The sequence below is a fragment of the Halomonas alkalicola genome (genome assembly GCF_030704205.1).
In the GTDB taxonomy this organism is placed as follows: domain Bacteria; phylum Pseudomonadota; class Gammaproteobacteria; order Pseudomonadales; family Halomonadaceae; genus Halomonas; species Halomonas alkalicola.
In genome coordinates this window covers 3,223,792-3,279,956 of sequence record NZ_CP131913.1, presented here as the reverse complement: position 1 = coordinate 3,279,956, position 56,165 = coordinate 3,223,792, and the positions used below count along the sequence as shown (strand labels likewise).

Genomic DNA, 56,165 nt, shown 5'->3' with positions numbered 1-56,165 from the left:
CGCTGGACGGCAGCGCCCTGCACCAGGCGCTGGAGCAGGGTACTTATCACCAGGCGGTGATGGACGACCAACGCACCGCCCGCGACCTCGGCATCCAGGGCGTGCCGGCGCTGCGCTTCAGCCTGGACGGCGAACACGCCGGCGTGCTCGAGGGCGCCCAGCCCCGCCGCCAGCTGTTCCTGGCCACGCAGCGGCTGCTCGACGCCCTGGGGTAGCCCGGAGAGGCCCCCGGAGGATCACTTCACCTCGATCTTGCGCCGGCTGGCCCGTTTCAGCTTCGGAAGGGTCAGCTCGAGGATGCCGTTCTTGAAGCTCGCCTCGCCCCCCTCCGTGTCGATATCGCCGGGTAGCGTCACGGTGCGCGAGAAGGAGCCGCTGGAGATCTCGGAGCGGAAGTATTCCCCCTCCTCCTCCTTGTGCTCCTGGCGGTGCTCGCCCTTGATGGTCACGCTATGGTCGCTGACCGATACCTCGAGATCCTCGCGCTCGAAGCCGGGGACCTCTGCACGCACCAGCACCTCGGCGTCGCGTTCGATGACATCGACCCTGGGCATCCCCTTCTCGAAGGCGGCAAAACGCTCCCACAGCGGGTGATCGCGGCGCAGCATCGGCATCCAGCCCCGATCGAAGACACTGTCGAAGAAACGATCAAACTCGTGGAAGGGACTGACTCCCCGAGATTCCGACTGGACGGCGGGGGAGACTTCCTTCGGCTTCTTGGCCATGGTGGCGCTCTCCTGGTTCCTGGAAAGACATGCTGAGACAAGGCCGGGCCCGACGCCCAAGCCGGTAATGCCCGAGCGGCGTATGCCGCACCAGATAGCGTAGACCAGCGCCGACGCTTCGCCTTGATACAGCTCAATAGCCGACGATGCCCGCCTGGCACGCCGCGTCCGCGTCACACCCCGATGCCGAACAGCGCCTGGGCGAGATGTCCGGTGAGGAAGGCCAGCCCCGCCGCCGCACCGCCCATCATCAGGGTACGCAGTCCGGAGGCGAACACCGGCTGGTGATAGATCAGGCTCTTGCCCATGCCGATCAGGAAGAACATCAACGCCGCCAGCCCCAGGCTCGCCAGGAACTGCCGGGTGATGGACAGCCCCGGCAGGGCGTAGGGCAGCAGCGGCACGGCACCGATCACCAGGAAGGCCGTGAAGGTCACCAGGGCCGAGCGCAGCGGGCTCAGCCCCTCGGTCTGCAGGCCATGCTCCTCGTGCAGCATGGTCTCCACCCAGACCTCCCGGTCAGCGCAGATAGTGTCCACCACCCGCTCCAGGGTCTCGCCCTCGAAGCCCTTGCGCCGGAAGATCTGACGGATCTCCTCGCGCTCGCCCTCGGGCACCACCTCGATATGGCGGTGCTCGTCATCGCGCACCCCATCGACATGTTCCCGTTGGGCCTTGATCGCCTCGTAGTTGCTGATGGCCATGCTGAAGCCATCCGCCAGCAGGTTGGCCAATCCCAGCACCAGGGCCACCGTGGCCGAGAAGCCCGCGCCGAAGGCACCCGACACCACCGCGAAGGTAGTCACGCAACCATCGATGCCACCGAGGATCGCATCGGGCAGGTTCCGGCCCCGGGTCGGCTGGCGCAGCCGGCGTCGGATCGCCTCAGGCCGGTGCGACGCCTCGAGGGACTGGCGGTCCTGACGCTGCATGCTCACCTCCTGGCAGTCTGGGCAACTCGGGTTCGGCGCCTGGCGGACTACTCCCAGCGCCAGCCCTGTCGCTGCCACCAGGCCCGGGCCAGGGCGAGATTCTCGGCGTTGTGGCGCGGGTCCAGCACGCTGCCAAGTTCGAGGGTATCGCCGCCGGTGGCGGCCATCAGCGACGGGTCCTGGGAAGCCAGCATCAGCGCATAGAGCGCCAGCATCAGCTCGTACTCGTCCGAGGACTCGAGCCGCGCGGCCAGCAGGGGAATGGCCGGCTCGCCGATCTGCCCCAGCCGCTCCGCCGCGATATACCAGGGCCGCGGATGCTCCTCCCCGCCGTAGGTGGCAACGAAACGGCGGTCCGGCAGGCGGCTGATATAGTAGTGGGCCTCATCCTCCACCCCGCTGAAGAGTGGCGGGAGCCAGTCGCGCTCCTCGACACCGACACCGGGCACTGCCGCCACCGGGGGCGGCGCCGGCTCAACCGTGGGGCGCTCGGCGGGTGCCGGCGGCGCGCCGGCGCAGCCTGCCAGCAGCAGGGCGGCCAGTCCGAGGGGTAACAGCGGCGACATCCTTGACGACATCTCTGGCTCTCCTTCTCATGCATAAGCGGTTGAGGACAATGCGCAGCATAATAGCCCGACCGATGGCAGGCGTGACAGCCCTTCAGGCGTGGACAGACCGCCGCCGCATCGGGGTGGTAAGCTCCGGGACGATGATCTCACCCCGAAGAGAGAGAACACGATGAGCGATACCCCCTGGACAGAGCCCATGCCCGAGCCACAGTTCGAGCTGATGCGACGCCTCCTCGCGGCGCCAAGCCCCGTGGGCCTGGAGGCCGCCATGACCTACGGCGTGCTCAAGCCCCACTTCGAAAGCTTCGCTCCGGCGAGTTGGCAGCTGCACCAGTTCAAGGGCCATGCCGGCGTGGTGCTGGACACCCACCCGGGCCGCGACGACCTGTTCAAGGTGATGGTGATCGGGCACGCCGACAAGATCCGCATGCAGGTGCGCTCCATCGGCGAGGACGGCAAGATCTGGATCAACACCGACGCCTTCCTGCCCAACGTGCTGATCGGCCACGAGGTCACGCTATTCAGCGAGGATCCCCAGGCCCCCGGTCGCTACCGGCGCATCGAGGGCGGTACCGTGGAGGCGCTGGGCGCCATCCACTTCTCCGACCCGGCCCAGCGCGACGGCAGCAAGGGCATCAAGAAGGAGCAGATCTACCTGGACCTGCAGATCCACGGAGAGAACAAGAAGCAGCAGGTGGTGAACCTGGGCGTGCGTCCCGGCGACTCGATCCTCTTCAACCGCCCCATTCGCCACGGCTTCAGTCCGGACACCTTCTACGGCGCCTACCTGGACAACGGCCTGGGCTGCTTCGTCACCGCCGAGGTGGCACGACTGGTCGCCGAGGCGGGAGGCACCGAGCAGGTGCGGGTGATGTTCGCCATCGCCAGCTACGAGGAGATCGGCCGCTTCGGCAGCCGCGTACTGGCCGGCGAGCTCCGTCCCGACGCCATCATCGCCGTGGACGTGAACCATGACTACGTGGCGGCCCCGGGCATCGGCGACCGTCGCATGCAGCCGCTGGAGATGGGCAAGGGGTTCACGCTGTCGGTGGGCGCCATCGCCAGCGAGCAGCTCAACCGGATCATCGAGACCACCGCCCGGGAGCACGGCATCCCCATGCAGCGGGACATCGTCGGCGCCGATACCGGCACCGACGGCATGGCCGGCGTGCTGGCCGCCGTGGACTGCGTGGCCACCTCCATCGGCTTCCCGATCCGCAACATGCACACCATCTCCGAGACGGGCAACACCCGCGATGTGATGGCGGCGATCCACGCCATCACCTTGAGCCTCCAGGCGCTGGACGCCCTGCCCGACCCCCATCGGGAGTTCCTCGACAACCACCCACGCCTGGACCAGGCCGGTGCGCTGGGCCACCAGGGGGCCGACAAGCCCGAGTCCGACGCAGAGAAGGCGGGCGCCGGCACCCGATAGCCGGCAGGCGCAGGACGCGCCAGGGCCCCGGGGCATGCGCTGCACGGCACGGCGCCGGGGCCACTTCGTTATCGGCATTCCTCATGCCGGCCAGGAATGATGTCGTGGGCGCATGGGCCGTGACACAACGGAATCCGGATTCGCTTACGAGGCCTGCGGCGAATGGCTACCATGCCCGCATATCCACACACCAGCCCATGTGAGCGCCATGAAATCCTTCCTCGTCGACGTCTTCGCCATCCACTCTCGCGGCCAGGAGATGCACCTTGGCGGCGGCCTCTTCCATGCCGCCAGCGCCATCGAGGCCGAGGCCATGGCCACCGAGGAGTTCTGGGCCGCCGATCTCGCCGACCGCGGCTTCGAGATCGGCTTTCGCACCGACACGCCGGAGCGTGGCCAGCAGGTGATGTCCCTGGAGCGCCTTCGGGCCGCTACCGCCGGCGCCCTCTACGCCTGACGGCAGCCGAGCCACTCCCCCGCCCGGGTGACCGGACGAGCATACGCAGCGGGGCACGAGAGAGACTCTCGTGCCCCGCTGGCGTTGTAGCGCCCTCGTTATCGCTGTCGCCCGGCTACGGCCGCGAGCCCAGCACCCCGGCCAGCGCCTCGGCCAGCACCGGCGCCATGGCGATGGCGTTGCTGTCATGGGTAATGCAGTCGGTGCTCCACACCTCCCCCACGCCCGCCTCGCGGATCACCGCCAGGGCATCGCCGGCGAACAGCGCATGGGTCAGCGCCACGTCCACCGAGGCCGCTCCGGCGGCCTTGAGCGCCTCGGCGGCTCGGGCCACGGTATGCCCGGAGCTCGCCACGTCATCCATCAGCACCACCGCCCGCCCCGCCACCGGGGTGTCGGGCAGGTGGATCTCAACGTCGCGGTCGCCGCGGCGCACCTTGCGGCAGGTGGCATGGTCGAGGCCGGTCAGCCCCGCGGCCTGGGCCACCCACTGCAGTGCCTCCTCGTCGGGCCCCAGCAGCAGCGCCCCGGGGCGCTTCTCGGCGATCAGCTCGGCCAGCCGCGGCGCCCCGGAGAGCGCTATGGCATGCGCGATGGGGATCGCCTGGTCGAGCCGCTCGATGCGGTGCAGGTGCGGATCCACGGTGATCACCGCGTCGACGAGCTCCGCCAGAAAGCCGCCGACGATGGTCTGGCTGACGATCTCGCCGGGGTGGAAGGCGATGTCCTGACGCATGTAGGCCAGGTAGGGCGCCACCAGGACCAGGCGGGTCACCCCCTGACGGCGGGCGTGGCGCGCCAGCAGCAGCAGCTCGACCAGCTTGTCGTTGGGCCGGTCCAGGCTGCGGTAGAGCACCAGGGTCTCGGGAAACGCCTGCGCCTCGGCGAAGGGCAACGTGAGCCGCAGCTCCGCGTCAGGGAAACAGTGGCGCTCCACCTCGCGAGCCGCCAGGCCGCAGGCCTCGGCCAGGCGTCGCGCCGGGGCGGCCTCATCGGTGAAATGCAGCAGGGCAGCGTCCATGTCACATCTCCACGTTGAGGCGGGTCAGCTGGTCGCGATGGCCCAGGGTAAAGCCACTGTCGCGCTCGCTGGAGCGGTGGGCCAGCGCCAGCTCGTTGCGGAAGGCGGCATAGACGGTATAGAGCCGCTGCCCCGCCCTGACCTCGTCGCCGATGCGTACCGCCAGGTCGACCCCCGCACCGGTCGCCTTGGGCGCACCGGCCAGCCGCGCGATGCGCGCCAGCTTGAGGTTGTCGATGGCGATCACCACGCCGTCCTCGGGGGCCACCACCTCGAAGGCGTGGGGCGCCAGGGGCGGGCTGTCCGGATCGAAGGGCCTGGCGCCCTGGGCCGCGATGATCGCCTGCATCCGCTCCAGCGCACGGCCGGAGTCGAGGATGTCCCGGGCGATGCCGAAACCGTCGCCACCGCGCACGTCGGGGTCGAATTCGAGCATGCGCCCGGCCAGGCGCAGCGCCTTCTGGCGCAGGTCCATGGGGGCCTCCGGGTGGTTGCTAAGCACCCGCATCACGTCGCGGGCCTCCAGCACCGGGCCGATGCCGGCGCCGATGGGCTGGCTGCCATCGGTGATCACCACGTCCAGGGGCAGCCCCATGCGCGCCGCGACGAATTCGAAGAGCTTGCGCAGGCGCCGCGCCTCGGGCATCGAGCGCACCTTGGCGTGGGGGCCTACCGGGATATCGAGCAGCAGGTGGGTGGAGCCGGCGGCCACCTTCTTGGAGAGGATCGAGGCGACCATCTGGCCGGGGGAGTCGATGGAGAGCGGCCGCTCCACGGAGATCAGCACGTCGTCGGCCGGGGAGAGCTGGCTGGTACCGCCCCAGGCCAGGCAGCCGCGGTGGGTGCGCACGATCTTCTCGAGCTCATCGAAGGGCAGGTCGACGTTGGCCAGCACCTCCATGGTGTCGGCGGTCCCCGCCGGCGAGGTGATGGCCCGGGACGAGGTCTTCGGACAGAGCAGGCCGTGGGCAGCGACGATGGGCACCACCAGCATGGAGGTACGGTTGCCGGGGATGCCGCCGATGCAGTGCTTGTCCACCACCGGGTGCTCGTGCCAGTCGAGGCGACGCCCCACCCGGCACATGGCGTCGCTCAGGTAGTAGATCTCCTCGCGGTCCATCTCCCCCAGGTCGCAGGCCACCACGAAGGCGGTCAGCTCGATCTTGGAGTAGCGCAGCTCGGCGATGTCCTGGACGATGGCCCGGAAGTCCTCGCGGGTCAGCCGCTCGCCGTTGATCTTGCGGTGCAGCGCCGGGATCGAGGCCGGCGGCTCGGCCTGGGAGACGCTCACCGGCTGCCCCTCCTTCACGTTCAGGGCGGCGAAGGCGTCCTCCGAGAGGCCGAGCTGCTGACAGTCGACGATGGCCGGGTCATCCACCACGTTGAGGCTGGCCAGGATGCGCTGGCCGTTGGCGCGCACCTCCACCTTGGAGAGCGCCTGGAAGCCCTCGGCGCGATAGAGATCGCAGTCGCGATGCAGGTAGGCGACGTTCTCGCGGTAGGTGTCGATGCCCACGCGCTTGAGCGTGAGGGGGGAGAGGACATCATCGAGGACGGCCTGGGTCTTGGATCGTGTCATGGGCTCTTCCATGCGGCGTGGCCGACCGGCGCCTGGGCCTCCTGCCACGCGGACTCGAGATGGCCCCATCCTAGCAGCCGCCCCGGGGAGCGTCACCGGCGCAAGGCCAAGGTCGCGATGTGAGACCCGCGATTCGGGTGTAGGCTGTCAGTCGGTCCAGGCAATCACGAGGGAGAGACAATGCGATTGGCGATCATGGGCAGCGGCGGCGTGGGCGGCTACTTCGGTGCACGCCTGGCCGAGGCCGGACACGACGTGACCTTCATCGCTCGGGGCGAGCACCTTGCCGAGATGCAACGCCATGGCCTGCGGGTCGAAAGCATCGAGGGCGACCTGCACCTGGCCCAGGTGAAGGTCAGCGACGCCCCGAGCCGAGTGGGCGCCGTCGATGCGGTCCTCGTGGCCGTGAAGTCCTGGCAGGTGGCCGAGGCGGCGCGGGCGATCCGGCCGATGATCGGCCCGGACACCTTCGTGGTGCCGCTGGAGAACGGCGTGGAGGCCGCCGACACCCTCGCCGGCATCCTCGGCCAGGCCCATGTGCTGGACGGCCTCTGCGGCATCCTCGCCTGGCGCGAGGCCCCCGGGCATATCCGCCACGCCGGCGTCTCACCCTTCGTGCGCTTCGGCGAACGCGACAACCGCCGCAGCAAGCGCGCCCTGCGCCTCAAGGCCGCCTTCGACCAGGCCCGGGGCGTCACCGCCGAGATCCCCGATGACATCCAGGTGGCAGTGTGGAGCAAGTTCCTGTTCATCTGCGCCATGAGCGGTATCGGCAGCGTGACCCGGGCCCCCATCGGGGTGACCCGTACGTTGCCCGAGACCCGCACGATGATCGAGCAGCTGCTGGCCGAGATCGAGGCGGTGGCCCGCGCCAGGGACGTGGCGCTGCCGGCGGATGCCGCGGCCCCCGCCCTGCACTTCATCGACGCCCTGCCCGAGGCGAGCACCGCCTCCATGCAGCGCGACATCATGGCCGGCCTCCCTTCGGAGCTTGAATCCCAGAACGGCGCCGTGGTGCGCCTCGGGCGCGAGGCCGGCGTGGCCACACCGGTCAACGCCATGGTCCACGCCGCCCTGCTCCCCCAGGAAAGAGCTGCCCGGCACATCACCGGGTGATCGACCAGCGGCTCAGGGCAGGCGCCCCTCCCGGGTCAGCCGCCGCCGCACCCAGCCATCGTAGAGCTTGCGCAGCATCGGCTTGAGCCCGGGCAGGCCGATCAGCCAGGCCAGGGGCTTGAGCCGCGGCACCCTGCGCATCAGCAAGATGTAGGCGTCGATGCCCTCCCGAAGGGTCCCGTCGGCCTCCTCCACATGCAGCGAGAGCAGCGCCGCCTGGGGGTCAACGCCCTTGTCGCGCAGCGTCTGCTGGTGTTCGGTCACATCGCACCAGCGCACGCTCTCCCCCAGCTCGCCGGCCCAGCGCTCGTAGCGGGCGCGATCGCGCCGGCAGCCGGGGCAGAGCCCGTCGTAGTAGACCCGAAGCGGGGCCAGCGGGGGCACCCTCGCCTCAGCCGCGTTGATAGATGCCCACCAGGCGGTTCATGCCCAGCAGGTGGGGCTCAACCTTGACCAGCAGATCGTGGATCTTGAGCCCCTCGGGCAGGTCGTCGGTGGGCTTGTCCAGGGCCAGCAGCCAGAAGTAGTAGCGGTGCGCCCCATGCCCCTCCGGCGGCATGGGGCCGCCGTAGCCGAGCTTGCCGAAGTCGTTCTTGCCCCGAGTGCCGACGCGGGTCGCCTCCTCCAGGCTGGTGACGGAGGCCGGGATGTTGTAGAGCACCCAGTGCACGAAGCCATAGGTGCCGTTCTGCACCAGCGGCGCGTCCGGGTCGTGGCAGATCAGCGCAAAACCCCTGGTGCCTTCGGGCGCCCCCTGCCAGACCAGCGCCGGTGAGATGTCGTCTCCCTCGCCGGTGTGCCTGGCGGGAATGGCGCCGCCGTCTTCGAAGACGGGGCTGGTGAGTCGCAGGGTCGACAGGGCAAAGGCCATCGGTGATCCTCCTTGGATAAACCGGGTAAGTGCCGGTTCAGCGTGGGAAACAACGAAGGAGCTGTCAACATGCCCAGGCGCCTGCTGATCGTCACACATGCCCCCTCTCCCAACACCCGGGCCCTGGCGGAGGCGGCCGAGCGCGGCGCCCGCCACCCCGAGATCGAGGGCGTCGAGGTGGTGGTCAAGGCACCGCTCGACACAGGCCCGGACGACGTCCGCGCCTGCGACGCCATCCTGCTCGGCACCACCGAGAACCTCGGCTATATGGCGGGGCTGACCAAGGACTTCTTCGACCGCTGCTACTACCCGGTGCTGGAGGATAAGCAGGGACTGCCCTGTGCGCTCTATGTGCGCGCAGGGCACGACGGCACCGGCACCCGCCGCGCCGTGGAGGGCATCGTCACCGGGCTGCGCTGGCGCTGGGCACAGGAACCGCTGATCCTGCGCGGCGAGTGGCAGGCGGGCTTCGCCGACCAGGTGGAGGAGCTCGCCATGGCCATGGCCGCGGGGCTCGAGGCGGGCATCCTGTAGCCTGTCACCCCACGTGGCCCACAACGACAGCGGCAGCGCCCGAGGGCGCCGCCGCTGTCTGTCGGATGGCCGTAAGCGCCTACTTCAGGCGCTCGAACACCGTGGCCACGCCCTGGCCCATGCCGATGCACATGGTGGCAAGCCCCAGGGTGGTGTCGCGCTGCTGCATCACGTTGAGCAGGGTGGTGCAGATCCGTGAGCCCGAGCAGCCCAGCGGGTGGCCGAGTGCGATGGCCCCGCCGTTGAGATTGACCTTGTCCTCCATGGCGTCGAGCAGGCCAAGGTCCTTGAGCACCGGCAGGCCCTGGGCAGCGAAGGCCTCGTTGAGTTCCACGGTCTGGATGTCATCGGTGGTGAGGCCGGCGGCCTTGAGCGCCTTCTTCGAGGCCGGCACCGGGCCGTAGCCCATGATGGAGGCGTCACAGCCCGCCACGCCGGTGGAGAGCACCCGGGCGATGGGCTCGAGGCCCAGGGCCTGGGCCCGCTCATAGCTCATCACCGCCATGGCGGAGGCGCCTACGGAGAGCGCCGAGGAGGTGCCGGCGGTGACGGTACCGCCTCTCGGGTCGAAGACCGGCTTGAGCTCGGCCATCTTCTCGAGGCTGGCATCGGCGCGAATCACCTCGTCGCGCTTGAACAGGATCCTGAAGCCGCGCTCGTCGTGGCCCTCGACGCCGATGATCTCGTTGTCGAAGTAGCCCTTCTCCATGGCGGCCTGGGCGCGCTGGTGGGAGCGCACGCCGAACTTGTCCTGGTCTTCCCGGGAGATGCCGTGCATCTTGCCCAGGAGCTCTGCGGTCAGGCCCATCATCATCGCCGCCTTGGCGGCATGCTTGCTGGCCGCGGGGTTGACGTCGACGCCATGAGCCATCGGCACGTGCTCCATATGCTCCACGCCGCCGATGACGTAGAAGTCACCCATGCCCGCCTTGATGTTGGCGGCGGCGATATGCAGCGCGGTCATGGAGGAGCCGCACAGGCGGTTGACGGTCTGGGCCGGCACGCTGCGCGGAATCCCGGTCATGATCGCCGCGTTGCGAGCGATATTCATGGACTGCTCGAGGGTCTGGTTGACGCAGCCCCAGATCACGTCGTCGACTTCGCTGGGGTCGAGGCCGGCGTTGCGGGTAAACAGCGCCTGCATCACCGCGGCGGAGAGGTTCTCGGCGCGCACGTGGCGGAAGGCGCCGTTCTTGGCCTTGGCCATGGCGGTGCGTACGCCGTCGACCACCACGATATCTCTCGGGTTCAAGCTCATCGTTCTGTTACTCCTGTTCGTGGTGGTGGGCTCAGGCCTGGGCCGGGGCGGCATAGAAGGTCTCGCCGGCAGCGGCCATCTCGCGCAGCTTCTCGGTGGGGGCGTAGAGCGGCCCCAGCTCCTCGGCGAGGCCATCGGCCAGCTTGACGAAGGCCGCCACGCCCATGGCGTCGACATAGCGCAGCGCACCGCCACGGAACGGAGGGAAGCCGATACCGTAGATCAGCGCCATGTCCGCCTCGGCGGGCGTGCCGACGATGCCGTCCTCCAGGCAGCGCACGGTCTCCAGGCAGAGCGGCACCATCATGCGACTGATGATCTCCTCGTCGGAGAACTCGCGGCTCTCCTTCGCCACGCTCTTGACCAGGGCGATGGCGGCCTCGTCGCTGACCTTCTTCGGCTTGCCCTTGCGGTCCTCCTCGTAGGCGTAGAAGCCCCTGTCGTTCTTCTGGCCCAGACGGTCGTTCTCGAACATCGCCTGGATGGCGCTCTTCTCGCCATTGCCGCCCAGGCTGCCCATCCGCTCCGGGAAGCCCTCGGCCATCACCTCGCCGGCGTGCACGGCGGTGTCCATGCCCACCACGTCGAGCAGGTAGGCGGGACCCATGGGCCAGCCGAACTTCTCCATGACCTTGTCGACCCGCTGGAAGTCGGCGCCCTGCGCCATCAGCTGGCTGAAGCCGCCGAAGTAGGGGAAGAGCACGCGGTTGACCAGAAAGCCCGGGCAGTCGTTGACCACGATGGGGGTCTTGCCCATGGCGCGGGCGTAGGCCACGGTGGCCGCCACGGCAGCGTCAGAGGTCTTCTCGCCGCGGATCACCTCCACCAGCGGCATGCGGTGCACCGGGTTGAAGAAGTGCATGCCGCAGAAGTTTTCGGGACGCTTGAGGCTCGAAGCCAGGCGGGTGATGGAGATGGTGGAGGTGTTGGAGGCCAGGATGGTCTCCTCGCCCACCAGTCCCTCGACCTCGGTCAGCACCGCCCCCTTGACCTTGGGGTTCTCGACCACCGCCTCGACCACCAGGTCGACGCTGCCGAAGTCACCATAGGTCAGCGTCGGGCGGATGTTGGCCAGCTTCTCCGCCATCTGCTCGGGGGTCAGCTTCTTGCGCTCCACCTGCTTGGTGAAGAGCTTGCGTGCCTCCTTGAGCCCCAGCTGGATCGCCTCCTCCTTGATGTCCTTCATCAGGATCGGGGTGCCCTTGGAGGCGCTCTGGTAGGCGATGCCGCCGCCCATGATGCCGGCGCCGAGCACGGCGGCCTGCTTGACCGGGCGCGCCTGCTTCTCGAACTGGCCGCCCTTCTTCTTGACCACCTGGTCGCTCATGAAGAGGCCGACCAGGTTGAAGGCCACCTCGGTCATGGCCAGCTTGGCGAAGGCCTTGGCCTCGATGGCCTGGGCCCGAGCGCGCTCCTCCCCGGCCCCCTTCTGGATCACCTTGATCGCTTCGACGGGCGCCGGGTAGTGGGGGCCCGCCTTGCCGGCCACGTAGCCCTTGGCGGTCTCGAAGGCCATCATCTGCTCGATGGGCCCGAGCCTGAGCGGCTGCATCTTCTCCTCGCGGCGCGCGCGGTAGTCCAGCTCGCCGGCGTTGGCCCGGGCGAGAATGTCCAGCGCGGCAGCCTCGAGCTGCTCACCCGGCACCACGGCATCCACGGCCCCCACCTTGAGAGCGGCATCGGCCCGGTTCTGGGTGCCACCGGCGATCCACTCGATGGCGTTGTCGGCGCCGATCAGGCGCGGCAGGCGCACGCAGCCGCCCCACCCGGGCAGGATGCCGAGCTTGGTCTCGGGCAGGCCGATCTGGGCCTTGTCGCCCATCACCCGGAAGTCGGTGGTCAGGAGCACTTCGCAGCCGCCGCCCAGGGCCAGACCGTTGATGGCGGTAACGGTGGGAAAGGGGAGGTCCTCGATGGCATTGAAGATGCCGTGAACCCGGTGCAGCATCGACTCGAGGAACTCGCCGCCCTTGCCGAACATGGCCTGGAACTCGGTGATGTCGGCACCGACGATGAAGGCTTCCTTGGCGCTGGCCAGCACCAGTCCGGCCAGGCCGCTCTCGGCCTGAATGGCCTTGACCGCCTGCTCCAGCTCGGCGATCACCGCGCTGGAGAGCTTGTTGACCGACTCGCCCTGCAGGTCGAAGGTGAGCGTGGCGATATCGTCGCCGCCGCGCGTCACCGTGATGGCATTGCCCTGATAGATCATCCGCGAATCTCCCGATTTCATACGGCCGTTTGAATGCGCACAGCTTGGGTCACGAAAGCCGGCGCGTCAACCCCCCCGTCGCCGATGCCTCGACGCCCCTCTCATCACCCCCGGGTGCTAGGCTTCACGATGACACCCCACAGGGTAGCCGCGCGCCATGCCCCCATCCTCCCCCCCGCCTGACCAGCGACCGGAGGCACCCCGAGTGAGCCAGCTGCAGGCGCGCATCGAGGCGCTGGCCGGAAGCGGGCTCTACGCCTATACGGCGATCCGCGCGCCGCGCGGGCTCAGGGAGGAGGTGTTCCATGTCTGGCGGCAGGAGGGGCAGGAGGTCGATCGCATCGCGCTGACCATCGAGGGCGGCCGGGAGGCGGGCTATCGGGCCTGGAGCCGCAAGCAGAACTTCCCGGACGACCCCGCGGGTCGCTGGCGGATCGACGTGATGACCGACAGCGGTCAGCGCATCGGGGTCATACGCTTCCGGGTGACCGATGACGGGGAGGCCAGCCTGGCCGACGGGCGGGAGCTGCTGAGCGGCGTGCAGGGGCTGGGCCTGCGTCGCCTGGTGCCGGGGCGGCATGACGACGGCCCGGCGGCGGAGCCGACGGCAGACCAGGGCGACACCCCCGCCGGGGCGAATGGCGGCGCCAGGGAAGAGTGACGGGAGGCGTGAAATGATAAGCCCGCTTGCATTCCACGCGTCGAGTTCACAAAATCCAGCGAACGCCCATGGAATGCCCAGACTCATGCATGAAAATATCGGTTTCCAGCTCGGCCGCCTGCCACGTCTGTGGCGCGCCATCATCGACGAGCGCCTGGCGCCCCTGGGCCTGACCCAGACGCGCTGGGTGACGCTCTACCACCTGTGGCGACTCGGCGACGGCCAGCCCCAGTGCGACCTGGCTCGCGCCATCGGCGTGGAGGCCCCCTCCCTGGTGCGCACCCTCGACCAGCTCTCCCGCCAGGGACTGGTGGAGCGGCGCCCCTGCGACCAGGACCGCCGCACCAAGCGAGTCTTTCTCACCCCCGAGGCCACCCCGCTGCTCGAGCGGATCGACGCCGTGGTACGCGAGGCCCGCAGCGAGATGTTCGCGGGCATGAGCGACCAGGACCTGGCGACACTGGCCGAACTGCTCTCCCGCATCGAGGACAACGGCCTGACCATCCAAGCCCGCGACGCCGAGGAGAAGGCCCGGGGCTAGACTCGGGGCTAAGCCCGGGGCTAAGCCCGGGGCTGCCCTAGGGGCACCGAGACGGCGCCGTCGTCCGGTCGCCCGGCCAGGGCATCACGCAGCGCCACGAAGTCCTCCAGGTAGGTGGAGAAGCGCGGGAAGTCCTGAGACTCCCACCACCACAGCGTCAGCGCATGCCGGTGGGACTCCACCACGATGGCATCCTGAGGCAGCCGCTCCAGCAGCGCCTTGAGGCGGACCTCCAGCGCCTCGGGCAGCGGGCGCAGCGGCTCCCGCCGCCAGCGCCAGCCGTGCGCGAAGGCCTTCAGCGCCGCGCTGGCGTGGTCGTCTCGTACCAGCACGAAATCGGGACCGGGGCGCTCCTGGGGATAGCGCCAGCGATAGGCGGGCATGGTCGTCTCGATGCCGTGCAGCGGCGGTTTCTCCAGCTTGACGGTGAGCCCGGTCTTGATCGCCGCCGTGCGCAGCGCCGAGATGCGCCGCTGCCGCGGACTGGGCTTGAGCCACATCACCGGCGAGACCACCAGCAGCAGGGCAAAGAGGATGAAGAACCAGGTCATCGCCATCTCCAGATCGGGTTGATGCGTGAGTCTTGATACAAGTCGTTGTCTTGCCGTGTCAGGCGGCCTAGAGTGAAGGCATCCTGCTTCATCTCGATATCCACTAGGAGCCCTGCCATGAGCAACGAATACCGCCACGTCCTGGTCGCCGTGGACCTGACCAAGGACTCCCACAAGGTCCTGGAGCGCGCGGCCCAGATCGCCGAGCGCAACCAGAATGCAAAGCTCTCCATCATGCACACCCTGGAGCCGCTGGGCTTCGCCTACGGTGGCGACATCCCCATGGATCTCACCAGCATCCAGGACCAGCTCGACGAGCATGCCAAGCAGCGCCTGGCCGAGATCGCCGACCCGCACGTGGCCAAGGAGAACCAGCACGTGCTGGTGGGCATGCCGGACACCGAGATCCATCGCTTCGCCGAGGAGAATGGCGTGGACCTGATCGTGGTCGGCTCCCACGGCCGTCACGGCTTCGCCCTGCTGCTGGGCTCCACCTCCACCGGCGTGCTGCACGGCGCCCAGTGCGATGTCCTCGCCGTTCGGGTGGGCAAAAAGGGCGAGAGCGCCGAGTAACGGAAGCGCTGCTTGTCTGCTGCGCTCGATATCCTGGCCGCCGGCGGTGCTCGCTCTCCTCATGTAGCGAGCTACACTCCGGGAGCTGCGCTCCGGCGGCGACCAGCCTATCTTCGCTCGCGACGCCAATCAGCGCATCCTTATCTTTAATAAGGCTTTGCCTTGATTACTCCCCGGCGGCGAGGGCCTCCAACTCCATCCACCGCTCCATGGCGGCGTCCAGCTCGGCCTGCAGGGCCCCCAGCGCCTCCAGGGTGGCCGTGACCGTCGCCGCGTCCTGCTGGTAGAAGGCCGGATCGCCCACCTTCGCCTCGAACGCGGCGACCTCTCCTTCCATCCGCTCGATCTCGGCCGGCAGGGCATCGAGCTCGCGCTGCAGCTTGTAGGAGAGCTTGGCCGGCTTTTTCCCTCCTCCCGCTGAGGGCTCCTGCGCCGCTGCCGCCTTCGAGGTCGGCGGCGACTGCTCGGCCATCTCCTCGGTGGTCCGGGACGGCTCGACCCGCTGGCGGGCGGCTCCCTCCCAGGGCGCCGGGGGCAGCTTGCCGCCCTGGCGCACCCAGTCCGTATAGCCGCCCACGTACTCGCGCACCCGTCCCTCCCCCTCGAAGGCCAGTACGCTGGTCACCACGTTGTCCATGAAGGCGCGGTCGTGGGAGACCAGCAGCAGGGTGCCGTCGAAATCGAGCAGCAGCTCCTCGAGCAGCTCCAGGGTCTCCACGTCGAGGTCGTTGGTGGGCTCGTCGAGCACCAGCACGTTGGCCGGCTGGGTGAACAGCTTGGCCAGCAGCAGGCGGTTGGACTCTCCCCCCGAGAGCGCCTTGACCGGCTGGCGGACCCGCTCCGGGGTGAACAGGAAGTCCTGCAGGTAGCTCATTACATGGCGGTCGCGACCGCCCACCGTGACCCGATCGCTGCCCTGGGCCACGTTGTCGTAGACGCTCTTCTCGGGCTCGAGCCCCCCGCGCAGCTGGTCGAAGTAGGCTACCTGCAGCTTGGTGCCGAGCTGCACCTTGCCCTCGCTGGGCGCAAGCTCGCCGAGCAGGATCTTGAGCAGGGTGGTCTTGCCGGCGCCGTTGCGGCCGATGAAGCCGATGCGGTCTCCGCGCTGGATCTCCAGGGAGAGGTCGCGGATCACCGCCTCGTCGCCGAAGCGCTGGGTGACGTGCTCCAGCGCCACCACCCGCTTGCCGCTGCGCTCGCCGCTGTCCACGCTGAGGCTGGCCTTGCCCTGGCGCTCGCGGCGCTCACCGCGCTCGCGGCGCAGCTGCTCCAGGGCCCGCACCCGCCCCTCGTTGCGGGTGCGCCGCGCCTTGATGCCCTGGCGGATCCACGCCTCCTCCTGGGCGAGCTTCTTGTCGAACTCGGCATTCTCGCGAGCCTCCACTTCCAGCTCGTGGGCCTTCTGGGTCTGGTATTTCGCGTAGTCCCCCGGGTAGCGCCCGAGGCGCCCGCGGTCGAGCTCGAGGATGGCCGTGGCCAGCTTCGACAGGAAGGCGCGGTCGTGGGTGATGAAGAGCACCGCGCCGTTGAAGGCAGCCAGCTGCTCCTCGAGCCAGGCGATGGTGTCGAGATCCAGGTGGTTGGTGGGCTCGTCGAGCAGCAGCAGGTCGGGCTCCGCGACCAGCGCCCGGGCCAGCGCCACGCGCCGGCGCCAGCCGCCGGAGAGCGCGGCCATCTCGGCGTCCTCGGGCAGCCCCAGGCGGGTCAGCACCACGTCGATGCGCTGGTGGAAGGACCAGCCGTCGATCGCCTCGAGGCGCGTCTGCAGCTCGGCCATGCGGCGCATGTCGGGCTCGTCCTCGTGGATCAGGTGATGGTACTCGGAGAGCAGCTCGCCGGCCTCGGGCAGGCCGCCGGCCACCACGTCGAAGATGGTCTGGCCAGAGGCCTCGGGCAGGTCCTGGGCGAGCACGCCGATCTTGAGCCCCGGGGCGCGCCAGATATTGCCGCCGTCGGGCAGGATCTCGCCGGACACCAGCTTGAGCAGCGTCGACTTGCCGGTGCCGTTGCGCCCCACCAGGGCCAGCCGTTCCCCCCTCTCCAGCACCAGGTCGGCGCCGTCGAGCAGGACATGGGTACCGTAGGCCAGTTGCAGCTGTTCCAGACGTAGCAGGGTCACGCGCACACCTCATCGAATCGCGAAGGCGGCTAGTGTAGCGCAACTCCGGCCCGACGTGGCCGTGCCGCCATGGTGAGCGCTCGCGATCCCGAGTACACTGCGCCGCGCCGCGACATCCCGGACATCACGACCACAGGAGCTACCCCTTGGCTGACCCGACCGCCCCCTTCGATGACTTCCTGCCGGAGGCCCTGCGCCTGCGCGCGGCGGCGCCGCTGGTGGACATCGGCGCCAACCTGACCCACGAAAGCTTCGCCCGTGACCTCCCCGCGGTGCTCGGCCGCGCCAGGGCGGCCAACGTCACCGCCCTGATCCTCACCGGCACCGACCGCGAGCATGCCGAACAGGCGGTGGCGATGGCCCGCCGGTGCAGCGAACCGGGCCTGGCCCTGTATGCCACCGCCGGGGTGCACCCCCACGACGCCAGCCGCTGGGATGCCGGCCTCGCCGCTGCCATGGCCGACCTCCACCGCCAGCCCGAGGTGGTGGCGGTGGGCGAGTGCGGGCTCGACTTCAACCGCAACTTCTCCACCCCCGCCGAGCAGGAGCGCGCCTTCGAGGCCCAGCTGGGCCTGGCGGTGGAGTGCGGCAAGCCGCTGTTCCTGCACGAGCGCGACGCGGGCCGGCGCATGCGCGAGATGCTCCACGCCTTCCGCGACGATATCGGCGACGCCGTGGTCCACTGCTTCACCGCGGACCGCGACACCCTCTTCGGCTACCTGGATCTCGACCTGCACATCGGCCTGACCGGCTGGCTGTGTGACGAGCGCCGTGGCCACCACCTGCGTGAGCTGGTCGGCGAGATTCCCCTGAACCGCCTGATGGTGGAAACCGACTGCCCCTACCTGCTGCCGCGCAATTTACCTGCCAAACTCAAGGGCAGACGCCATGAGCCGGCGCTGCTGCCGTGGATCGTGCGCGAGATCGCCCACTGGCGCGGCATCGATGAGGAAGCACTGGCCAGGGCCACCAGCGACACCGCCCGCGCCTTCTTCCGCCTGCCGGCCGCCCGGCCCTGACCCCGACACACCAGGAGACCTGAACATGCCCGACCTGCCCGGCTTTATCGCCGTGGAGACCGGCGAGGATGGCGGCCTGCCACTGGCCATCGCCTGGACGCTGCCCGACGGGCGCGTCAAGCACACCCTGATACAGCCCGAGGACGACTGGCTCGACGCCGAGATGATCTCCCTGGGGGAGTACAGCCTCGAGGAGCTCAACAGCATGGGCGTGAGCCCGCTGGATGTGATCCGCGAGCTGGAGAACGACCACTTCAGCGACACCCTCTACACCGCCGGGGTCAGCGACGACGAGGCCGCCCTGTCGCGGCTGTTCGACACCTACGGCCTCGACCCCTTCGTGGAGCTGGCGCCCGCCGAGAGCCTCTACAACGGCATTCCCCCCGGCGAATGGTCCCGGGCCCGCGGCGAGATGTTCGGCGAGCTGGGCCTGGAGCCGCTGCGCCCGGAGCACGAGGTGGAAGTGATGCTGCACCTCCACCAGCGCATGAGCGGCGCCGACCTCGATGGCACCATCGACAACGACTTCGACATCGACGACAGCCAGGCCGGCGACGACGAGGCCTGAGCCGGCGTCAGGCCCCGGCCAGCAGCTCCCGGGCGCGCTCGATGATCCTCGCCCGGGAGGGCAGCGTCACGGTGGCCGCCGGCCCCAGCGGGATGAAGCTGTCCTCCGCGGTCAGCCGCGCCAGACGCTCGCTCGCCATGCCCCGCTCCACCAGGCCGGTGATCAGCTCCTCGCTGGGCGAGCCCGAGCGGCGGCACTCGTCGACGACCAGCACCCGCCGGCAGCCGGCGACCGCCCGGTGCACGGCGTCGTGGTCGATGGGGGTCAACCAGCGCAGGTCAACGATGCGCAGCCGCTGACCCGCCGGGTCGATCTCCGCGGCCGCCTGGCGGGCCAGGTAGACGCCGTTGCCATAGGTGATGATGGCCAGGTCGACGCCCTCGCCCCACTGGCCGAGTTCACCCACCGGCAGGCAGTGCGTCGGCCCCGGATCGGGGAAGCACCAGCCATCGTCTCCCTCCTCCAGCAGGTCGCGCGTATGGTAGAGCGCGATCGGCTCGATGATGACCACCACCCGCTGCGCCTCGTCGGCCAGACGCACCGCCTCCTGCAGCAGCCCCACGGCGTCGGCGGCATTCGACGGGCAGGCCACCAGCAGGCCCGGGATATCGCGCAGCACGGCGATGGCGTTGTCGTTGTGAAAGTGCCCGCCGAAGCCCTTCTGGTAGCCGAGCCCGGCGATGCGCACCACCAGGGGATTGGTGAACTGGCCATTCGAGAAGAAGCTCAGCGTTGCCGCCTCCCCGCGCAGCTGGTCCTCGGCGTTGTGCAGGTAGGCCAGGAACTGGATCTCCAGCAGCGGCACCAGGCCGTTGTGGGCCAGGCCGATGCCGAGCCCCAGGATGCTCTGCTCGTCGAGCAGGGTATCGATCACGCGATGTGGGCCGAAGCGGGCCTGCAGCCGCTGGGTCACCCCGTAGACGCCCCCCTTGCGGCCGATATCCTCGCCGGCCATCACCAGGTGGGGGTAGCTGGCCATCAGCCGCTGCAGGGCCTGGTTGAGCAGCTTCGCCATGGTGCCCGGGAGGGGCGCCGACTCGACCTCGACCGGGTCCGTCAGCCGTCGCCCGGGACGCGAGGGTGGCACGATGCTGGCCATCACCTCGGCGGCCGAGACCAGCTTCGGGCGGCGAATCGCCTCCTCGGCGAACCGTGCCACCTCCTCGCCGATGCGCCGGTAGCGGCTGGCGATCTCGTCCCGGGAGAGCACCCCGTGACGACGCAGCAGGCCGGCGCCGTAGAGCAGCGGGTCGCGGGCCTCGTCGGCGGCGATGCGTGACGGCGAGAGGTAGGCCTGCTGGGCATCGGAGCCGGCGTGACCGAACAGCCGCACGCAGCGCATATGCAGAAACACCGGCTGCTTGCGGTGGCGCGCGATGTGCGCGGCCTCCCGGGCGGTGCGCCAGGTGTCGATCAGGTCTAGACCATCGCAGGCCAGGTAGTGGAAGCCGGGACGGGTGCCCATGCTCGCCTCGATCCAGCCGGAGGGCGTGGGCGTGGAGATGCCGATGCCGTTGTCCTCGCAGACCATCACCAGCGGCAGCGGGGCGCCCTGATAGGCCGCCCAGCCGGCGGCATTGAGCGCCCCCTGGGCGGTGGAATGGTTGAAGGAGGCGTCGCCGAAACTGCACAGCACCAGGCTGTCGGCCGGCCACTCGCCGCCGCCGCCCAGGCGACGCCACAGCCCCAGGCTGTGGGCCGCGCCCACCGCCTTGGGCAGATGGGAGGCGATGGTGCTGGTCTGGGGCGGCACGTTGAGCCCCCGGGAGCCCAGCACCTTGTGGCGCCCCCCGGAGATCGGGTCGTCCCGCGATGCCGCAAAGCTGAGCAGCAGGTCCCGAAGCGGTGCCTGGCCGGGCCGCTGGCGGCTGCGCTCGATCAGGAAGGCGGCGTCACGATAGTGCAGGAAGGCGGGGTCGGTGGGTCGCAGGGCCCGGGCAATCGCCGCATTCCCCTCATGGCCGGCGCTGCCGATGGTATAGAAGCCTTCGCCTCGGGCCTGCATGCGACGGGCCTGGAGGTCCAGATGGCGACTCATCAGCTGGGACTCGAACAGCTCGACCAGCGCCTCGGGGGTCAGGGCCGCCTCGTCGAGGTCCCCGCCATGCCCGGTCGCGGGCCAGCGGTCCTGGTCGAGGGCGTCGAGAAAGCGCTGCTCCTGGGGCAGCGGGTCGGGAGAAGGCAAGGAAGGTGTGGCCACGGCGGACTCCGGCTGCCAGGGGGAACGCCTTCAGCCTAGCCGACTTCGCCCGCCACGGACGGCCGCTGTCACACCACCACTTCCCCCTCGGGCGCCAGGAGGCGACCTCCCGCGGCGATGGCGGTCGCAAGGCCTACGCCCTCCCGGTAGTAGCCCTGCAGGGCGCAGCGGAAGGCCGCGGCGCGGCGCGGCAGTCCCTCCCGCTCGTAGCGTTCGGCCCTGGCCTCGACCCGCGCGCGGAAGGCCTCGCGATCCACCTCGACGTCGCCGCCCAGGTTGTCGACGCTGATATGGAAGCGCAGACCACAGGCCCGCGAGAAGAGCAGCTCCAGCGCCTGGGGCGCTACCTCCACCGCCTCGAAATCGCGCTGTTCCCGGGCATCGCGGCCGTCCGGCAGGTACCAGTAGCCGTAGTCTTCCCGCTGCCGGCGCGCCTCGCCGGCGATGCACCAGTGGCTGATCTCGTGCAGGGCGCTGGCATAGAAGCCCCGGGCAAAGATCACCCGGTGGAAGGGCGTGTCGGCATCGGCGGGCAGGTAGAGCGGCTCATCGCCACCGCGAACCAGGCGGGTACGGAAGGTCTCCTGGAACAGGCCATCGAACAGGGCGATGACATCCTCGAGTCGGTGAGTCACGCAGGCTCCACGGGCATGGGGGGACCGCCATTATAGGCGGCTGGCGCCGCGGGCCAAAACCCCTGGGCATTGCTATAGTGAGCGGTTTCCCCGCCCGGCCTGACCCCTGATCGCATGGAGCGCCCGACCTTGTTCACCCCCCTCGCCCGCCTGCTCACTACCGGCCGCCGGGAAACGCGCCCGCTGCTGGCCCTGGCGCTGCCGATCTGCGGCGCCCAGCTGGCCCAGGCTGGCATGAGCGTGGCCGATGTGATGATGACCGGCCGGCTGAGCGCCACCGACCTGGCCGCCGTCTCGGTGGGCTCGAGCCTGTGGCTGCCGCTGATGCTGTTCATGACCGGCACCCTGATGGGGCTGACGCCCATCGTGGCGCAGCTGCTGGGGGGGCGGCGCCTCACCGAGATTCGTCCCAATGTGCATCAGGCCCTGTGGGTGGCGCTGGTGCTGGGCATCGCGGCGGCAGCGCTGCTGTGGTTCGCCGTCCAGCCGATCTTCGTGCTGATGGCGGTGCCCGAGGAGGTGGCCAGCCGCTCGGCGGCCTATCTGGCGGCCGTGGCCTTCGGCATGCCCGGGGCGGCGCTGTTCCAGGCGCTGCGCGCCTTCTCCGACGGCATGAACCATACCCGCCCCTCGCTGTGGATCAGCCTGATCGGCCTGGCCGTCAACATCCCCAGCAACTATGTGCTGATCCACGGTGGCGACGGCCTCACCGCCCTGTTCGGCGACGGGCTGCCGGCCTGGGTTCAGGCGCTCCCGGCACTGGGCGCCCTGGGCTGCGGCATCGCCACGGCGCTGTCGCTGTGGACCATGTGCCTCGCCATGGCCCTCTATACCCGTCGCGCCTCGGCCTATCGGGAGGTCTCGCTGTGGCACTCGCCCACCCCGCCGCGTCTGAAGATGATCGGTGAACTGCTCCATGTGGGCGTGCCCATCGGCGTGGCGATCTTCGTCGAGGTGACCCTGTTCACCGTGATCGCGCTGCTCATCGCCAGCCTCGGCGAGATCACCGTGGCGGCCCACCAGGTAGCGCTCAACTACACCTCGATCCTCTTCATGCTGCCGCTCTCGCTGAGCATGGCGCTGACGGTACGGGTCGGCAATACCCTGGGGCAGGGGCGGCCGGCCCTTGCCCGCCAGGTGGCCACCTTCGGTATAGCCGCCAGCGTGATGGTCGCGCTGCTCAACAGCGCCCTGCTGTGGTTCACCGCGCAACCGGTCATCGCCCTCTATACCCACGACGCGGCCGTGCAACGACTGGCCCTTTCGCTGGTCCTACTGGCCATGATCTTCCAGCTTTCGGACTCCCTGCAGGTGAACCTGGCCGGCGCCCTGCGCGGCTACCGGGACACCCGCATCATCATGCTGATCACCCTGGCCTCCTACTGGCTGGTCGGGCTGGCCGGGGGCCACTGGCTGGGCACCCGCGGCCTGCTCGGGGTGATCGAGCCGATGGGCGTGCACGGCTACTGGGTCGGCCTGATCGGCGGCCTCACCGTGGCGGCCCTCCTGCTCGGCGAGCGCCTCAGGCGGATCAGCGCGGCAGCGGCGGAGGGCAGCTACGATGCGCTGGGCGTTCGTTAACGGCGGCCCTGCCCGGCTGCTGGTCGCGGGGCTGGGTGGCCTGCTGGCCGCCTGCAGCGGCGGCGGCGACAGCAACGACCGGCTCGTCGACTATCAGCGCGAGCTGGCTCGGCGCCTCGACCTGGCGCCCCCCACCCCGGCCGCCCCCGACAAAATCGGCGCCTTTCCCGGCCCGCGTGAGCGTCTGGTGGTGATCCCCGAGACGCGGGAGGGGCTGCTCAACGTCTTTGCGCTGCGCGAATGCCATATCACCACCCTCGTCGCGGAGCGCAACAGCACCCTCGGGCGGGTGGCGCCGGCAAGCCAGGTGTGGCGCTACGAATTGACGCTGTGGCAGCGCCTGAGCGACTGCCTGGAGAGCAAGGTCCCCGAGCGGCTGGCCGATGCGGATCGCGAACGGCTCGAGCGCCTGACCAGGACCAAGACGGAGCAGCTGCCCCGGGCGGCCTGGAATGGGCTGTTCGGCTCCGAGGAGTGGGCCGGCAGCTTCTCGCGGGTGAGCGCGCCGCTGCCGGCGGACGCCCTGGCGCCCCCGGAGGCGCAGCTGGCAGCGCTTGCCTATCTGCAGGCGCTGACCGACCTGCCAGCGCAGACCGATAGCGCAGCGAACGACGTCCCCCCACCCGACCCGGAGGCCCTGGAGGGACATCTGCGCGCCCTCAACGAGCGGCCCTACACCGCCGAACTGCTGCGCACCCTGGTGCTCGCCACCCAGCGCCTGGAGGAGGCCTCGGCGCTGGCCGAGCGTGCCCTGGCGCGCCATGACGGCTGCCTCACGCCGGCCCTGGAGGAGGCCGAGCACGACGAGTGGCTAGCGCAGTGGCTGGAGGCGCTCAGCGGCGCTGCACAGGCCTGGCTGGCCGGGCTCGAGCCCCTCTTCGGCTCGCTGGACTCCCCTCCCGACGCGGTCAGCGCCTACCACCGGGAATGGCTCTCTCGGGAGTCTGCAGCGGCCCCCCTGCCCGCCTTCGAAGCCGCCCGCGATCACCATCAGGCCCTGCGCAGCACCCTGGCAGAGCGCTGCCGGTGAGGCAGCGGATGTGCGACAGGGCTTAACCTCCCCCACCGTCTGTGCTATTGGTGGAAGCCAGAGTGACGCAGTGCGCTTCCGAGCGGCCGTGGAGCCTGGCTCCCCGCGCCGATGCCGTGATCACGCAGCATCTGGAGAGACGTCATGGGAATCCCGCTGTCACACCGCCCCGCCCGGGTCATCGACCTGGAAACGATGCGCCAGCGCCTGCAAGCCAGGCGGCGGCTGATTCGCCTGGCGCCTGAGCTTGACGGCCTCGAGATGGTCTATCGCCTGGCCTCGAGCCCCGACACCCTCTACGGCATGCCGCTGCTGGCCTGGGGCCTGCGCGAGGATGGAGAGGTGGTCGGCATGGTGCCCTGGATGGAGGCTCTGACCCCTTGCCATCGCCTGGATGATCCGGAGCACGGCAGCTTCGTCGGCTATCGTGACCCCGAGACCGAGGAGCTGTTCGAGCAGGCGCCCGAGCACAAGGTGTTCGAGCTCGAGCACGCGGCCGCCTACTTCGACTACGAGGAGACCGAGCAGGTCACCCTCATCCAGCAGATCCCCGAGACCCAGGGCACCCACGCCCTGTGCATGGACGAAGGCGATGCTCCCTGGCAGCTCAAGCAGGTGTTCGGCTGGCGGCTCTACAGCGACGGTGGCGTCGAGGCGCTGCTGGCCGATGAGCGCCTGGTGGAGTCAACCCCGATCCTGCCCGGCGATCCCTGCCTCTACCCCGGCCATAGCCGCCACCGCGTGGTCTACTTCTTCCAGCGCCAGATCGCCAACCGCATTCGTCGCGAGGATCCTGCCACGCTCGAGGCACTGGCGCTGATGGTGATGCCGGAGCCCGGCGACACGCCGCCGGGCTGAGCCGCGGGACAGAATTAGCCCAAGCGGATAAAGTAGCGGTAGCTGCCCTCGAGCTCCTCCTGGCGAACCAGCTCATGGCCCAGAAACTGGCAGAACTTCGGCACATCCCGCGTAGTGGCGGGATCGCTGGCAATGACCTTGAGCACCTCGCCGGAGCGCATGTCACGCACCTTGTTGTGCATCAGCATGATCGGTTCGGGGCAGTAGAGCCCGGTGGTGTCGAGCTCGACCTGAAAGTCGGGCGCCGCCTCGGGCTGGACGTCACGGGAATCAACCATCGATGGCCTCGTCGTTGGGAATAACTCTGTTGGGAGCAAGCTAGATGATCAAGATCATTATCGAACGCCGGATCATGCCGGGGCTCGAGGAGGAGTACGAGGAAGCCGCCCGGGAAGCGATGCGGGAATCCCTCGGCGCGCGCGGCTTCGTGGGCGGCGAGAGCCTCGTCGAACTCGGCCACAGCGAGCGGCGCCTGATGATCACCAAGTGGCGCGACCTGCGCGCCTGGAAGGAATGGTACACCAGCGAGGAGCGCTCCCGGGTGATGCAGCGCCTGCTGCCGCTGCTCACCGAAGAGGAGCGCATCCGCATCTACGAGCCGACCACCCACTGACGCTGGCGGCCAGGGTCGCCCCGGCTGTCGCTCAACGGGCAGCCGGGGGGCTAGTCACGCAGCCGCACGTGCACCGTCACCTCTTCCCGGTCATGGTAGAGGTGACGACAGCTCACCTCCGCGGCAACCCCTGCACTGGCCAGCGCCTGCTCCAGCCGCCCCAGGCAGGCCACCACCTCGGGCCAGCGACGCTTCATCGGCAGCTTGAGATTGAACACCGCCTCGCGGCACCAGCGCCGCACCAGCCAGCGCTCCATCATGGCCTCGACCCGGGCCGGCTTGTCGACGATATCGCATACCAGCCAGTCGAGCCGGTAGGGCGGCTCCCACACGAACCCGTCCTCGCGCAGGTGCTCCACCTGACCGGTCGCCATCAGGGCCTTGTCCATGGGACCGTTGTCGATGGCATAGACATGCATGCCGCGATGAACGAGCTGCCAGGTCCAGCCGCCGGGCGCCGCCCCCAGGTCGGCGGCCTGCATCCCCTCGGCCAGGCGCTCGTCCCACTCTGCGCGCGGCACGAATTCATGCCAGGCCTCCTCGAGCTTGAGCGTTGAGCGACTCGGGGCCGACCTGGGAAAGCGCAGGCGACGGATCCCGCCTGGCTCCTCGCTGCGATTGCCGGGAAAGCTCATGCCCAGTTGGACGCAATCACCGGCGCTCCACAGCAGGTGCAGCCGTCGCCCCCCGGCCTTGCGACGCAGCGCCCCGCGCTTCTTAAGCAGCGACTCCAGCGGCCGCGACAGCGCCTTGGCCAGCCCGGCCAGCGCCTTGCCATCGTTGGTATCCGGCGTCTCGTGCCAGATGCTCTCGAAGCTCCAGCCGGACTCGACCACCTGCTCGGTGATCGGCGAGAGGCGATCCTCCCTGTCCAGCGCCAGCGGCGGTAGCGCCACAAGGCTCTGGCGAGCAAACACCAGCGTGGTGAGCGGCAGGGCACGATGCAGCCCATTGGCCGGCTCTCCATTCGCCACGCAGAAACGAACGAAGCCCCCGCCCACCCCCTGCACGGCCTCACCTGCCCAGCCCGCCGCGGCGACCTTGTCGACCAGCTCCTCGGCCAGGTCGCGCTCGAACCCGGGACGGCAGTAGAGCAGCAGCTCGGATGGCACCCTGCTCATGCGTCACCTCCCCGGCGCCCGGTGCGGGGATTTCCCGCGCTCAACAGATCCTCGATGTCCTGAAGCTGCACGTTCAGGGCATTGGTGGAGATCTGGATTTCCCAGAGCGAGTAGATCAGCGATACCGACAGCGTCACCAGGCTGACCCCGAACAGCACCATGCCGGTGAGCTGGAGCGACAGGAAGAGGGCGAACATTGACAGGGTGCAGAGCAGAAAACTAAGCACCCCGGCCAGCTGCATGCGCTTGGTCAGGGAGATCCGCCGGCGCAGCAGCAGGATCTGCCGCGTGTTGGTCTCCTGGTGCTGGTTGCGCTCCTCGTCGGCCAGCTTGCGGATCAGCTGGGCAAGCACCAGGAAGCGGTTGGTGTAGGCCAGCAGCAGCAGCGAGATGGCCGGAAACAGCAGCGCCGGCGTGGTCAGGGTCAAGGGGAGGCACTCCACAGCGAATGATGGCCCCATGATACCAGCGGGGCGGCCAGCGGCACGAGATACCGCTAGCGTTTAATCACCATTTTTGAAAAGATTCTAATGTATTTATTTGGTGCGAAAGAAAGCGGCAGTTTCAAGCTAATTCGGCTCATATCAATGTCTAACCAACGCATAGCCTATACAGTTGCTGCATAATGGTGCATTGCTTTATATTGTGAATCCCGTGGAAACCACTTCCAGGCTGTCTGCCCGATTGGCGGACACGAAGTCACCTTGCAACACAGGAACACGCCGATGCCCTACGTTCACGACACCCTCGAACGCCTTCGCAAGAGCAGCCCCGCGCAGACGGAGTTCTATCAGGCCGCCGAAGAGGTTCTGGAGTGCCTTCGCCCGCTGTTTCAGCGCAGTCCGCATTACCTGGACCACAGCATCATCGAGCGCATCGTCGAACCCGAGCGCCAGATCATGTTCCGCGTCTGCTGGACCGATGATGATGGCAAGGTACAGGTCAACAAGGGCTACCGCGTGCAGTTCAACTCCGCACTGGGCCCCTACAAGGGCGGGCTGCGCTTCCATCCCAGCGTGACCTCGGGAACCATCAAGTTCCTGGGCTTCGAGCAGATCTTCAAGAATGCCCTGACCGGCCTCGCCATCGGCGGCGGCAAGGGCGGCTCCGACTTCAACCCCAAGGGCAAGTCGGATGGCGAGATCATGCGCTTCTGCCAGTCCTTCATGAACGAGCTCTACCGCCACATCGGCCCGACCACCGACGTGCCGGCCGGTGACATCGGCGTGGGCGCCCGCGAGATCGGCTACCTGTACGGCCAGTACAAGCGCCTCACCGGCCGCTACGAAGGCGTGCTCACCGGCAAGGGGCTGAACTGGGGCGGCTCCATCGGCCGCAAGGAAGCCACCGGCTACGGTGCGGTCTACTTTGCCCAAAACATGCTCGAGGCCCGCGGCGAGAGCATCGAAGGCAAGACCTGCCTGGTCTCCGGCGCCGGCAACGTCGCCATCTACACCATCGAGAAGCTCTACGAGCTGGGTGCCAAGCCGGTCACCTGCTCCGACTCCCGCGGCACCGTCCATGACGCCCGCGGCATCGACCTGGAGCTGCTCAAGGAGCTCAAGGAAGTCAGGCGCGCTTCCCTGGAGGAGTACCTGGCCACGCACCCCGAGGCGGAGTACATCCCGGCCAACCGCTATCCCGAGGATGGCCATGCCGTCTGGCGCTTCAAGGCCGACGCCGCCTTCCCCAGCGCCACCCAGAACGAGCTGACCATCGCCGATGCCCGCGCCCTGCTGGATAACGGCGTCACCTGCATCAGCGAGGGCGCCAACATGCCCTCCACCGCCGAGGCCGTCGACCTCTTCCTCGAGGCCAAGATCGCCTACGGCCCGGGCAAGGCGGCCAATGCCGGCGGCGTGGCCACCAGCCAGCTCGAGATGGCCCAGAACAGCAGCATGGAGCAGTGGCCGCTGGAAAAGGTGGACGCCAAGCTCAAGGAGATCATGGCCAACATCCACAAGCAGTGTGCCGACACCGCCCAGGAGTTCGGTGAGCCGACCAACCTGGTGCTGGGCGCCAATATCGCCGGCTTCCGCAAGGTCGCCGACGCCATGATCGATCAGGGCGTGGTGTAAGCCTTCTCCCGCCAGTCGACAGAAAGAAAAAAGCCCGGGCTGTGAAGCCCGGGCTTTTTTCATGATTCTCCTTCCCCCCTGTGAGAGATGCACAGGAGGGAGAGGCACCGATCAGACGTACGGAAGGTACTCACGGCCGGCCTGGGCCCGGCACTGAGCCTCGGCCATCTTCATCATTGCACGCCACACGCCGCGCAGCAGGGGCATGATGACGGGACGCTGGTCGCTGGCCAGATCCCAGATGGTCGGATAGATCGCCTTGGCATTGCTCATGGGAAAGGACCTCAGGACATGTTCACATTGTCGAGCATTATACCTTAGTCTTTATACCAAAGTCTAATCCCCTGCCCTCTTCCCTCAATGGCGAACCCCCGGCTCGATACGCTGCCGCCATGCGAAAAACCCCGACCATCTCACGATGATCGGGGCTTTTCTCTATAAGTGCCTGACGATGACCTACTCTCACATGGGGAGACCCCACACTACCATCGGCGCTGAGCGGTTTCACTGCTGAGTTCGGCATGGGATCAGGTGGTTCACGCACGCTATGGTCGTCAGGCGAAAAACGGTGAATCATGCTGACGTCGAGACGTCTCGTGCGTATCCGCTGTCATCTGTCATCGACAGACCACTTGGGTGTTATATGGTCAAGCCTCACGGGCAATTAGTATCGGTTAGCTCAACGCCTTGCAGCGCTTCCACACCCGACCTATCAACCAGCTGGTCTCGCTGGGGGCCCTTCAGGAGGCTCAAGGCCTCAGGGAAGTCTCATCTTGAAGGGGGCTTCCCGCTTAGATGCTTTCAGCGGTTATCCTGTCCGCACATAGCTACCCGGCAATGCCACTGGCGTGACAACCGGAACACCAGAGGTGCGTCCACTCCGGTCCTCTCGTACTAGGAGCAGCTCTTCTCAAACTTCCAACGCCCACGGCAGATAGGGACCGAACTGTCTCACGACGTTCTAAACCCAGCTCGCGTACCACTTTAAATGGCGAACAGCCATACCCTTGGGACCGACTTCAGCCCCAGGATGTGATGAGCCGACATCGAGGTGCCAAACACCGCCGTCGATGTGAACTCTTGGGCGGTATCAGCCTGTTATCCCCGGAGTACCTTTTATCCGTTGAGCGATGGCCCTTCCATACAGAACCACCGGATCACTAGAACCTACTTTCGTACCTGCTCGACGTGTCTGTCTCGCAGTCAAGCACCCTTATGCTCTTGCACTCAATGCACGATTTCCAACCGTGCTGAGGGTACCTTCGTGCTCCTCCGTTACGCTTTGGGAGGAGACCGCCCCAGTCAAACTACCCACCACACACGGTCCTCGATCCGGATAACGGACCTGAGTTAGAACGCCAATGATGCCAGGCTGGTATTTCAAGGTTGGCTCCACCCGAACTGGCGTCCGGGTTTCAAAGCCTCCCAGCTATCCTACACAAGCAACATCAGCGTCCAGTGTGAAGCTATAGTAAAGGTTCACGGGGTCTTTCCGTCTAGCCGCGGGTACACAGCATCTTCACTGCGATTTCAATTTCACTGAGTCTCGGGTGGAGACAGCGTGGCCATCATTACGCCATTCGTGCAGGTCGGAACTTACCCGACAAGGAATTTCGCTACCTTAGGACCGTTATAGTTACGGCCGCCGTTTACCGGGGCTTCGATCAGGAGCTTCGCTTGCGCTAACACCATCAATTAACCTTCCGGCACCGGGCAGGCGTCACACCCTATACGTCCGCTTGCGCGTTTGCAGAGTGCTGTGTTTTTAATAAAAACAGTTGCAGCCACCTGGTATCTTCGACCGCCTCGTGCTCCGGGAGCAAGTCCCTTCACACTAACGCGGCGTGCCTTCTCCCGAAGTTACGGCACCATTTTGCCTAGTTCCTTCACCCGAGTTCTCTCAAGCGCCTTGGTATTCTCTACCTGACCACCTGTGTCGGTTTGGGGTACGGTCCCACTGTATCTGAAGCTTAGAGGCTTTTCCTGGAAGCGTGGCATCGATGACTTCCTGACCGTGGTCAGTTCGTCTCGCCTCTCGGCCTTAGGATCCCGGATTTGCCTGAGATCCCAGCCTACTGGCTTTCACCAGGACAACCAACGCCTGGCTCACCTAGCCTTCTTCGTCCCCCCCCATCGCAATACAGTGAGGTACGGGAATATTGACCCGTTTCCCATCGACTACGCCTTTCGGCCTCGCCTTAGGGGCCGACTCACTCTGCTCCGATTAGCGTCGAACAGAAACCTTGGTCTTCCGGCGGGGGGGAGTTTTTCACTCCCCTTGTCGTTACTCATGTCAGCATTCGCACTCGTGATACCTCCAGCAGACTTCTCAATCCACCTTCATCGGCTTACACGACGCTCCTCTACCGCTCATCCAGAGGATGAACCCGTAGCTTCGGCACCTGGTTTGAGCCCCGTTACATCTTCCGCGCAGGCCGACTCGACTAGTGAGCTATTACGCTTTCTTTAAAGGATGGCTGCTTCTAAGCCAACCTCCTAGCTGTCTGAGCCTTCCCACCTCGTTTCCCACTTAACCAGGATTTCGGGGCCTTAGCTGACGGTCTGGGTTGTTTTCCCTTTTCACAACGGACGTTAGCACCCGCTGTGTGTCTCCCACGCTGCACTCACCGGTATTCGGAGTTTGCCTCGGGTTGGTAAGTCGGGATGACCCCCTAGCCGAAACAGTGCTCTACCCCCGGCGGTGATACGTGAGGCGCTACCTAAATAGCTTTTTCGAGGAGAGACCCAGCTATCTCCGGGCTTGATTAGCCTTTCACTCCGATCCACAAGTCATCCAAATCTTTTTCAACAGATCCTGGTTCGGTCCTCCAGTTGATGTTACTCAACCTTCAACCTGCTCATGGATAGATCGCCCGGTTTCGGGTCTATTCCCAGCGACTGGTCGCCCAGTTAAGACTCGGTTTCCCTACGCCTCCCCTATACGGTTAAGCTCGCCACTGAAAATAAGTCGCTGACCCATTATACAAAAGGTACGCGGTCACAGAACAAGTCTGCTCCCACTGCTTGTACGCACACGGTTTCAGGATCTATTTCACTCCCCTCTCCGGGGTTCTTTTCGCCTTTCCCTCACGGTACTGGTTCACTATCGGTCAGCCAGGAGTATTTAGCCTTGGAGGATGGTCCCCCCATATTCAGTCAAGGTTTCACGTGCCCCGACCTACTCGATTTCACATGATCAGATTTTCGACTACGGGGCTATCACCCACTATGGCCGCGCTTCCCAGCGCGTTCGTCTAATCAGTCACATGCTTAAGGGCTGGTCCCCGTTCGCTCGCCGCTACTGGGGGAATCTCGGTTGATTTCTTTTCCTCGGGGTACTTAGATGTTTCAGTTCCCCCGGTTCGCCTCCCAACACCTATGTATTCAGTGTGGGATACCCTGCTTATGCAGGGTGGGTTTCCCCATTCAGAAATGCCCGGGTCACAGGTCGTTTGCCACCTCGCCGAGCCTTATCGCAGGCTACCACGTCTTTCATCGCCTCTGGCTGCCTAGGCATCCACCGTGTGCGCTTCATCGCTTGACCATATAACCCCAAGGGGTCTGATCTGCGATGACAGTTTGACAATTGCCGGATACGCTTGAGACGTATCTCATGTTCTTCCTGAATCTCTCCAGGAAGGAACGTTTGTCAGCATGATTCACATTGTTAAAGAGCAGACTGTCAATCGACAGTCATAAACCGGTCATTGCGAAGTGCAAGGATGGCTTATGACTGCGGATCCGATCAGGTAATGACTGTTGTGGGGGAGGATGGTGGAGCCAAGCGGGATCGAACCGCTGACCTCCTGCGTGCAAGGCAGGCGCTCTCCCAGCTGAGCTATGGCCCCACTGATTACCCAACACTGGGCAATTTTATTCAGACCAAGGCATTTTGTGGCGACGCATAGCCTGCTATGCGAGTCACAAAATAACGCAGGACTGGATAAAATTTGGTGGGTCTGGGCAGATTTGAAACAAACCCCGCGACCTCACCCTTCTCTTCACAGAACTTCCGGGGGTGCGCTCTAACCAACTGAGCTGCCCGGTCGTTCAGAGAATGGTGGGTCTGGGCAGATTTGAACTGCCGACCTCACCCTTATCAGGGGTGCGCTCTAACCAACTGAGCTACAGACCCATTGGTCACGCTGGGCCTATACCCAAACAGTCTTTGCTCTGGTCGATCAGGTAATTCATTGTGAGCACTTGCCGCGTGTCGGGACGTCGTCGATAAGGAGGTGATCCAGCCGCAGGTTCCCCTACGGCTACCTTGTTACGACTTCACCCCAGTCATGAACCACACCGTGGTGATCGCCCTCCGAAGTTAGGCTAACCACTTCTGGTGCAGTCCACTCCCATGGTGTGACGGGCGGTGTGTACAAGGCCCGGGAACGTATTCACCGTGACATTCTGATTCACGATTACTAGCGATTCCGACTTCACGGAGTCGAGTTGCAGACTCCGATCCGGACTGAGACCAGCTTTTCGGGATTAGCTCCACCTCGCGGCTTCGCAACCCTTTGTACCGGCCATTGTAGCACGTGTGTAGCCCTACCCGTAAGGGCCATGATGACTTGACGTCGTCCCCACCTTCCTCCGGTTTGTCACCGGCAGTCTCCTTAGAGTTCCCGACATGACTCGCTGGCAAATAAGGACAAGGGTTGCGCTCGTTACGGGACTTAACCCAACATTTCACAACACGAGCTGACGACAGCCATGCAGCACCTGTCTGTGCGTTCCCGAAGGCACCAAGGCATCTCTACCAAGTTCGCACGATGTCAAGGGTAGGTAAGGTTCTTCGCGTTGCATCGAATTAAACCACATGCTCCACCGCTTGTGCGGGCCCCCGTCAATTCATTTGAGTTTTAACCTTGCGGCCGTACTCCCCAGGCGGTCGACTTATCGCGTTAACTGCGCCACAAAGCTCTCAAGGAGCCCAACGGCTAGTCGACATCGTTTACGGCGTGGACTACCAGGGTATCTAATCCTGTTTGCTACCCACGCTTTCGCACCTCAGCGTCAGTGTCAGTCCAGAAGGCCGCCTTCGCCACTGGTATTCCTCCCGATCTCTACGCATTTCACCGCTACACCGGGAATTCTACCTTCCTCTCCTGCACTCTAGCCTGACAGTTCCGGATGCCGTTCCCAGGTTGAGCCCGGGGCTTTCACAACCGGCTTATCAGACCGCCTACGCGCGCTTTACGCCCAGTAATTCCGATTAACGCTCGCACCCTCCGTATTACCGCGGCTGCTGGCACGGAGTTAGCCGGTGCTTCTTCTGTGGGTGATGTCCTTCCTCGAGGGTATTAGCCCCAAGGCTTTCTTCCCCACTGAAAGTGCTTTACAACCCGAAGGCCTTCTTCACACACGCGGCATGGCTGGATCAGGCTTTCGCCCATTGTCCAATATTCCCCACTGCTGCCTCCCGTAGGAGTTCGGGCCGTGTCTCAGTCCCGATGTGGCTGATCATCCTCTCAGACCAGCTACGGATCGTCGCCTTGGTGAGCCATTACCTCACCAACAAGCTAATCCGACATAGACTCATCCGATAGCGCAAGGTCCGAAGATCCCCTGCTTTCTCCCGTAGGACGTATGCGGTATTAGCCTGGGTTTCCCCAGGTTATCCCCCACTACCGGGCAGATTTCTATGCATTACTCACCCGTCCGCCGCTCGCCACCAGGAAGCAAGCTTCCCGTGCTGCCGCTCGACTTGCATGTGTTAGGCCTGCCGCCAGCGTTCAATCTGAGCCATGATCAAACTCTTCAGTTTAAGATCGTATAGTCCTTACCCTTCAAAGAAGGAAGCGGACCAAACTTGGCTCAAGGTTCAAACGTTCTCAAAAAGATCCGAAGATCTTTGACGAGTCGCTTGCCTTGATGTTTCAGTGACTGGTCACCGACACATCGACAAGCGCCCACATGAATTACCTGATCGATTGTTAAAGAGCGGCTCCCGTCTCGACATTCGAGTGGAGCGTCTCGCTTGCTGTCGGTGAGAGTGAACTCTCTGTCGCCAGCGCCCTGCGAGGAAGGCGCATTCTACCGATTCGCTTCAGCGTGTCAAGCGGCGATTGGCGGTGCGTGGCACCCCGTCCGATTTTCGCTGACTGCCCGCCTCATCTTGCCGAGGCGCTGCGAATAGAGCCCTCAGCGAGCCCTGCAGAACAAGTGGTGCGCATTCTAGCGAATCCGCGGTGAGTGTCAAGCGAGAAGATTTTCGAAACTTTCAAAAATCTCAAGCAGAACAAGCACTTCTACCACCTTTCACCGCCTGCAACCTTGCTGGTCACCGGCAGCGGATGCGTACTTTACGGCTTTCCCCCGAGGGGTGCAACCCCTTCCGCTAGAAAAATGTAGCTCAACGACACGCAAAGGGCCATGACCCATATCAAGATATCGCTCGGCGAAGCCAGGGACCCGGAGCTCAACGAGGCTCCGGGCTCCTGGCACCCACAGGCAGATCGATCAGAAGCTGTCGCCGGGAATACGTACGAAGCCCTCCATCAGCACCCGGGCGCTGCGGCTCATCACCGCCTCGTCGATCACCCAGCGACCGTCCACCAGGCTAGCCGCGGCACCCACCCGCAGGGTGCCGGAGGGGTGGCCGAAGGTGACGGCGTTGCGCTTGCCGCCGCCGGCGGCCAGGTTGACCAGGGTACCCTCGATAGCCGCGGCGGAGGCGATCGCCACCGCCGCGGTACCCATCATGGCGTGATGCAGCTTGCCCATGGAGAGCGCCCGCACCAGCAGGTCGATGGATTCAGCCTCGACCGCCTTGCCACTGGAGGCGCTATAGCTCGCCGGGGGCGCCACGAAGGCGACCTTGGGAGTGTGCTGGCGAGAGGCCGCCTCGGCCACGTCCTTGATCAGCCCCATCTTCACCGCGCCGTGGGCGCGGATCGTCTCGAAGCGCGCCAGCGCCTCGGCGTCGCCGTTGATCGCCTCCTGCAGCTCGGCGCCGGTGTAGCCGATCTCATCCGCGTTGACGAAGACGGTGGGAATGCCGGCGTTGATCAGGGTGGCCTTGAGGGTGCCCCCCTCCACCACATCAGCCGGCACCTCCAGCTCATCCACCAGGTTGCCGGTGGGGAAGATCGCCCCCCCGCCGTCGGCGGGGTCCTTGAAGGCCACCGGCACCTCGGCCGCCGGGAAGGTCACGCCGTCGAGCTCGAAGTCGCCGGTCTCCTGCACCTCGCCGTTGGTGATGGGCACCTGGCAGACGATGGTCTTGCCGATATTGACCTGCCAGATGCGCACCTCCACCACGCCGTTATCGGGGATGCGCGCCGAGTCGACCAGGCCGTTGGCCACGGCAAAGGGCCCAACGGCGGCAGAGAGGTTGCCGCAGTTGCCGCTCCAGTCGACGAAGGCCTTGTCGATGGCGACCTGGCCGAAGAGATAGTCCACGTCATGGTCGGGGCTCTCACTCTTCGAGAGAATCACCGTCTTGCTGGTGCTGGAGGTGGCCCCGCCCATGCCATCGATCTGCTTCTGGTAGGGGTCGGGGCTGCCGATCACCCGCATCAGCAAGCGGTCCCGGGCCTCACCGGGCTTGCGCGCCGCCTCGGGCAGGTCGTCGAGCCGGAAGAAGACGCCCTTGCTGGTGCCGCCGCGCATGTAGGTGGCGGGAATACGAATCTGGGGAACGTGAGCCATGAAGGTCGCTTCCTTGAAGGTAAATAGGATAAAGAGGCTGAAGAAGGTAAAGATCGACCCGGGCCTTGCGGCGCCGGGTCGATAGGGATCTACCTAGTCAGGCGTTCACCCGGCGTCAGCTTGTCGCCTCGGCCGTGGACTCCAGGAAGTCCTTGGCAAAGCGCTGCAGCACGCCACCGGCGGAGTAGACGGTGACCTCTTCCGCGGTATCCAGGCGGCAGGTCACCGGCACCCGGTCGACTTCGCCGGTCTTGCGATGGATGACCAGTTCCAGGGTCGCGCCCGGCGCCGCCTTGCCTTCCACGTCATAGGTCTCGGTGCCGTCGAGCTGCAGGGTGTGGCGAGTGGTGCCCTCCTGGAACTGCAGCGGCATCACGCCCATGCCGATCAGGTTGGTACGGTGGATGCGCTCGAAGCCCTCGGCCACGATCGCCTCGACCCCAGCCAGCGCCACGCCCTTGGCCGCCCAGTCACGGGACGAGCCCTGACCGTAGTCGGCGCCGGCGATGATGATCAGCGGCTGCTTGCGGTTCATGTAGGTCTCGATGGCCTCCCACATGCGCATCACCTGGCCTTCCGGCTCGACCCGCGCCAGCGACCCCTGCACCACCTCGCCTGCGTCGTCCCGCACCATCTCGTTGAAGAGCTTGGGGTTGGCGAGCGTCGCCCGCTGGGCGGTGAGATGGTCGCCGCGGTGGGTGGCGTAGGAGTTGAAGTCCTCCTCCGGCAGGCCCATCTTGTGCAGGTACTCGCCCGCCGCACTGTCCATCATGATGGCATTCGACGGCGACAGATGGTCGGTGGTGATGTTGTCCGGCAGGATCGCCAGGGGCCGCATGCCCTTGAGCTCGCGCTCGGCCGCCATGGTGCCTTCCCAGTAGGGCGGGCGGCGGATGTAGGTGCTCTGCGGGCGCCAGTCGTAGAGCGGGCTCTCGGCCTTCTCGAAGGCGTCCAGGTCGAACATCGGGATGTAGACCTGCTTGAACTGCTCCGGCTTGACGAACTCGCCGACGATGGCGTCGATCTCCTCGTCGGAGGGCCACAGGTCCTTGAGGGTGACCGAGTTGCCGTCCTTGTCGGTGCCCAGCACGTCCTTCTCGATGTCGAAGCGCACGGTCCCGGCGATGGCGTAGGCCACCACCAGCGCCGGCGAGGCCAGGAAGGCCTGCTTGGCGTAGGGGTGGATGCGGCCGTCGAAGTTGCGGTTGCCGGAGAGCACGGCGGTGGCGTAGAGATCGCGGTCGATGATCTCCTGCTGGATCTTGGGATCCAGCGCCCCGGACATGCCGTTACAGGTGGTGCAGGCGTAGGCGACGATGCCGAAGCCGAGCTTCTCCAGCTCCGGCAGCAGGCCTGACTCTTCGAGATAGAGCCGCGCGACCTTGGACCCCGGGGCGAAGGACGACTTCACCCAGGGCTTGCGAATCAGGCCGAGCTCGTTGGCCTTCTTGGCGAGCAGGCCCGCTCCCACCACGTTGCGCGGGTTCGAGGTATTGGTGCAGCTGGTGATGGCGGCGATGATCACCGCGCCATCGGGCATCCGGCCTTCCTTCTCCTCCGCCTGGGCCTTGTCGTAGTCCACGGCGATGCCGCGCTCGTGCAGCGCACTGGTGGGCAGGCGGCGGTGCGGGTTGGAGGGGCCGGCCAGGTTGCGCTCGACGCTGGAAAGATCGAAGGTCAGCACCCGCTCGTACTGGGCGTTGGCCAGGCTGTCGGCCCACAGGCCGGTCTGCTTGGCGTACTTTTCCACCAGCTCGACCTGCTCCGGCTCGCGGCCGGTGAGCGTCAGGTAGTCAATGGTCTGCTCGTCGATGTAGAACATCGCCGCGGTGGCCCCGTACTCCGGGGTCATGTTGGAGATGGTGGCGCGGTCGCCGATGGTGAGACTCTTGGCCCCCTCGCCGTAGAACTCGAGATAGGCGCCGACCACGCGCTCCTTGCGCAGGAACTCGGTGATCGCCAGCACGATATCGGTGGCGGTGATGCCGGGCTTGGGCCTGCCGGTCAGCTCCACGCCGACAATGTCGGGCAGCCGCATCATGGAGGGACGGCCCAGCATCACGGTCTCGGCTTCGAGGCCACCGACGCCGATGGCGATGACGCCCAGGCAGTCGATGTGCGGCGTGTGGCTGTCGGTGCCCACGCAGGTGTCGGGATAGGCCACGCGCTTTCCATTCTCATCCGGGCGCGCCTGGACCACCGGCGACATCTTCTCCAGGTTGATCTGGTGCATGATGCCGTTGCCGGCGGGGATCACGTCGACGTTCTCGAAGGCGGTCTTGGTCCACTCGATGAAGTGGAAACGGTCCTCGTTGCGACGATCCTCGATGGCGCGGTTCTTCTCGAAGGCGTCCGGCTCGAAGCCGGCGTGCTCCACAGCGAGCGAGTGGTCGACGATCAGCTGGGTCGGCACCACCGGGTTGACCTTGGCGGGGTCACCGCCCTGCTCGGCGATGGCGTCGCGCAGGCCGGCCAGGTCGACAAGCGCCGTCTGGCCGAGGATGTCGTGGCACACCACCCGGGCCGGGTACCAGGGGAAGTCCAGGTCACGGCGGCGCTCGATCAGCTGCTTGAGGGCATCGTTGAGCAATTCCGGCTCGCAGCGACGCACCAGCTGCTCGGCGAGCACCCGGGAGGTGTAGGGAAGGGTGTCATAGGCACCGGGCTGGATCTCCTCGACGGCCGCACGCACGTCGAAGTAGTCCAGCTCGGTGCCGGGAAGCGGTTTACGGTAGTCCGTATTCATACTCAACCCCGATCCTCGATGGGCACCCACTCGCTCTTCTCCGGGCCGACGTAATCGGCGCTCGGGCGAATGATACGGTTGTTGGCGCGCTGCTCGAAGACATGAGCCGCCCAGCCGGTAACGCGCGAGCAGACGAAGATCGGCGTGAACAGCTTGGTGGGGATGTCCATGAAGTGGTAGGCGCTGGCATGGAAGAAGTCGGCGTTGCAGAACAGCTTCTTCTCGCGCCACATCACCGCCTCGACGCGCTCGGAGACCGGGTAGAGCACCGTGTCACCCACGTCCTCGGCCAGCTTCTTCGACCACTCCTTGATGATGGCGTTGCGCGGGTCGGACTCGCGATAGATCGCATGGCCGAAGCCCATGATCTTCTCCTTGCGCTCGAGCATGCCCATGATCTCGCGCTCGGCCTCGTCGGCGGAGGCCCAGTTCTCGATCATGTCCATGGCCGCCTCGTTGGCGCCGCCGTGGAGCGGACCGCGCAGCGAGCCGATGGCGCCGGTCACGCAGGAGTGCATGTCGGAGAGAGTCGAGGCGCAGACGCGCGCGGTGAAGGTCGAGGCGTTGAACTCGTGCTCGGCGTAGAGGATCAGCGAGACGTTCATGACGCGAGCATGCAGCTCGGAGGGGGCCTCGCCGCGCAGCAGGTGCAGGAAGTGGGCACCCACGGAGTCATCGTCGGTCTCGGTCTCGATGCGCACGCCGTCGTGGCTGAAGCGGTACCAGTAGCAGATGATCGAGGGCAGCACGGCCAGCAGGCGGTCGGAGACATCCTGCTGCTCGTCGAAGCTCTGCTCGGTCTCCAGGTTGCCCAGCATGGAGGCGCCGGTGCGCATCACGTCCATGGGGTGGGCGTCCTTGGGGATCTGCTCCAGCACGGTCTTGAGCGGCTGCGGCAGGCCACGCAGGCCCTTGAGCTTGGAAATGTAGGCGTCGAGCTCGGCCTGGTTGGGCAGCTTGCCCTTGAGCAGCAGGTAGGCCACTTCCTCGAACTTCGCCTTTTCCGCCAGCTCCTTGATGTCGAAGCCGCGATAGGTCAGGCCGGAACCGGTCTTGCCCACGGTACACAGGGCGGTGGTACCTGCACTCTGGCCACGCAGGCCGGCGCCGCCGATGGGTTTATCAACCATGATCTCTCTCCTCTTGTAGGTATCCGAAGTGACTGGCGGGCGCGACTCAGGCGTCGCTGCCCTTCTCGGCAAAGAGCGCATCGAGCTTCTGCTCGAAGCTGTGGTAGTTCAGGAAGTCGTAGAGCTCGTCGCGAGTCTGCATCAGCTCCACCACGTCGCGCTGGTGGCCGTTGGCATGGATGCTCTGATAGACCTTGAGCGCCGCGGCGTTCATGGCGCGGAAGGCGGACAGCGGATAGAGCACCATGCGGCAGCCCACCTCGCCCAGTTCCTGCTGGGAGAACAGCGGCGTGGCGCCGAACTCGGTGATGTTGGCCAGGATCGGCGCGTCGACGCGCTCGCAGAAGGCCTTGTAGTCGTCCAGGGTGTGCACCGCCTCGGCGAAGATGGCGTCGGCGCCGGCCTCGATGCAGGCCTGGGCACGTTCGATGGCGGCATCCAGCCCATCCTTCTGGAAGGCGTCGGTGCGGGCGATCAGGTAGAAGTCCGGGTCGATGCGCGCATCGGCGGCGGCCTTGACGCGGTCGACCATCTCCTGCTGGGAGACGATGGCCTTGTTGGGGCGGTGGCCGCAGCGCTTCTGGGCGACCTGGTCCTCGATGTGCACGGCGGCAACGCCCGCGCGCTGCATCTCCTTGACGGTGCGGGCGATGTTGAAGGCGCCGCCCCAGCCGGTATCGATATCCACCAGCAGCGGCAGGTCGGTGGGGCCGCAGATGCGGTGGGCATTCTCGACCACGTCGTTCATGGTGGTCATGCCGAGATCCGGCAGGCCGAAGGAGGCATTGGCCACGCCGCCGCCGGAGAGATAGATGGCCTGGTGGCCGACGCGCTTGGCCATCATGGCGGTGTAGGCGTTGATGGTACCGACGATGGGCAGCGGGCGATTGGCCTCGAGGGCGGCACGGAAGCGGGCGCCGGGGGTCTGCTGGGTCATGGTCTCTCTCCTGTAGGGGGCTGGCCTGGAAGGTCCGGGCCGCGGGGGTTCGGTTCGAATCAGGATGTGGTCTCGGCCGCCTGACGCAGGGTGGCCGCATAGCGGTCGACCACATTGGCCCGTGAGGCGCTGACGTGACGCCGCATCAGCAGTTCGGCAAGCTCGGCATCGCCGGCCTCGATGGCATCGACGATGCGATGGTGCTCGACGAAGGCGCGCTGAGGCCGCGAGCCGCTGGCGCTGAACTGGGTGCGATAGAGCCGCACCAGGTAGTAGAGGTCGTCGCACAGCAGGGTCACCAGCATGCGATTGTGGCTGCCCTGGACGATCCGGTAGTGGAAGTCCAGATCGCCCTCGCGCTGGAAGTAGGCCTCGCCCTTCTTGAGGTCGGCCTGACGCTCATGCATCGCCAGGAGCTCGCGCAGCCCAGCGATCTCCTCGGCGGTCATGTGCTCGGCCGCCAGCCGGGCCGCCATGCTCTCCAGCGCCTCGCGCACGTCGAACAGCTCCAGCAGCTCCTTCATGGAGAGCTTCACCACCCGGGCACCCACATGAGGCACCCGCTCGATCAGGCGGTGCGCCTCGAGGCGACGCATCGCCTCGCGCAGCGGGCCGCGCGAGATGCCGTAGGCCCTGGAGAGGCCCGGCTCGGTGATCTTGCTGCCCGGCGCCAGCTCGCCGCGCACGATGGCGTCCTGGAGCTGCTGGAAGACGCGCTCCGCCAGGGTGCGCACTTCCGGGGGGGTGGTTTCGGTTTCGACTGAGGTCATGGCAATTGTCGACAATTATTCGGTGAAGAGAGAGTAGCCACTCCCCAGAATGGGGTCAATACGCAGAAACCCCGGAAAGCTTCACCTTTGGTTGTAGACAACCCCCCTGCCATCGAAGGGGCTGTCGACAATGTCAGCACAGCGCTGGCCCCCGCGGCGGGCAAGAACAGGGACAAGACCCGTCGAGACGCCTAGAATGGGCCGCCTGTTTTCGCAAGGCCCGGTCATGAACGCATCCCTTCAGATCACTCCCCTGCCCTATCAGGAGACGCCGCTCGAGCACTTCGCCCGCCTGCGCAGGCGCCCCGGCGCGGTGCTGCTCGACAGCGGGCGCCCCTCTGCCCCCGCAGGGCGCTTCGACATCCTCTCCAGCGATCCGCTGGCGACGCTTGCCGTCGATGCCCGGGGCCGCGTCAGCGGCGTTCCCGAGCTTGCCGGGCTCTCGCCCTTCGCCGCCCAGCAGGCGCTGCTGGAGCGCCTTCCGGTGCCCGACGCGGCAAGCGAGCTGCCTTTCCTGGGGGGTCTGATCGGCTACTGGAGCTATGACCTGGGGCGGCTGCTGGAGCCGGTGGGCGAGTGCGCCCGGCCGGTGGTCGACCTGCCGGCGAGCCGGGTCGGCCTCTACGACTGGGCGCTGATCCAGGACCATGAGCGGCGCGAGAGCTGGCTAGTGGCCACTGCCGAGCGCCGCCGGCAGGTGGAGGGCTGGCTGGCGGCAGCCGCCGCAGAGGCCGGCGGGTTTCGGCTCACCGCCCCCTTCACCGGGGAGCTCTCCCGCGCCGACTACCTCGCGCGCTTCGCCGCCGTGCAGCGCTATATCCGCGCCGGTGACTGCTACCAGATCAACCTGGCCCAGCGCTTCAGCGCCCCCTACGCGGGCGACCTGTGGGCAGCCTATTGCCGCCTGCGCCAGGCCACCCCGACCCCCTATGCCGGCTATATGGCATGGCCCACCGCCCACGGCGAGCAGGCGCTCCTCTCGCTCTCGCCGGAGCGCTTCCTGGAGTGCCGCGATGGTAAGGTGGAGACCCGCCCCATCAAGGGCACCCGCCCCCGGGGGGCGACGCCCGCCGACGACCGGCGGCTGGCCAACGCGCTCGCCGCCAGCCTCAAGGACCGCGCCGAGAACGTGATGATCGTCGACCTGCTGCGCAACGACCTGGGCCGCGTCTGCCGCCCCGGCAGCGTGCGGGTGCCCCAGCTGTGCGGCCTGGAGAGCTACGCCAACGTGCACCATCTGGTCAGCGTGGTCACCGGTGAGCTGGCCCCGGGGCGCACGCCCCTCGAGCTGCTGGCCGCCGCCTTCCCCGGCGGCTCCATCACCGGCGCCCCCAAGGTGCGCGCCATGCAGATCATCGAGGAGCTGGAGCCGAGCCGGCGCAGCGCCTACTGCGGCAGCCTCGGCTATGTGGACGTGCGCGGGGGCATGGACACCTCCATTGCCATTCGCACCGCCGTGGCCGACGACGGCCGGCTCCACCTGTGGGGCGGCGGCGGCCTGGTGGCCGACTCCGAGGGCGAGGCGGAGTATCAGGAGACCCTCGACAAGATCGGCCACCTGATGGCCGCCCTCGCGGACAATGAATTGGCAGAAAATGCATAAGAACCTTGCCTCTTGCTCCCCAAAGGAATAGATATCCAAGAAATCGGTATTGGGGGCGGCGGGCTCGGCCTTGTTAGGGTAACGGCCATCGAGCCCAAGGAGGCCAGCATGGCAAGCTTCGACCCCAACCGTTTCGTCCTGGAGCACGACCAGGCGACCCCCAAGGAGATCCTCCGCGCCGCCTACCAGGCCTTCGGCGAGCTGACGCTCTCCTTTTCCGGCGCCGAGGACGTGGTGCTGATCGACCTGGCCCTGAAGGTCGCGCCGAAGGAGGCCGTCCATGTCTTCGCCCTGGATACCGGCCGGCTGCATCCGGAGACCTACGCCTTCATCGAGCGGGTCCGCGAGCATTACGGCATCGCCATCGACGTGCGCTTCCCCGACCCCGAGGCGGTTCAGGCACTGGTGGGCGAGAAGGGACTCTTCAGCTTCTATCGCGATGGCCATCAGGAGTGCTGCGGCATCCGCAAGGTGGCGCCGCTGCGCGCCCGCCTCGCCGGCCTGCCGATGTGGGTCACCGGCCAGCGCCGCGACCAGAGCCCCGGCACCCGCTCGAGCCTGCAGATCGCCGAGCACGACCACGGCTTCGGCAGCGAAGCGAGCCCGCTTTACAAGATCAATCCGCTGACCCACTGGTCGAGCGAGGAAGTGTGGACCTACATCCGCATGTTCGACGTCCCCTACAACCCCCTGCATGAACGCGGCTTCGTCAGCATCGGCTGCGAGCCCTGCACCCGCCCCACCCTGCCCGGCCAGCACGAGCGCGAGGGGCGCTGGTGGTGGGAGGAGCAGGGCGGCAAGGAGTGCGGCCTGCACGCCACCAACCTCCCCTCCTCCGCCCCCCGCTGAGCGGAAGCGGAGCAGGGAGCAGGGAGCAGAGAGCAGAGAGACGAAGGGCGCCCCGCGGGGCGCCCTTCGTCGCTCAAGGCCCCACCGCCCCTTCCGGGGGGTGGGGGCCCTGCGAGGCTAGCGCACCGGCAGCGTGAGCCCCTCGAAGAGCGGCGCCTCGTGCCGTGGCCCCGCCGCCAGGGCGGCATCGACCAGGTCACGCTCCAGGTGCGGGGCGAAGCCCTGCAGGAAGTCGTACATGTAGCCGCGCATGAAGGTGCCGCGGCGGATGCCGATCTTGGTGGTGGAGCTCTCGAAGAGGTGGCCGGCATCCAGCGCCACCAGGTCGGTGTCGTGCTCCGGGTCCACCGCCATATGGGCGACGATGCCCACCCCCATACCGAGGCGCACGTAGGTCTTGATCACGTCGGCGTCGGCGGCGGTCAGCACCACGTTGGGCGTCAGCCCCCGGGCCCGGAAGGCGTCGTCCAGCTGGGAACGGCCGGTGAAGCCGAACACGTAGGTGACCAGCGGATAGCGGGCCAGGGCCTCCAGGGTGAGCTCGGGCTCGTCGGCCAGGGGGTGCCCGCGGGGGACCAGCAGACAGCGGTTCCAGCGGTAGCAGGGCAGCAGCACCAGGTCATTGAAGAGTTCCAGGGACTCGGTGGCGATGGCGAAATCCGCCTGGCCGTCGCTGACCATCTGGGCGATCTGCTTGGGGGTGCCCTGCTGCATGTGCAGGGCCACATCGGGATACTTGCGGGTGAACTCGCTGATCACCGGCGGCAGCGCGTAACGCGCCTGGGTATGGGTGGTGGCAATGGCCAGGCTGCCGCGCCGCTCGTCGCTGAACTCCTGGGCCACCTCCTTGATGTTCTCGGTCAGGCGCAGGACCTCGCCGGCCAGTTCGACGATGGCCTGCCCGGCCGGGGTCACCCGGGTCAGGTGCTTGCCGCTGCGGGCGAAGATCTCCACCCCCAGCTCGTCCTCCAGCAGGCGAATCTGCTTGGAGATCCCCGGCTGGGAGGTGAACAGGCTCTGGGCGGTGGCCGAGACGTTGAGGTTGTGGCGGGTGACTTCCCAGATATAGCGCAGCTGCTGCAGCTTCATGATGACAAACTCCCTGGCCGCCGCCCCGGTCACAGGCGCTGGCAATGCCAAATCGCGATAAGCAAAAAATCTCTAATCACTTTGAAGTATATACAAGGAGGCGGTGTCCCGCCTAGCCGTATCATGGCGCCATTTGCCAGCGCAGCGGCCGACCGCTAACATCAGCCGGCCGGGCACGCCCCAGGCGTGCCGTGAATACGCTCGATGCAGCGCAACGAAACTGGAGAACCCCATGGCCAATAACGTCGATGTCACCAATGCCAACTTCGAGCAGGAAGTCCTCAAGGCCGACACCCTGGTGCTGCTGAAGTTCTGGGCCCCCTGGTGCGGTCCCTGCAAGGTGATGTCACCGGTGGTCGACGAGGTCGCCGAGGAGCGCCAAGGCAACCTCAAGGTCGTCAGCATCAACGTGGACGATGCCCCGGAAATCGCCGCCGAGCAGGGTGTGCGCGGTGTGCCCACCGTCATGCTGTTCAAGTCCGGTGCCAAGGTCGCCTCCCTGGTGGGCGCCCAGTCCAAGTCGCAGCTGACGCAGTTCATCGACCAGAACGCCTGATCGCGGCGCTCACTTCAGCGCAAGCGTAACGCCCCGGCCCTGGCCGGGGCGTTGTCGTTCAGGTCTCCTCATCCTCGGCGTCGCGCTCCGCGATCGGACGCTCGGGACTTGCCTCGGGGGCCTCCTCCCCCGGCCCCAGCAGATGGGCGATCCAGCGGGTCTGGGGATGGCTGTCCAGGGCAATCTTCAGGGTCATGGTCAGCACCACCGAGAGCAGCATGCCCACCGTGCCGAAGATCCAGCCCCACACCACCAGCGACAGGAAGGCCACCAGGGTCGACAGTCCCAGCGCGCGCCCCATCACCCTTGGCTCGACGATGTTGCCCAGCAGGAAGTTGATCCCCAGGTAGGCCGCGGAGAGCAGCAGGGCATCGACCAGCCCGCCCTCCGGCGAGACCAGCAGCAGCAGCACCGGGGGCACCGCAGCGATGGCCGAGCCGATGTTGGGAATGTAGTTGAGCGCGAAGGCCAGCACCGCCCACAGGAAGGGAAAATCGACCCCGACCAGCAGGCAGGCCACCCACACCAGGGCGCCTGTGACCAGGCTGATCAGAGTCTTGACGGCCAGGTAGCGCTTGAGGGTCTGGCTGAACTCGCTGAAGCGCTGAAGGCTCGGCGCCGGGTTGGCCAGGGCGCGGGAGACCTTGTCGCGGAAGTGCAGCATCTCGAACAGCATGAACAGCACCAACAGGCCCACGATGGTGCTCTGCACCAGCAGGTTGCCGATCTCGCCGAGCAGGGCGGGGATCCAGCCGCCCAGCTCCTCGACGTCCAGCAGACCGGCCAGCCGGTCCGGGTCGATGGCTAGCCCCAGGCTCGCCAGGCCATCCAGCAGCCCGACATAGTAGGCCTGCAGCTTCTCCTCGATGCCCGGCAGCGCCTCCGTGAAGGTGCCGAAGCTGTTGACCAGCAGCAGTCCCACCAGCGAGAAGAGCACCCCGATCACCACCAGGGTCAGCCACACGGCCGCCCGCAGGCCAAGCCCCAGCCGGTTGAGCCACTGGATCGGCGCGGTGCAGACCACCGCGATAAAGATGGCCAGCAGCATCGGTACCAGCAGGCTCGCACCGGCCTTCATGCCGGCCACGATCACCACCAGCGCGGCCAGGCCGAGCATGAGGTTGAGCGGAATGATGCTCGGGGCATCCGGTTCATGAGCCGACATCGTGCGTTCCTGTCCTCCCTGGCCAGCCCCCATCATGCCTTCGCGCCGGGCCAGCAACAATGATGGCCGCCGCGGGAACCTTTGCACCCGGCCCACCTCGAAGCGGGGTGGCAGACGGCCACGCCATCATTGCAAGGAGGCCACCATGAGGCTGTTTCGTCCCGCCCGGCAGCTGCTGCTGGGCACCCTGCTCGTCGCCACCCCGCTGCTGGCCGGGCAGGCGCTGGCCGAGGCCACCCCGCCCCGCCAGCTCCACGTCCAGGCCGAGGCCACGCTGGCGGTGGTGCCTGACCGCGCCACCCTCACGGCCCGCCTCTGGGAGCGCACACCGGCCGTGTCCCAGGAAGAGGACCGGGGAGGAGACCCCGACGCGCTGCGCGAGGCCCGCGAGCGGCTGGAAGGCCGTGCCGGCGAGCTGATTCGCACCCTAGAGGCCGCCGGGTTCGAGCGCGACGCCATCAGCGCCGGCTCGCTGGCCGTGCAGCCGGAACACCTCGCCGGTAGCCGTCACGAGGACGGCGAGCGTCAGACGCTGGTCCGGACCCGCCTCGAGCGCGCCTTCCGGATCCAGCTCGACGACCTGGAGCGGCTGCCGGGGCTGCTCGACGCCCTCACCGAGGCCGGCGTCAATGCCCTGGACGGCGTCAGCTATGACCTCGCCGACCGCGACGCCGCCACCGACGAGGCGCTGGTCAAGGCGCTGGAGAAGGCGCGCCACAAGGCCGAGCTGATGGCCGACACCCTGGGCATCACCCTGGGCCCGGTGGCCAGCGTCAGCGAGACCCGCTCGCCGGTCTTCCAGCCGCGCATGCTGGCCATGGCCGCCGATGCCCGGGAAGGCGCTCCCCAGGCGGAGTACCGCCCCGGCACCCTCGAGATCGAGGCCGGGGTCAGCGTCACCTGGGAGATCGAGTAGCGAGGCGCTTCCGACCTCCATACAAGAAACCCCCGGTGGCTGGCGCCAGCGGGGGTTCGCGTCAAGGGCGGGGGCCCTGGCCTGGCGGCATCAGCCCGGGAGGTTGATCACCTCGATGCCGCCCATGTAGGCGCGCAGCGCCTCGGGTACCGTGATCGAGCCGTCGGCGTTCTGATAGTTCTCCAGCACCGCCACCAGGCAGCGCCCCACCGCCAGGCCGGAGCCGTTGAGGGTGTGCAGCAGCTGCGGCTTCTTCTGCTCGGGGTGGCGGAAACGCGCCTGCATGCGCCGCGCCTGGAACTCCTCGCAGTTTGAGACCGAGGAGATCTCGCGGTAGGCGTTCTGGCTGGGGATCCACACCTCCAGGTCATAGGTCTTGGCAGCGCCGAAGCCCATGTCGCCGGTGCACAGGGTCACCACCCGGTAGGGCAGCTCGAGCGCCTGCAGGATCGCCTCGGCGTGGCCGCGCATCTCCTCCAGGGCCGCATAGCTGGTGGCCGGGTCCACCAGCTGCACCATCTCTACCTTGTCGAACTGGTGCTGACGGATCATGCCGCGGGTATCGCGACCGTGGGAGCCCGCCTCGCTGCGGAAGCAGGGCGTGTGGGCGGTGAGTTTCAGCGGCAGCGCCCTGTGCTCCAGGATCTCGTCCCGGGCGAAGTTGGTCAGCGGCACCTCGGAGGTGGGGATCAGGTGGTAGCCGCGCTCGTCGTCGAGTCGGAACAGGTCCTCGCCGAACTTGGGCAGCTGGCCGGTGCCGCGCAGGGAGGCCTCGTTGACCATGTAGGGCACGTAGCACTCCTCGTAGCCGTGCTCGAGGGTCTGCTTGTCCAGCATGAACTGGGCCAGGGCACGGTGCATCCGCGCGATGGGGCCTCGCATCACCGCAAAGCGCGCGCCGGTCAGCTTGGCCGCCAGCTCGAAATCCAGCTTGCCCTGCAGGGCGCCGAGGTCGACGTGATCGCGCACCTCGAAGTCGAACGCCCGGGGGGTACCCCAGCGGTGCAGTTCGACGTTGTCGGCCTCATCCTTGCCCTCGGGCACGCTCTCGTGGGGCAGGTTGGGAATGCCGCTGACCGCGTCATCCCACTCGGCCTGCACCTCGGCCAGGCGCGTCTTGGCCGCATCCAGGCGATCCCCCAGGTCCGAGACCTCGTCGAGCAGCGGCTGGATATCCTCGCCGGACGCCTTGGCCTTGCCGATCGCCTTGGAGCGGGTGTTGCGCTCGTTCTGCAGGGACTCGGTCTCGGCCTGCAGCTCGCGACGCCGGGACTCCAGCGCCTCGAGACGGTCGGTATCGAGAGCGAAGCCTCCCTTGGCCAGTCGTTGAGCGACCAAATCGAGGTCGCTGCGCAGCAGTTTGGGATCGAGCATGGAATCCGGTCCGTTGCAGTCGGTGATGAAGAAAAAAGAAGACGGGAGTGAAACAGGCCGCCCATTGTAGGCAAAAGGCATCAGGGGCGCCACGCGCCCGCCGCCGACCCCGCCCGCGGGGTGCGCCCCACCGCCCTCTCGCGGTAAAGTAGAGGGATTCCCCGCTTCCCCATGAAAGAGTGCCATGATCGCACGACTGGACACCGCCGACGCCAGCACCATGCCGGGGCTGGCCGCCCCCTACCTGCGTTTCCTGGAGGCCCTGCGCGACGCCGGCTTCGAGGGCGAGATCGCCCCGGACTACGCCGACCGCACGGTACTGGCCACCGACAACTCGATCTACCAGCGCCTGCCCCAGGCGGCGCTCTACCCCCGCCACGGCGAGGACTTGGCGCGCATCGCCCACCTGGCCGGCCAGGTGGAGCACCGCCAGGTGGCGCTCACCCCCCGGGGCGGCGGCACCGGCACCAACGGCCAGTCCCTCACCGACGGCCTGGTGGTGGACGTCTCCCGCCATATGAACCGGATCCTCGAGATCGACGTCGAGGCCCGTCGCGTGCGGGTCCAGGCCGGGGTGGTCAAGGACCAGCTCAACGCGGCGCTCAAGCCCCATGGGCTCTTCTTCGCGCCGGAGCTCTCCACCTCCAACCGCGCCACCATCGGCGGCATGATCTCCACCGACGCCAGCGGCCAGGGCAGCTGCGAGTACGGCAAGACCCGCAACCACGTGCTCGAGCTCGAGGTATTGCTGCTGGGCGGCGAGCGCCTGACCAGCCGCCCGGTGGAGGAGGCCGAGCTCGACACGCTCTGCAAGCGCCAGGACGCCACCGGCCGCGCCTTTCGCACCGCCCGGGAGATCATCGACACCCAGGGCGCGCTGATCGCCGAGAAGTTCCCGCCCCTCAACCGCTGCCTGACCGGCTACGACCTGGCTCACTTGAGAGACGACCAGGGTCGGCTCGACATGAACAGCCTGCTGTGCGGCGCCGAGGGCTCCCTGGGCTTTCTCGACGAGGCGGTGCTCAACGTGCTGCCGATCCCGAAGCACTCCACCCTGGTCAACGTGCGCTACGCCGGTTTCATGGATGCCCTGCGCGACGCTAGAGCCCTGATGTCCAGCGGCAGCTCTTCACAAGATCGGCCACAGGCGTCCCCCACCTCCATCGAGACGGTGGACGACAAGGTGCTGATGCTGGCCATGGAGGACTTCGTCTGGGACAGCGTGGCGGCGTTTTTCCCCGCCGGCGACACCCCGGTGCGCGGCATCAACCTGGTGGAGTTCAACGACGACGACCCCGAGCGCCTGGCCGAGCGGGTCGCCGCCTTCTGCCGCCACCTGGAGAGCGACGCCAGCGTTCAGCGCCTGGGCTTTACCCTCGCCGAGGGCCGGCCGCAGATCCAGCGCGTCTACGCCATGCGCAAGCGCGCCGTGGGCCTGCTGGGCAACGCCCGGGTCGATGAAAAGGGCGAGAAGCGCCCCATCCCCTTTGTGGAGGACACCGCGGTGCCGCCGGAGCACCTGGCCGACTTCATTGCCGAGTTCCGCGCCGCCCTGGATGCCCGGGGCCTCGCCTACGGCATGTTCGGCCACGTGGACGCCGGGGTGCTGCACGTGCGCCCCGCCATCGACATGAAGGACCCCGAGCAGGAGCGGCTGATCCGCGAGGTCTCCGACGAGGTGGCCGAGCTGACGAAGAAATATGGCGGCCTGCTGTGGGGCGAGCACGGCAAGGGAGTGCGCTCGGAGTATGCGCCGAGGTTCTTCGGCGAGCTCTACCCCAGCCTGCAGCGGGTCAAGGCGGCCTTCGATCCGCACAACCAGCTCAACCCCGGCAAGATCGCGACGCCTCTCTCCTCATCTACCCCACCCGCCCCCGTGGGGAGCCCGCCCGAAGCCGCGGGTACTGCTTCCATCCCGCCCGAAGCCGCGGGTACTGCTTCTATCCCGCCCGAAGCCGCGGGGAAGGCGCCTGACACCACGCAGGCAGAGACAGTGAAGCTGGTCGACCCGGGCCTGCTGAGCATCGACGGCGTGACCACCCGCGGCCAGCTCGACCGCACCATCGACGAGCGGGTGTGGCAAGCCCACGCCGCCACTGTTTACTGCAACGGCAACGGCGCCTGCTACAACTACGACCCCAACGACGCCATGTGCCCCTCCTGGAAGGCGACCCGGGACCGAGTGCACTCCCCCAAGGGGCGCGCCAGCCTTGTCCGCGAGTGGCTGCGCCTGCAGGGTGACGCCGGCATCGACCTGGTCGAGGAGTCGCGCAGGAAGAAGGCCGAGGGCGCCTGGGGCTTCGTGAAGAGCTTCCCGAAACGCACCCTCAACACCCTGCGCCGCAAGCGCGAGGCGGACTTCTCCCACGAGGTCTACGACGCCATGGCCGGCTGTCTCGCCTGCAAGTCCTGCGCCGGCCAGTGCCCGGTGAAGGTCAACGTGCCCGACTCCCGCGCGCAGTTCCTGGAGGTCTACCACGGCCGCTACCTGCGCCCGCTGCGCGACTACCTAGTCGGCACCACCGAGTTCCTGCTGCCGACCCTCTCACGCATCGCGCCCGCCTACAATGCGCTGATCGGCAACCGCCTGGTGGATCGGCTGCTCGCCGGCCCCGTGGGCCTGGTGGACAGCCCGCGACTCTCCCGGGCCAGCCTGAGAAAGACCCTGGCCGCCTGGGGCGTGGCCCAGGCTACCCCCACTTCGCTGGGCAGGCTCACCGAGGCCCAGAAGGCCCGCAGCGTGGTGATCGTCCAGGACGCCTTCACCAGCCACTTCGAAGCCAACCTGGTGCTGGATATCGTCGAGCTGCTCGGCCGGCTGGATATCCGGGTCTTCGTGGCGCCCTTCTCCCCCAACGGCAAGCCGCTGCACGTCCAAGGCTTCCTCGGTGCCTTCGCGCGTACCGCCGATAAGCAGGCCAGGCGCCTGCGCACGCTGGCGGAGTTCGACGTGCCGCTGGTCGGCATCGACCCGGCCATGACCCTCACCTACCGCCAGGAGTACGTGAAGGCGCTGGGGCCGGAGGCCGTGCCCGAGGTGCTGATGCTGCAGGAGTGGCTGGTGACCCGCGCGGCCAGCCTGGTGCCCGGCGGCCTGACCCTGGACGGCGCCGGCATCCAGGATCCGGGCTATCGGCTGCTCTCCCACTGCACCGAGAAGACCAACGCCCCGGGCAGCCCCAAGGCGTGGCAGCAGCTGTTCGCGGCCTTCGGCCTCGAGCTCGAGTTGGTGGCCACCGGCTGCTGCGGCATGTCCGGTACCTACGGCCACGAGGGGCGCAACCTGGCGACCTCGAAGACCATCTACGCCCAGTCCTGGCAGCCGGTGGTGGAGGACGAGACCAACGCGGGGACCCTGCTGGCCACCGGCTACTCCTGCCGCAGCCAGGTGAAGCGCTTCTCCGATGCCGCCCTGCCCCACCCGCTGCAGGCCCTTCTCGAGGTGCTGCGCCGGGCCAGCTGAGCCGGCACCACAGTGTCCGAAAACGCCCACCGGGGAAGGTCTCCGATGGGCGCACTCTCCATCGTCGATAGGCTTTGCTACGACAGGAGGCTAAGTCATGAACCGCACGCTTATCGTGATCGGCCTGATCATCATCGCCGTGGGCCTGCTCTGGCCCTGGCTCTCCCGGCTACCCTTCGGCCAGCTGCCGGGGGATATCGCCGTGCGTCGGGAGGGGTTCTCGTTCTTCTTCCCGATCACCACCATGATTCTGGTCAGCGTGGTTCTATCGGCGCTGATGTGGCTGTTTAACCGCTGACCGCGCCGGAACCTCCATGCACGGTTTTCGCTTGCTGACGAGCTGACCCAGGCGCTGGGGCCGGCTGAAGGTGAACTTCTAGCCGAGCGGCAGCGCCGCTGCCGACGTGCAACGGGAGCGCTTTTCGTGCTTCTTTCCCGCCAACGCCATGATTATCATCGAAGCCAGCTCTCGGCGTGATGCGCCAGCTCCGCCGACAGCCCCCACGCCCCCGCTGGAGACCGCCATGTTCGAACGCCGCCTCGGAGTCGCTCTGCTCGCGTTAACCCTGCTGGCGGTGATTCAGGGGGGCGTTGCCATCTGGGCCATCGACGGCGCCCGCCAGAAGGTGGCGCTCGGGCGCGTCTCGAGCGATCTGCACGCCGGCTTTCTGGCGCTCTCCGACAGCAAGCACCGGCTGCAGACCTGGCTCTCGCGGGCCCAGTACGAAGCCGACGCCGACCCGGAGCAGCGCGATGCTCTGCTCCAGGAGATGCGCTCCCATCTGGCACGGCTGCAGCAGCTCACCCGGACTCTGGCCACTGGCGCACCGACCGAGCTGGAGCAGCCCGCCAGCCTGATCACGGAGCGTCAGCAGGCGCTCGACCTGTTCGATGACTTTCTGCAGCGGTTGGAGAGCCAGGACCCCGGCGGCCCACACTATGCCCCGCTGGATGACTTCAACAAGTTCGAAGGCCGCGACCTGCGCCTGACCATGGCCGACACGCTGGCCCGCGAGCGCACCCTGCTGGCCAAGCAGCGCAGCGAGGCCGACCGTTCGCTGCACCAGCTGATGCTGATGGCCGCACTGACCACTCTGGCGCTCAGCCTGATCATCCTCTGGGTCTTCTGGCACTTTGCCCGCGCCCTGCGCCGCCCGATCGGCGAGCTGCTGCGCGGCGCCCAGGCCCTGCAGCGCGGCGAGCTGAGCCACCGCCTCGATGACAGCCTGCAGGACGAGTTCGGGCGCATCGCCGCGCATATCAATCAGATGGCCAGCGAACTGGATCAGCATCGCCGCACCGAGCGCGACCGCCAGCGCCACCTGGAAGACCTGGTCGACACCCGCACCCGCGAGCTGGAGCAGGCGCTGACCCGGCTCAACCAGCTCTCGAAGCAGCGCCAGCAGCTGCTGGAGGACATCAGCCACGAGCTGCGCACGCCCGCCACCTCCATCCGCGGCGAGGCGGAAATCACTCTGCGCGGCCAGCCCCGCAGCGAAGCGGAGTATCGCCAGGCGCTGCAGCGCATCGCCGACGATGCCGCTCACCTCAGCGGTGTCATCAGCGACCTCTTGACCATGGCACGCAGCGATATCGCCGAGTGGCAGGTACAGCACCGCCCGCTTGACCCTCTGTCCCCCCTGCGCGATGCCATCAGCCAGGCCTCCACCCTCGGGCGTCTGCGCGGTATCCGCATCCGGGTGGCCCACCTGGAAAGCGCCCTGCTGCTGGGCGACGCTCAGCGCCTGAAGCAGGTGTTCGGCATCCTGCTCGACAACGCCGTGCAGTACTCGCACCCCGGCGGCCAGGTCGACGTCGAGGCCAGCCTGGTCGAGCACCAGGGCACCGCCGTCTGGGAGCTGCGCATTCGCGACCGGGGCATCGGGCTGCCCGACCGGGAGGCCGCCCGCATCTTCGAGCGCGGCTACCGCAGCCCGGAGGCCCGCCGCCACCGCCCGGACGGCCAGGGGGTGGGGCTCGCCATCGCCATGCTGCTGATGCGGCTGCATGGCGGCCAGCTGCAGCTCGACAGCCTGCCCGAAGGGGGCTGCCAGGCGCTGCTGCGCCTGCCCGTTCACACTGCCAATGACCACATTGCCAATGACCACACGGAGCCGAGCGATGCACATCGTGATCGTTGAAGACGACCCCCGCATTCGGGACTTCCTGCAGCGCGGCCTGACGGCGGAGGGCCATCGGGTGGAGAGCTTCAGCGAAGGGCAGCCGGCGCTGGTGCATCTGGTACAAACGGCACGCCAGCCGGCGTCCTCGCCGCTGCCGGTGGTGATACTGGACCGCCTGCTGCCGGATATCGGCGGGCTCGAGGTGTGCCGCAGCCTGCGCACCGCCGGGGTCGACTGCCCGGTGCTGATGCTCACCGCGCTGGACAGCGTCGAGGACCGCGTCTCGGGGCTGGACGCCGGCGCCGACGACTACTTGATCAAGCCCTTCGCCTTCGAAGAGCTACTGGCCAGGCTCGGCGCCCTCGCTCGGCGCCACGCCCGCCCCGGCATGGCGGAGCCGCAGCGGCGGCTGCGGGTCGGCGAGCTGGAGCTGGACCGCGACCAGCGCCGCGTGACCCGTGCCGGCCGCGCCATCGAGCTGACGCCCAAGGAGCTGGCCATTCTCGAACTGCTGATGGCCTCGCCCGGCAAGCTGTTCAGCCGCGAGCGCATCCTTGCCAGCGTCTGGGGCAGCAGCGAGGATCCTCTCACCAACGTCGTCAACGTCTATATCCGGCGCCTGCGCCGCAAGCTGGACGACGGCCACCCGGGGGGCTCGCTGATCACCACCCAGCGGGGCTTCGGCTATCGGCTGGAGGCCCCTCCCGAGGCTCACCGGTGACGTTCACCTTGCGTTCATCTTCCCGGCCATGAATCTTCACCCCGGCACACCCTTACTTGAACGGTGATTCGCGTTAGTCTGGACCTGCATCAGAACAAGACGCTCTGACACTTCCCGGCTTTTCAAGGAGAGACACGATGAAGCTCAAGACACTGGTTACCGCCACCGCTCTGGGTATGGGCCTCGGCGCCGCCGGCCTGGCCAGCGCCACCGAAG

General features: G+C 67.1%; 49 protein-coding genes, 2 tRNA genes and 3 rRNA genes (2 of these 54 only partly in view). 24 read left to right on the top strand and 30 right to left on the bottom strand.

Going from position 1 to position 56,165, the window contains the following annotated elements; translation table 11 throughout:
* A protein-coding gene (locus B6N23_RS15415) for a DsbA family oxidoreductase (RefSeq protein WP_119020594.1) crosses the window boundary here: on the top strand, nt 1-215 show its end. Its footprint begins 424 nt before the window's first position; the window shows 215 of its 639 coding nt (coding positions 425-639); the start codon falls outside the window, past its left edge; the stop codon is at nt 213-215.
* 21 nt (nt 216-236) lie between these two features.
* Here B6N23_RS15415 and B6N23_RS15410 read toward each other — a convergent pair whose 3' ends face one another.
* The 3 genes from B6N23_RS15410 to B6N23_RS15400 all read right to left on the bottom strand — a co-directional run bounded on the left by B6N23_RS15410 (nt 237) and on the right by B6N23_RS15400 (nt 2,235).
* The gene (locus B6N23_RS15410; protein ID WP_119020599.1) at nt 237-725 is read right to left on the bottom strand and encodes an Hsp20/alpha crystallin family protein; all 489 of its coding nucleotides are present in this window, start codon (nt 723-725) and stop codon (nt 237-239) included.
* A gap of 173 nt (nt 726-898) precedes the next feature.
* The gene (locus B6N23_RS15405) at nt 899-1,657 is read right to left on the bottom strand and encodes a VIT1/CCC1 transporter family protein (RefSeq protein ID WP_119020600.1); all 759 of its coding nucleotides are present in this window, start codon (nt 1,655-1,657) and stop codon (nt 899-901) included.
* Nucleotides 1,658-1,704: 47 nt separating this feature from the next.
* The gene (locus B6N23_RS15400; RefSeq protein WP_305500467.1) at nt 1,705-2,235 is read right to left on the bottom strand and encodes a hypothetical protein; all 531 of its coding nucleotides are present in this window, start codon (nt 2,233-2,235) and stop codon (nt 1,705-1,707) included.
* A gap of 160 nt (nt 2,236-2,395) precedes the next feature.
* Between B6N23_RS15400 and B6N23_RS15395 the strand changes: the two genes are divergently transcribed.
* Both B6N23_RS15395 and B6N23_RS15390 read left to right on the top strand, forming a co-directional pair.
* Nucleotides 2,396-3,661, top strand: a complete 1,266-nt coding sequence (locus B6N23_RS15395; protein WP_305500464.1) for a M20/M25/M40 family metallo-hydrolase — start codon at nt 2,396-2,398, stop codon at nt 3,659-3,661.
* Nucleotides 3,662-3,869: 208 nt separating this feature from the next.
* The gene (locus B6N23_RS15390) at nt 3,870-4,118 is read left to right on the top strand and encodes a hypothetical protein (RefSeq protein WP_305500462.1); all 249 of its coding nucleotides are present in this window, start codon (nt 3,870-3,872) and stop codon (nt 4,116-4,118) included.
* Nucleotides 4,119-4,233: 115 nt separating this feature from the next.
* Here B6N23_RS15390 and B6N23_RS15385 read toward each other — a convergent pair whose 3' ends face one another.
* Together B6N23_RS15385 and B6N23_RS15380 are read right to left on the bottom strand one after the other, a co-directional pair.
* Nucleotides 4,234-5,139 (bottom strand): ribose-phosphate diphosphokinase, encoded by a 906-nt coding sequence (locus tag B6N23_RS15385; protein ID WP_305500460.1) that lies wholly within the window; start codon nt 5,137-5,139, stop codon nt 4,234-4,236.
* 1 nt (nt 5,140) lies between these two features.
* On the bottom strand, nt 5,141-6,718 hold the full coding sequence (locus tag B6N23_RS15380) for a thymidine phosphorylase family protein (RefSeq protein WP_305500459.1): 1,578 nt from the start codon (nt 6,716-6,718) through the stop codon (nt 5,141-5,143).
* Between the two features lie 180 nt (nt 6,719-6,898).
* Between B6N23_RS15380 and B6N23_RS15375 the strand changes: the two genes are divergently transcribed.
* Nucleotides 6,899-7,834 carry a 2-dehydropantoate 2-reductase gene (locus tag B6N23_RS15375; protein ID WP_305500457.1) on the top strand — a complete coding sequence of 312 codons (936 nt, stop codon included), beginning with the start codon at nt 6,899-6,901 and terminating at the stop codon, nt 7,832-7,834.
* A gap of 12 nt (nt 7,835-7,846) precedes the next feature.
* On the opposite strand, the gene B6N23_RS15370 is transcribed toward B6N23_RS15375, so the two are convergent.
* Both B6N23_RS15370 and B6N23_RS15365 read right to left on the bottom strand, forming a co-directional pair.
* Nucleotides 7,847-8,218 carry a thiol-disulfide oxidoreductase DCC family protein gene (locus B6N23_RS15370; RefSeq protein WP_302139065.1) on the bottom strand — a complete coding sequence of 124 codons (372 nt, stop codon included), beginning with the start codon at nt 8,216-8,218 and terminating at the stop codon, nt 7,847-7,849.
* Between the two features lie 7 nt (nt 8,219-8,225).
* The gene (locus B6N23_RS15365) at nt 8,226-8,705 is read right to left on the bottom strand and encodes a YbhB/YbcL family Raf kinase inhibitor-like protein (protein ID WP_302139066.1); all 480 of its coding nucleotides are present in this window, start codon (nt 8,703-8,705) and stop codon (nt 8,226-8,228) included.
* A gap of 69 nt (nt 8,706-8,774) precedes the next feature.
* Here B6N23_RS15365 and B6N23_RS15360 point away from each other — a divergent pair, with 69 nt between their 5' ends.
* Nucleotides 8,775-9,239, top strand: coding sequence for a flavodoxin family protein (locus B6N23_RS15360; protein WP_302139067.1), 465 nt, complete (start codon nt 8,775-8,777; stop codon nt 9,237-9,239).
* Between the two features lie 79 nt (nt 9,240-9,318).
* Here the strand turns inward: B6N23_RS15360 and fadA are convergent, their stop codons facing one another.
* Together fadA and fadB are read right to left on the bottom strand one after the other, a co-directional pair.
* Nucleotides 9,319-10,497, bottom strand: coding sequence for an acetyl-CoA C-acyltransferase FadA (fadA, locus tag B6N23_RS15355; protein WP_305500453.1), 1,179 nt, complete (start codon nt 10,495-10,497; stop codon nt 9,319-9,321).
* A 31-nt stretch (nt 10,498-10,528) separates the two neighbouring features.
* The gene (fadB, locus tag B6N23_RS15350) at nt 10,529-12,706 is read right to left on the bottom strand and encodes a fatty acid oxidation complex subunit alpha FadB (protein ID WP_305500451.1); all 2,178 of its coding nucleotides are present in this window, start codon (nt 12,704-12,706) and stop codon (nt 10,529-10,531) included.
* A 205-nt stretch (nt 12,707-12,911) separates the two neighbouring features.
* Between fadB and B6N23_RS15345 the strand changes: the two genes are divergently transcribed.
* Nucleotides 12,912-13,367 carry a DUF2914 domain-containing protein gene (locus B6N23_RS15345; RefSeq protein WP_369424694.1) on the top strand — a complete coding sequence of 152 codons (456 nt, stop codon included), beginning with the start codon at nt 12,912-12,914 and terminating at the stop codon, nt 13,365-13,367.
* Between the two features lie 85 nt (nt 13,368-13,452).
* Nucleotides 13,453-13,908 (top strand): transcriptional regulator SlyA, encoded by a 456-nt coding sequence (gene slyA / locus B6N23_RS15340; RefSeq protein WP_119020611.1) that lies wholly within the window; start codon nt 13,453-13,455, stop codon nt 13,906-13,908.
* A 20-nt stretch (nt 13,909-13,928) separates the two neighbouring features.
* Here slyA and B6N23_RS15335 read toward each other — a convergent pair whose 3' ends face one another.
* Nucleotides 13,929-14,459: a preprotein translocase subunit YajC gene (locus B6N23_RS15335; RefSeq protein WP_305500445.1), complete on the bottom strand. Its 531-nt coding sequence runs from the start codon at nt 14,457-14,459 to the stop codon at nt 13,929-13,931.
* Nucleotides 14,460-14,576: 117 nt separating this feature from the next.
* Between B6N23_RS15335 and B6N23_RS15330 the strand changes: the two genes are divergently transcribed.
* Complete coding sequence (locus B6N23_RS15330; RefSeq protein ID WP_169958818.1) at nt 14,577-15,032, top strand: universal stress protein; 456 nt, start codon at nt 14,577-14,579, stop codon at nt 15,030-15,032.
* A gap of 166 nt (nt 15,033-15,198) precedes the next feature.
* On the opposite strand, the gene B6N23_RS15325 is transcribed toward B6N23_RS15330, so the two are convergent.
* Nucleotides 15,199-17,151, bottom strand: a complete 1,953-nt coding sequence (locus tag B6N23_RS15325; RefSeq protein ID WP_305500438.1) for an ATP-binding cassette domain-containing protein — start codon at nt 17,149-17,151, stop codon at nt 15,199-15,201.
* Between the two features lie 146 nt (nt 17,152-17,297).
* On the opposite strand from B6N23_RS15325, the gene B6N23_RS15320 reads away from it, so the two are divergent.
* Together B6N23_RS15320 and B6N23_RS15315 are read left to right on the top strand one after the other, a co-directional pair.
* Nucleotides 17,298-18,170, top strand: coding sequence for a TatD family hydrolase (locus B6N23_RS15320; protein ID WP_169958820.1), 873 nt, complete (start codon nt 17,298-17,300; stop codon nt 18,168-18,170).
* A 25-nt stretch (nt 18,171-18,195) separates the two neighbouring features.
* On the top strand, nt 18,196-18,738 hold the full coding sequence (locus B6N23_RS15315; RefSeq protein ID WP_249322165.1) for a hypothetical protein: 543 nt from the start codon (nt 18,196-18,198) through the stop codon (nt 18,736-18,738).
* Between the two features lie 7 nt (nt 18,739-18,745).
* On the opposite strand, the gene B6N23_RS15310 is transcribed toward B6N23_RS15315, so the two are convergent.
* Both B6N23_RS15310 and B6N23_RS15305 read right to left on the bottom strand, forming a co-directional pair.
* On the bottom strand, nt 18,746-20,938 hold the full coding sequence (locus B6N23_RS15310) for a thiamine pyrophosphate-dependent enzyme (protein WP_305500434.1): 2,193 nt from the start codon (nt 20,936-20,938) through the stop codon (nt 18,746-18,748).
* A 68-nt stretch (nt 20,939-21,006) separates the two neighbouring features.
* Nucleotides 21,007-21,573, bottom strand: a complete 567-nt coding sequence (locus tag B6N23_RS15305; RefSeq protein ID WP_119023376.1) for an elongation factor P hydroxylase — start codon at nt 21,571-21,573, stop codon at nt 21,007-21,009.
* 129 nt (nt 21,574-21,702) lie between these two features.
* On the opposite strand from B6N23_RS15305, the gene B6N23_RS15300 reads away from it, so the two are divergent.
* From B6N23_RS15300 to B6N23_RS15290, 3 genes are all read left to right on the top strand, one after another.
* Entirely contained in the window at nt 21,703-23,154 is a 1,452-nt protein-coding gene (locus B6N23_RS15300; protein WP_249322167.1) for an MATE family efflux transporter, read from the top strand.
* Entirely contained in the window at nt 23,135-24,184 is a 1,050-nt protein-coding gene (locus B6N23_RS15295; RefSeq protein WP_305500430.1) for a DUF3080 family protein, read from the top strand. Before B6N23_RS15300 ends, B6N23_RS15295 begins: the two co-directional genes overlap by 20 nt.
* Before the next feature lie 144 nt (nt 24,185-24,328).
* Nucleotides 24,329-25,042 (top strand): hypothetical protein, encoded by a 714-nt coding sequence (locus tag B6N23_RS15290; RefSeq protein WP_110070448.1) that lies wholly within the window; start codon nt 24,329-24,331, stop codon nt 25,040-25,042.
* A gap of 14 nt (nt 25,043-25,056) precedes the next feature.
* Here the strand turns inward: B6N23_RS15290 and tusA are convergent, their stop codons facing one another.
* Nucleotides 25,057-25,320 (bottom strand): sulfurtransferase TusA, encoded by a 264-nt coding sequence (tusA, locus tag B6N23_RS15285; RefSeq protein ID WP_305500428.1) that lies wholly within the window; start codon nt 25,318-25,320, stop codon nt 25,057-25,059.
* A 44-nt stretch (nt 25,321-25,364) separates the two neighbouring features.
* On the opposite strand from tusA, the gene B6N23_RS15280 reads away from it, so the two are divergent.
* Entirely contained in the window at nt 25,365-25,655 is a 291-nt protein-coding gene (locus B6N23_RS15280) for an antibiotic biosynthesis monooxygenase family protein (protein WP_110070446.1), read from the top strand.
* Between the two features lie 50 nt (nt 25,656-25,705).
* On the opposite strand, the gene rlmM is transcribed toward B6N23_RS15280, so the two are convergent.
* Complete coding sequence (gene rlmM / locus B6N23_RS15275; protein WP_305500425.1) at nt 25,706-26,776, bottom strand: 23S rRNA (cytidine(2498)-2'-O)-methyltransferase RlmM; 1,071 nt, start codon at nt 26,774-26,776, stop codon at nt 25,706-25,708.
* Complete coding sequence (locus B6N23_RS15270; protein WP_305500423.1) at nt 26,773-27,204, bottom strand: DUF2721 domain-containing protein; 432 nt, start codon at nt 27,202-27,204, stop codon at nt 26,773-26,775. Before B6N23_RS15270 ends, rlmM begins: the two co-directional genes overlap by 4 nt.
* Before the next feature lie 297 nt (nt 27,205-27,501).
* Here B6N23_RS15270 and gdhA point away from each other — a divergent pair, with 297 nt between their 5' ends.
* The gene (gene gdhA / locus B6N23_RS15265; RefSeq protein ID WP_110070443.1) at nt 27,502-28,854 is read left to right on the top strand and encodes an NADP-specific glutamate dehydrogenase; all 1,353 of its coding nucleotides are present in this window, start codon (nt 27,502-27,504) and stop codon (nt 28,852-28,854) included.
* Between the two features lie 111 nt (nt 28,855-28,965).
* Here the strand turns inward: gdhA and B6N23_RS15260 are convergent, their stop codons facing one another.
* The 11 genes from B6N23_RS15260 to B6N23_RS15210 all read right to left on the bottom strand — a co-directional run bounded on the left by B6N23_RS15260 (nt 28,966) and on the right by B6N23_RS15210 (nt 42,090).
* Nucleotides 28,966-29,127 (bottom strand): hypothetical protein, encoded by a 162-nt coding sequence (locus B6N23_RS15260; RefSeq protein WP_162900024.1) that lies wholly within the window; start codon nt 29,125-29,127, stop codon nt 28,966-28,968.
* Between the two features lie 170 nt (nt 29,128-29,297).
* Nucleotides 29,298-29,413 (bottom strand): 5S ribosomal RNA (rrf, locus tag B6N23_RS15255).
* An 84-nt stretch (nt 29,414-29,497) separates the two neighbouring features.
* Nucleotides 29,498-32,398 (bottom strand): 23S ribosomal RNA (locus B6N23_RS15250).
* Between the two features lie 228 nt (nt 32,399-32,626).
* Nucleotides 32,627-32,702, bottom strand: a tRNA-Ala gene (locus tag B6N23_RS15245).
* A 210-nt stretch (nt 32,703-32,912) separates the two neighbouring features.
* Nucleotides 32,913-32,989: transfer RNA gene (locus B6N23_RS15240), tRNA-Ile, on the bottom strand.
* Nucleotides 32,990-33,082: 93 nt separating this feature from the next.
* Nucleotides 33,083-34,621: ribosomal RNA gene (locus tag B6N23_RS15235) — 16S ribosomal RNA — on the bottom strand.
* The 16S, 23S and 5S rRNA genes sit together here with 2 tRNA genes alongside, the layout of an rRNA operon.
* Before the next feature lie 695 nt (nt 34,622-35,316).
* Complete coding sequence (gene prpF, locus B6N23_RS15230; protein ID WP_305500419.1) at nt 35,317-36,507, bottom strand: 2-methylaconitate cis-trans isomerase PrpF; 1,191 nt, start codon at nt 36,505-36,507, stop codon at nt 35,317-35,319.
* 115 nt (nt 36,508-36,622) lie between these two features.
* A complete protein-coding gene (gene acnD, locus B6N23_RS15225) occupies nt 36,623-39,253 on the bottom strand; it encodes a Fe/S-dependent 2-methylisocitrate dehydratase AcnD (protein ID WP_305503839.1) in 2,631 nt (876 codons plus the stop codon).
* A 2-nt stretch (nt 39,254-39,255) separates the two neighbouring features.
* Nucleotides 39,256-40,383: a bifunctional 2-methylcitrate synthase/citrate synthase gene (gene prpC / locus B6N23_RS15220; RefSeq protein ID WP_305500417.1), complete on the bottom strand. Its 1,128-nt coding sequence runs from the start codon at nt 40,381-40,383 to the stop codon at nt 39,256-39,258.
* A gap of 46 nt (nt 40,384-40,429) precedes the next feature.
* Nucleotides 40,430-41,320, bottom strand: a complete 891-nt coding sequence (gene prpB, locus B6N23_RS15215; protein WP_305500415.1) for a methylisocitrate lyase — start codon at nt 41,318-41,320, stop codon at nt 40,430-40,432.
* Nucleotides 41,321-41,379: 59 nt separating this feature from the next.
* The gene (locus tag B6N23_RS15210) at nt 41,380-42,090 is read right to left on the bottom strand and encodes a GntR family transcriptional regulator (protein WP_169958827.1); all 711 of its coding nucleotides are present in this window, start codon (nt 42,088-42,090) and stop codon (nt 41,380-41,382) included.
* Between the two features lie 226 nt (nt 42,091-42,316).
* Here B6N23_RS15210 and pabB point away from each other — a divergent pair, with 226 nt between their 5' ends.
* Both pabB and B6N23_RS15200 read left to right on the top strand, forming a co-directional pair.
* The gene (pabB, locus tag B6N23_RS15205) at nt 42,317-43,693 is read left to right on the top strand and encodes an aminodeoxychorismate synthase component I (RefSeq protein WP_305500412.1); all 1,377 of its coding nucleotides are present in this window, start codon (nt 42,317-42,319) and stop codon (nt 43,691-43,693) included.
* Between the two features lie 108 nt (nt 43,694-43,801).
* Nucleotides 43,802-44,542 (top strand): phosphoadenylyl-sulfate reductase, encoded by a 741-nt coding sequence (locus tag B6N23_RS15200; protein WP_119021587.1) that lies wholly within the window; start codon nt 43,802-43,804, stop codon nt 44,540-44,542.
* Nucleotides 44,543-44,659: 117 nt separating this feature from the next.
* Here the strand turns inward: B6N23_RS15200 and cysB are convergent, their stop codons facing one another.
* Nucleotides 44,660-45,631 carry an HTH-type transcriptional regulator CysB gene (gene cysB, locus B6N23_RS15195; protein ID WP_119021588.1) on the bottom strand — a complete coding sequence of 324 codons (972 nt, stop codon included), beginning with the start codon at nt 45,629-45,631 and terminating at the stop codon, nt 44,660-44,662.
* Between the two features lie 232 nt (nt 45,632-45,863).
* Here cysB and trxA point away from each other — a divergent pair, with 232 nt between their 5' ends.
* Nucleotides 45,864-46,187: a thioredoxin gene (gene trxA, locus B6N23_RS15190; RefSeq protein WP_110069398.1), complete on the top strand. Its 324-nt coding sequence runs from the start codon at nt 45,864-45,866 to the stop codon at nt 46,185-46,187.
* 58 nt (nt 46,188-46,245) lie between these two features.
* On the opposite strand, the gene B6N23_RS15185 is transcribed toward trxA, so the two are convergent.
* A complete protein-coding gene (locus tag B6N23_RS15185) occupies nt 46,246-47,352 on the bottom strand; it encodes an AI-2E family transporter (RefSeq protein ID WP_305500408.1) in 1,107 nt (368 codons plus the stop codon).
* Between the two features lie 145 nt (nt 47,353-47,497).
* Here B6N23_RS15185 and B6N23_RS15180 point away from each other — a divergent pair, with 145 nt between their 5' ends.
* Nucleotides 47,498-48,268: an SIMPL domain-containing protein gene (locus B6N23_RS15180; RefSeq protein WP_110069396.1), complete on the top strand. Its 771-nt coding sequence runs from the start codon at nt 47,498-47,500 to the stop codon at nt 48,266-48,268.
* Nucleotides 48,269-48,358: 90 nt separating this feature from the next.
* Here the strand turns inward: B6N23_RS15180 and serS are convergent, their stop codons facing one another.
* Complete coding sequence (gene serS / locus B6N23_RS15175) at nt 48,359-49,642, bottom strand: serine--tRNA ligase (protein ID WP_305500405.1); 1,284 nt, start codon at nt 49,640-49,642, stop codon at nt 48,359-48,361.
* Nucleotides 49,643-49,826: 184 nt separating this feature from the next.
* Here serS and B6N23_RS15170 point away from each other — a divergent pair, with 184 nt between their 5' ends.
* The 5 genes from B6N23_RS15170 to B6N23_RS15150 form a co-directional block, all read left to right on the top strand.
* Nucleotides 49,827-53,105 carry an FAD-binding and (Fe-S)-binding domain-containing protein gene (locus B6N23_RS15170; RefSeq protein ID WP_305500403.1) on the top strand — a complete coding sequence of 1,093 codons (3,279 nt, stop codon included), beginning with the start codon at nt 49,827-49,829 and terminating at the stop codon, nt 53,103-53,105.
* A gap of 97 nt (nt 53,106-53,202) precedes the next feature.
* Entirely contained in the window at nt 53,203-53,403 is a 201-nt protein-coding gene (locus B6N23_RS15165; RefSeq protein WP_305500401.1) for a DUF2905 domain-containing protein, read from the top strand.
* A gap of 226 nt (nt 53,404-53,629) precedes the next feature.
* Nucleotides 53,630-55,246 (top strand): sensor histidine kinase, encoded by a 1,617-nt coding sequence (locus B6N23_RS15160; protein WP_305500399.1) that lies wholly within the window; start codon nt 53,630-53,632, stop codon nt 55,244-55,246.
* On the top strand, nt 55,227-55,949 hold the full coding sequence (locus tag B6N23_RS15155) for a response regulator transcription factor (RefSeq protein WP_169958835.1): 723 nt from the start codon (nt 55,227-55,229) through the stop codon (nt 55,947-55,949). Before B6N23_RS15160 ends, B6N23_RS15155 begins: the two co-directional genes overlap by 20 nt.
* 137 nt (nt 55,950-56,086) lie before the next feature.
* Nucleotides 56,087-56,165, top strand: partial view of a metal-independent carbonic anhydrase family protein gene (locus B6N23_RS15150; protein ID WP_305500397.1) — the beginning only. 494 nt of this gene lie beyond the right edge of the window; only the first 79 of its 573 coding nucleotides appear in the window; it begins with the start codon at nt 56,087-56,089; its stop codon lies off the right edge, out of view.

Bases quoted from the DNA above. Each gene is read 5' to 3' on its own strand.
- B6N23_RS15410 (WP_119020599.1), bottom strand. From the start codon at position 725: ATGGCCAAGAAGCCGAAGGAAGTCTCCCCCGCCGTCCAGTCGGAATCT.
- B6N23_RS15405 (WP_119020600.1), bottom strand. From the start codon at position 1,657: ATGCAGCGTCAGGACCGCCAGTCCCTCGAGGCGTCGCACCGGCCTGAG.
- B6N23_RS15400 (WP_305500467.1), bottom strand. From the start codon at position 2,235: ATGTCGTCAAGGATGTCGCCGCTGTTACCCCTCGGACTGGCCGCCCTG.
- B6N23_RS15395 (WP_305500464.1), top strand. From the start codon at position 2,396: ATGAGCGATACCCCCTGGACAGAGCCCATGCCCGAGCCACAGTTCGAG.
- B6N23_RS15390 (WP_305500462.1), top strand. From the start codon at position 3,870: ATGAAATCCTTCCTCGTCGACGTCTTCGCCATCCACTCTCGCGGCCAG.
- B6N23_RS15385 (WP_305500460.1), bottom strand. From the start codon at position 5,139: ATGGACGCTGCCCTGCTGCATTTCACCGATGAGGCCGCCCCGGCGCGA.
- B6N23_RS15380 (WP_305500459.1), bottom strand. From the start codon at position 6,718: ATGACACGATCCAAGACCCAGGCCGTCCTCGATGATGTCCTCTCCCCC.
- B6N23_RS15375 (WP_305500457.1), top strand. From the start codon at position 6,899: ATGCGATTGGCGATCATGGGCAGCGGCGGCGTGGGCGGCTACTTCGGT.
- B6N23_RS15365 (WP_302139066.1), bottom strand. From the start codon at position 8,705: ATGGCCTTTGCCCTGTCGACCCTGCGACTCACCAGCCCCGTCTTCGAA.
- B6N23_RS15360 (WP_302139067.1), top strand. From the start codon at position 8,775: ATGCCCAGGCGCCTGCTGATCGTCACACATGCCCCCTCTCCCAACACC.
- fadA (WP_305500453.1), bottom strand. From the start codon at position 10,497: ATGAGCTTGAACCCGAGAGATATCGTGGTGGTCGACGGCGTACGCACC.
- fadB (WP_305500451.1), bottom strand. From the start codon at position 12,706: ATGATCTATCAGGGCAATGCCATCACGGTGACGCGCGGCGGCGACGAT.
- slyA (WP_119020611.1), top strand. From the start codon at position 13,453: ATGCATGAAAATATCGGTTTCCAGCTCGGCCGCCTGCCACGTCTGTGG.
- B6N23_RS15335 (WP_305500445.1), bottom strand. From the start codon at position 14,459: ATGACCTGGTTCTTCATCCTCTTTGCCCTGCTGCTGGTGGTCTCGCCG.
- B6N23_RS15330 (WP_169958818.1), top strand. From the start codon at position 14,577: ATGAGCAACGAATACCGCCACGTCCTGGTCGCCGTGGACCTGACCAAG.
- B6N23_RS15315 (WP_249322165.1), top strand. From the start codon at position 18,196: ATGCCCGACCTGCCCGGCTTTATCGCCGTGGAGACCGGCGAGGATGGC.
- B6N23_RS15295 (WP_305500430.1), top strand. From the start codon at position 23,135: ATGCGCTGGGCGTTCGTTAACGGCGGCCCTGCCCGGCTGCTGGTCGCG.
- B6N23_RS15290 (WP_110070448.1), top strand. From the start codon at position 24,329: ATGGGAATCCCGCTGTCACACCGCCCCGCCCGGGTCATCGACCTGGAA.
- tusA (WP_305500428.1), bottom strand. From the start codon at position 25,320: ATGGTTGATTCCCGTGACGTCCAGCCCGAGGCGGCGCCCGACTTTCAG.
- B6N23_RS15280 (WP_110070446.1), top strand. From the start codon at position 25,365: ATGATCAAGATCATTATCGAACGCCGGATCATGCCGGGGCTCGAGGAG.
- rlmM (WP_305500425.1), bottom strand. From the start codon at position 26,776: ATGAGCAGGGTGCCATCCGAGCTGCTGCTCTACTGCCGTCCCGGGTTC.
- gdhA (WP_110070443.1), top strand. From the start codon at position 27,502: ATGCCCTACGTTCACGACACCCTCGAACGCCTTCGCAAGAGCAGCCCC.
- B6N23_RS15260 (WP_162900024.1), bottom strand. From the start codon at position 29,127: ATGAGCAATGCCAAGGCGATCTATCCGACCATCTGGGATCTGGCCAGC.
- prpF (WP_305500419.1), bottom strand. From the start codon at position 36,507: ATGGCTCACGTTCCCCAGATTCGTATTCCCGCCACCTACATGCGCGGC.
- acnD (WP_305503839.1), bottom strand. From the start codon at position 39,253: ATGAATACGGACTACCGTAAACCGCTTCCCGGCACCGAGCTGGACTAC.
- prpC (WP_305500417.1), bottom strand. From the start codon at position 40,383: ATGGTTGATAAACCCATCGGCGGCGCCGGCCTGCGTGGCCAGAGTGCA.
- prpB (WP_305500415.1), bottom strand. From the start codon at position 41,320: ATGACCCAGCAGACCCCCGGCGCCCGCTTCCGTGCCGCCCTCGAGGCC.
- B6N23_RS15210 (WP_169958827.1), bottom strand. From the start codon at position 42,090: ATGACCTCAGTCGAAACCGAAACCACCCCCCCGGAAGTGCGCACCCTG.
- pabB (WP_305500412.1), top strand. From the start codon at position 42,317: ATGAACGCATCCCTTCAGATCACTCCCCTGCCCTATCAGGAGACGCCG.
- B6N23_RS15200 (WP_119021587.1), top strand. From the start codon at position 43,802: ATGGCAAGCTTCGACCCCAACCGTTTCGTCCTGGAGCACGACCAGGCG.
- cysB (WP_119021588.1), bottom strand. From the start codon at position 45,631: ATGAAGCTGCAGCAGCTGCGCTATATCTGGGAAGTCACCCGCCACAAC.
- trxA (WP_110069398.1), top strand. From the start codon at position 45,864: ATGGCCAATAACGTCGATGTCACCAATGCCAACTTCGAGCAGGAAGTC.
- B6N23_RS15185 (WP_305500408.1), bottom strand. From the start codon at position 47,352: ATGTCGGCTCATGAACCGGATGCCCCGAGCATCATTCCGCTCAACCTC.
- B6N23_RS15180 (WP_110069396.1), top strand. From the start codon at position 47,498: ATGAGGCTGTTTCGTCCCGCCCGGCAGCTGCTGCTGGGCACCCTGCTC.
- serS (WP_305500405.1), bottom strand. From the start codon at position 49,642: ATGCTCGATCCCAAACTGCTGCGCAGCGACCTCGATTTGGTCGCTCAA.
- B6N23_RS15170 (WP_305500403.1), top strand. From the start codon at position 49,827: ATGATCGCACGACTGGACACCGCCGACGCCAGCACCATGCCGGGGCTG.
- B6N23_RS15165 (WP_305500401.1), top strand. From the start codon at position 53,203: ATGAACCGCACGCTTATCGTGATCGGCCTGATCATCATCGCCGTGGGC.
- B6N23_RS15160 (WP_305500399.1), top strand. From the start codon at position 53,630: ATGTTCGAACGCCGCCTCGGAGTCGCTCTGCTCGCGTTAACCCTGCTG.
- B6N23_RS15155 (WP_169958835.1), top strand. From the start codon at position 55,227: ATGCACATCGTGATCGTTGAAGACGACCCCCGCATTCGGGACTTCCTG.